Below are 57671 nucleotides of genomic sequence, written 5' to 3'. Positions count from 1 at the left end.
TTCAATCAAAAAAACATATGACGCTGTTAGGGGAAGGCGGAGGGGTTGTTTGCAAAGATTCAGCACATATGGATTTTATCAAGGCAGCCCGTGGTTTTGGGAATAAAAAAACATATGGATTCAATCATAAAATATCTTTTTCACAAGTATTGTTCGGATTGAGTTTTTTAGATGTAGTCCAAGAGCAAATTGATAAAAGAATCTCGATGGGATTATCAAGAGACAAAGCTATATCAAAAATTGGATTTTTTGATTTCCTATATCCCGATACCATTGATTTTAAATGTACTTACTATCTTTACACTTTGAAAATTAATGAAAATTATCCTTCTGAAGTACGTGATCACATTATTAACATTCTAAAATCCAAAGGAATAGGATGTTCAATTGCCAACTTGCCTGTATACAAAACATCAGTTTTTCTAAATTCTCACTTAAACTTTCCCGTCTGCACAAATGCTGATAACTTAGGGCAAAGAATTTTTTCCGTATCTATGCATCCTTCTTTCAGCGACAAAGATGAGGAATATGTAATTAATTCTTTGTGTGAGATTGCAAATGCATATAAATAATACATTAGGTGAGGTTCAGAAGTTATTCGTAGGCTTTCCGAATTATCGTCGCTTCAAAACACTGAATGATAATATTTTAGTCATGATTGGCCTTGGCCCTTTAGCTAATCAACAAGTTTGTTTAAAAAAATGTGTAATTAAAAATCCAGATTTATTCAATAGTTTCTTTGAAAGGATTATCAATAATAAAAATCCCTTAGTTTATCAACTTTTACCTTCCATTAGTGGTGGTTTTATATATCATAATAATGATTACTATATTTATGCCTACAAAAAAGTATCAGGTGACGTATTCACGTTCACTCGAGAGAAGGCAATAAATTTAGGTCAATCCCTTTCACGCTTGCATAACCTATTGAACGTTGTTGATGTAAAGACAAACCCTACTATTTTAGAAAATATGATTGAACAATTCCTATCACGCAATCTAACTTCATTAAGTAATGGGATTCTCAGGAGTCAATATGTTTTGGATTATTTAAGAAATCACCCTGACATATATCAAAAACCGCAATCTCTGGTCCATGGGGATATGTGGGCTCAAAATATTATTACAAACCGTCATGAAATTACATTTATTGATTTCGACTGCATAAGAATTTTTTATAACGATTATGAATTGATGAGGTGTTTTTTTATCTCTCTCATTGACTATATAATAAAAGAAACAGTACCTATCCAAAATTATATATTTAAGTTCAAGGGATATTTTAAGTCGTATAGGAAAAATTGCGACCTTGATTTATTATCAGCTTTCGAGTTTTACCTCTTCATTTTCTGTTTAGAGTGTGAAGTGGAAGATATGGCACGCCATAATGCAAGGATGCATACTTTTCTCCGCAAAAGAAATGTACTCCAATTTATCTTGCTAAAGAATCTAAAGGTTATTTTTTATGAATTTAATAATTTAATGGTGGAATAAATCATGTCGCAACACAACTTTTTTATCAAACTAGATTTGCATTGTGATGTCAAAATTATTTGCATCGAAAGCAATGATAATGAATTTTTGTTTTTTTTGAAATCGTTATTCTATAGTCATTTATTTAATGTAGAAGGTGAGTTTAATGTAGACGTTACAGTTTCTGCTGAGTTTGGGTTACCATTAATGGATTTTACGGAATTAAGTAAATCCTTTAACTCGGCACGTTGTGGTTTATTAGCAAGCTCTTCATGTGATTCAACTCGGCTTCAATTGTTTGGGTTGTTTAAATCGAAGGGGTTATATAAGGCTGCGTTTAGAGAGATACGTGACCATATTGATACATTCATTATAAATAATAACGTCATGACCTTGCATGCTTCCTGTGTTAGCGATAGCCGTGGTGCGATATGTGTTATTGGTGATAAGTTTGCAGGTAAAACAACGCTCATGCTTAAGTTGCTCTCGCTTAATTATAATTTCATATCAAATGATAAACCATATATATATAAGTCAGAAGATAATTTTTATGTCTTTTCTTTACCTGTAAGTGCTGGTATTCGCTACGGAAGTTTAGATATTTTTCCTTATTTAAAAGATAGTATACAAGATCGTTCTTCCTCTGATGAAGTTGAATTTTCCACACAAGGTAGAGTTCATTTGTCACCAAGAATAATCTGCGATATTTTTAACACAAGTTACTGCAATCACTCTGCTATCAGAAAGTTTATTTATCTAGAAACGAATTATAAAAAGGATAAATCTCTTCTTTTTTCTAGTGAAAAACTCGATGAAAACATTCTAAGTTGTAAAGACCTAACTCTGCGTGATTCCTTTCTTGATGCAGAGATCAAGATCTGCTCATCATATGAAGAAGCTTTATCAGAAGCTATTTGTTAAATTTGGTAATCTATAGTAATTACTTCCAAAAGAGACTAAATAACTTCACCAAATAGTAGATCACTCGCCCAGGTTGTGCGACCTGATCAATCGCCAAATATCCCAAATCACCAATCGGGCTGAGTGGTGTCGATCAATCAAGATCAGGTCTTCAGCGTCCCCCTTCGACCAGTTAGGGCGTTTGTATTCATGCCATTCGAGAGCGATGCTTTGAAGGTGTTATCAACGAGCGTTTGGCGCAGTTGTTTGTCCACCTTCTTCTGTTCGCTGGGGTCAGTCCCGGTAGCAATTTGGCGTTTGGCTTCATCACGGCGTTGTCGGGCTTCAGACAGGGTAATTTCAGGATATACCCCAAGCGCCAGTGTTTTCTGTTTACCGTCGAAGCGGTATTGAAGACGCCAGTATTTTGAGCCGTTAGGGTGGACCATCAGATGCATCCCTTCACCATCGGTAAGTTTATAAGCCTTGTCTTCGGTTTGGCTCTTCTGACTTTTACGTCGGTGAGTGGCATAGCAGATCTCCATATTGAGGTGTCGGCATACGCTGGCTGTTGGTATAAGAATTCATTGAACGGGCTTGTACCATCACTTATACCAAAAAATCCTACTTGATGTACGTAGATATCGGTAGAGTCTGGTTGACTGAAAGCAGCGAATTTATAGCTAATTCACTGAATTTTAGGCATAAAAAAAGACGTCGGTTGACGTCTGTTTACTTGAAATGGTACGCCCTACAGGGCTCGAACCTGTGACCTACGGCTTAGAAGGCCGTTGCTCTATCCAACTGAGCTAAGGGCGCATTTCAAAAAAGAAATGGCTGTTGCTTGTCACAACAGTGGGCTGGATTATACCCACACGTCCCAGTGAGTCAACGGGTTGGCGCTGGATTTACGCTATACGGTGAATCCCTGTACAACTTTGGTGAATGTTGCTTTCTCTGGTGTGACTTTTTTGCACAATTGCGAGCCTCGTCCACATGAACTACACATAGCAATGAACATTTCAGTTTTATCTGCTAGATGCGTTCAGTAATTCTTTTCAAGTTATGATCGAGCGTATTCTGCATCCTGCGCTATTGGTACACTATGCCCGCATTCGTTGGGTTTTGGATGAATGTGGGCTGCTTTCACGTGCTGGGTTTGTCGCCCGGTCATTTGTGGATCCGCTATTTTGTCGAACTTTGGAACCTTTTGATTTATGAACATTCTTTCATCCGCATTCTTGCGTGTTTGTCTGCTGGCGATGTTGTTGCTGCCTGTTGGATATGCATCGGCGGCGAGTGCGGATTCTGATCCTGACCCACAGCCCGCGCAGACCGATGCGCCCGTAAAAATTAATGTTGATGCCGAGTTGATCAAGCTGCAAAAACAGTTAGATAACATCAAGCAGCAGGTTTCAGGCACAAATAACGACAGCAAATTTGGTGCGTTGAATGACACAACGCAGGAATTGGTCAATAACGCTAACGAGCTTGCTAATGCTGTGGCACCGCAGCGGGCTCAAATTCAGGCTCAGTTGGATGTCTTAGGGCCTGCGCCAGAGTCCGGCTCCAGTATTAATGAAACCAGCGAAGTGACGCGTAAGCGAAACAGTCTGAATACGCAAAAAGCAAAAATGGATGCGCAGATCGAGCAGATTCAGGCTTTACGCATCGGGGCGGCCAATTTGTCTGCGCAAATTGTTACTCTGCGCCGTAATGCGCTGAAAACGCAACTGGCATTGAATTCCGGTAGCATTCTGGGTGGGCGCTTCTGGGCTCCGCTTGTGGCTCCGCAGGCTGAAGATGTACGTCGCCTGAACACCTTTCAGGATCAATTAAGTGATGCCTTTACGGTGGCCTGGGAGCCGGACTGGCGTTACGGTTCTGCACTCCTGGTTTTGATCGCCATGGCCATGAGTTCGGCGGGGCGTCGGTATCTGGAGAAATGTCTGGCCTGGGCGGGAATTCACTGGCTGCCGGAAGGGCGTCTGCGGCGGAGTTTTTTAGCCACGGCGTCAGTTATTTCAACCGTGGCCACGATCGGTATCGCGGTGAATCTGATCGACTTTACGTTTACACGTCATGGTGAGGCTTCAGAGCGTGTCGTGTCGTTCCTTGATGCGCTGGTGCGACAGGCAATTTTCTGTTCGATGATCGCTGGGTTGGGGCGCGCATTCCTTTCTAATCAGCGCCCTTCATGGCGCTTGCCCGCGATTGCTAACCCTGTCGCAAAAGCGATGAAGCCGTTTCCCGTGGTTGCCGCTGGCATTATTCTGATCTTCGGTTTTATTGAACAAGTTACGGCGACGGTAGGGACATCGGTCGCGGCAACCATTATGGTGAACGGCTTATCTGCACTGTTCCTGGCCTTTACTGCAGGGACGATAACGCTGAAAAGCGATCAGATCCGTCGGCAGATGGTGCACTCCGGGGAACAACCGGAAGCGCGTTCGACATTATCTGGCATTATTCATCTTGCGGTATTGGCAACGGCGTTTGCTATTTTGGTGTCGCTGGTCATCGGTTATATCTCACTGGCTCGCTTTCTGGCTTTCGAACTGGTGTGGATCGGTATGGTGTTCTCCTGCCTGTATTTGTTCTCAACGTTTATTACCGATATCTGCGAAAGCCTCTTTTCTCCCAACAATGCCTGCGGTAAGCGAATGAAGAATTCGCTTAATCTGGACGATCGGCATTTGGCTCAGGCCACATTGATTCTGTCGGCCGGCGGTAAAGTCCTGTTAATTTTAATGGCAGCCGTCGCCTTACTTAACGGAACGTTTGGTACGACGACCCCGCTGGAACTCGTGCAAAAAGCCGTTGAAATTTGGGGCGGGAAAGGTCTGGAAACCTTAAGCATCGTGCCGGCGCATCTGGTCAATGCTGTGCTCTTTCTGGTGGTGGGGATTTATGTTTTACGTTCCTCAAAACGCTGGCTGGAAGATGAATTCCTTCCTAAAACGACGTTAGAACGCGGTATCCGTGCGTCGCTGGTGACGCTGTTCAGCAACATCGGCTACATCCTGATTATCCTGCTGACGTTGGCGACATTGGGGATTGAATGGAACAAGCTGGCATGGATTGTCAGCGCGCTGTCGGTGGGGATCGGTTTTGGTTTACAGGAGATCGTGAAGAACTTTATCTCCGGCCTGATTTTGTTGACGGAACGCCCGGTGAAAGTCGGGGACTCGGTCAGTATCAGTGGAGTTGAAGGGGATATCCGGCGGATTAACGTGCGGGCGACAGAAATTCAACTGGGCGACCGTTCGACGGTGATTGTGCCGAACTCTCAATTCATTTCACAGAATGTACGCAATATGACGATGGGGAACCCGTTTGGGGTCGCGACGCTGGCGCTGACGTTCCCGCTCGATGTCGATCCTGAAGAGGTTCGGACACTTTTGCTGGATGCTTACATCAACCATGATGCGATTCTGGAGTCACCGGCACCGTCAGTGAAATTCAGTCAGTTGAACCCAACGGGCATGGTGCTGAGTGTCACGGGCTATGTCAGCAGTCCGAGAATGGTATCGGAAGCGAAGAGCGGTCTGCTGTTTGAGATTATCAAGCGGCTACGGGCATCAAACATTCCGCTGGCCGTACCGCAGAAGATGGTTCTGGAAAACTCAGGGTTTGCGCTGCCTGACGGCATTTCGGGTGAGGATAAATAATGTGCTCAGCCATCCGTTATCCGGCATTGAACGGGTAACGGATGAGTATCTAAGCCGTGCTTACAGGACGTGAGGTACGGCTATTCTCCCTGCTGTTTAATCATATCGAGATAGATTTCACGCAACCGCTGAGTAATTTTTCCGGGCTTGCCGTCGCCGATTGTTTTTCCATCCAGCATCACGACAGGGAGAACAAGCATGGTGGCTGAACTGACAAAAATCTCTTTGGCGTGATACGCCTCTTCCGGCGTAAAAAAGCGTTCCTCCAGCGCAATGCCATCCTTTTCTGCCAGCTTGAGCAGTGACTGACGCGTAATGCCGTGCAGAATAGCGTTGCTCAATGGGCGGGTCACAACCGTGTTGTCATGCAGGACGATATAGCAGTTACAGGAACTGCCTTCGGTAATGAAACCTTCTTCAACAAAGAAAGCATCGTCGGCCTGATTGGCATGGGCATACTCTTTTGCCAGGCTTGCGGCGAGCAGGCTGACGGTTTTGATGTCCCGACGTTGCCAGCGAATATCCTCGGTGGTGACAACGTGCAGGCCCGTTGTGGCTTTCGGGTTACCGACCAGCGAACGTGCCTGAGTGAATAAAACCAGCGTGGATTTGACGTCGGCAGAAGGGAAATAGAAGTCACGATCGCCCGCATTGCCGCGGCTAAGCTGTAAATAGATCGCGCCTTCTTTCAAATCGTTTTTATTGATCAGCTCATCGTGAATATCTTTGAGTGCCTCAGGTGTAACAGGCAACGTGAGCGATAGCTCGCGGCAGGAGCGTTGCAGGCGAGTGATATGGTCGGGGAAATCAACCAGTTTGCCATCAATGACCGCTGTCACTTCATAGACGGCATCGGCAAACAGGAAACCACGGTCAAATACAGAAATTTTTGCTTCGTTTTCTTCTAAATACTGTCCATCAACATAAACAAGACGTTGCATCACAACACTCCTTAATAGTTGCTCAATGCAGGTTAACGCGCGTTATCCCCACAATAATGCGTCGGGCGGTAATATTTCGCTACCGTTATAGTGCAGCCCGTTAGTGCGATCGTGTTGCAAGAGCAGCGGGCCATCCAAATCGACCACGGCGGCACCTTGCGCCACGACAAAAGCAGGTGCCATCGAAAGCGATGTACTCACCATGCAGCCGACCATAATTTTTAAACCTTGCGCCTGTGCGTATTTTCGCAGACGCAGGGCTTCAGTCAGTCCGCCGGTTTTATCCAGCTTGATGTTGATCATGTCATAGCGGCCGACCAGAGCGGCCAGCGACTGACTGTCATGACAGGATTCATCGGCACAAACGGGAATCGGGCGGGGCAAGTCTGCCAGCACATCATCTTTGCCTGCTGGGAAAGGTTGTTCGATCATCGTTACGCCAAGCGCAGCGAGTTCAGGAACCAGTGCCAGATAGCGTTCGGTGTCCCACCCTTCATTGGCGTCCACAATCAGACGTGCTAACGGTGCACCTTCGCGCACGGCAGCAACTCTGGCCAGATCGTCGGTGTCTGCCAGTTTTAGTTTGAGAAGAGGGCGAGTGGCATGATGTATTGCGGTGTGGCGCATATGGTCTGGCGTATCCAGCGATAGCGTATAGGCCGTCTCTAAAGCCGTAGGCGAAGGGAGATCCAAACGCTGCCAAATGCGCTGTTGGTGTTGTTTGCACTCCAGATCCCAGAATGCACAATCGAGCGCATTGCGTGCCGCGCCGGCAGGCAGGATGGTTTGCAGCGTCTCCCGATCTAAACCGTTACGGAAGTCGCTGTGCAGTGAGGCAATCTGTTCCATTACGCTGTCAACGGACTCGCCATAGCGTGAATAAGGGACGCATTCGCCGTAGCCTGCCACGTTGTCAGACTGGAGCGCCACAACAACGACATCCGCCTGACGCTTGCTGCCGCGTGAAATGGTAAAAGCGCCTTCTATTGGCCAACTCTCGGTGAAATATCGCATCTCAGTCATAAGCTTACTCTCGGACTAACTATCCTGTGCCTCACTGGCATAAATGCCTTATTTACAAGGCCTGAGCGGGTTATCAAGTGTAATGCTTCTTCCGGTACGTATTCTTCATTTTTCGCGATTTTAGCCAGAAATTGATGAGGCTTAATTCCGGGCTGGAAAAATTTATGAGCACGGTATCGACAGGACGAATTATCTGAGATAGCTTGAATAAGCTCATCACACTTCAGGTCGCCTGTACCCTTGTAGTTAACGAAAGCTGTAGTTAACGAAAGCTGTCGCCAACGAAAACGGGTTCCTGCGATTTGAATGATGCTGAGTAGAGTGCCTTTACAGGCACTGCGTCGCTCGGACGGTCCGGGCGCTCACGTTAAATTGAGGATGTTATGGCTGATTCTACTTCTCCGCGCCGTTTTACGCGCATCGATCGTCTTCCCCCGTATGTATTTAATATTACTGCTGAATTAAAAATGGCTGCGCGTCGTCGCGGCGAAGATATTATTGATTTCAGCATGGGTAACCCTGACGGCCCGACACCTCCTCATATCGTGGAAAAACTCTGTACGGTTGCACAACGCGAAGATACTCACGGGTATTCGACCTCCCGAGGTATTCCGCGCTTACGCCGTGCGATCTCCCGCTGGTACGCCGATCGCTATGAGGTTGATATCGATCCTGAAAGCGAAGCTATTGTCACTATCGGCTCCAAAGAGGGGCTGGCGCACCTGATGCTGGCAACGTTGGATCATGGCGATACGGTGCTGGTGCCTAACCCCAGTTACCCGATTCACATTTATGGTGCGGTGATTGCCGGGGCGCAGGTGCGTTCTGTGCCGCTGGTAGACGGTGTCGATTTCTTCAATGAATTAGAGCGCGCGATCCGCGAGAGTATTCCGAAGCCGAAAATGATGATTCTCGGTTTTCCGTCGAACCCGACAGCGCAGTGTGTCGAGCTGGATTTCTTTGAACGCGTTGTGGCGTTGGCGAAACAGTACGGCGTGTTGGTGATCCACGATCTGGCTTATGCCGATATCGTGTATGACGGTTGGAAAGCGCCGTCGATCATGCAGGTTCCCGGCGCGAAGGACATCGCGGTAGAGTTCTTCACGCTGTCAAAAAGCTACAACATGGCGGGCTGGCGCATCGGCTTTATGGTCGGTAACCCAGAGCTGGTCAGCGCGCTGGCGCGGATTAAGAGCTACCACGATTACGGTACGTTTACGCCGTTGCAGGTGGCGGCGATTGCTGCATTGGAAGGCGATCAGCAATGTGTGCGGGACATCGCCGAGCAGTATCGCCAGCGTCGTAACGTTTTGGTGCGTGGTCTGCACGAGGCAGGCTGGATGGTTGATGAGCCGAAAGCGTCAATGTACGTCTGGGCGAAAATTCCTGAAGCCTATGCGTATATGGGGTCGTTGGAGTTTGCCAAGCGACTGCTGTCGGAGGCGAAGGTTTGCGTTTCCCCCGGTATTGGCTTTGGCGATTATGGCGATACCCATGTGCGGTTCGCCTTAATTGAGAACCAGGATCGTATTCGGCAGGCGGTGCGCGGTATTAAGGCCATGTTCCGTGCTGACGGTCTATTACCGACCACCAAATCCTTACCCGGCAAGGGCTCGGCTGCCTGATGTCCACGGCTCCCGGTTGTCTGACCGGGAGCACATAAACATGCCGTGACAGCGGCTTATCATTTGCTAGAATGCCTACCGTTAATCTCAATCAGGATGAGTTCGTCATGTCATTATCTCTGTCTAAAATTTCTGCGTTAACGTTGCTTTGCGTCACGCTGGCCGGGTGCCAACAAACAGGAACGTCTGCCCAAAAAGGAACGGTGGCAGGTCAGTCTTCTGTGGTAACGGTTTCTCCTAACGATCAAATGAATCAACTGGCGTCGCTGGTTGCGGCTACCCGCTATCTCAAATCGAAGTGTAACCGCAGCGATCTGCCCGATGATGCGACGATTGCTAATGTCGCGTTGGCTGTAGCGAAACAACGAGGCTGGAATGTCGCGAGCTATCAGGCTTTACCGCAGCGCAGTGAAAGCCTGTATCAAGGGTTATTGAAAGACAGTACGCCAAAAGAGGCGCAGTGTTCGGAATTTAACCGTACGCTGACGCCGTTTATTGATGCCATTCGTAGTCGAGGCTAAGGCGTAGCGTTTACACTTTCATCGTCGGCGGAACGTTCATTCTCGTTGAATTTTCCGCCCGGCCAATCTTCCAGCGCTTCCAGAATAAACACCTCGCCCTCTACGTTGAAAATGGTCATATCCTGCTGGATCTGCTCTATGGTCAGTCCTTCTACTGGCGAATCCCCTTCACGGAATTGCAGACCGTTGAGCGTGATGCTGCGCTTGGCTTCATCCGACGTGTACACGTGTGCGCTGTAGGTCAGCGGTGGAATCTCACCATTGCTGATGGCGGGTAACGGCAGTGTGGTCCTTTTCTCTGGGGGAACAGGCGTATCGGTATGGGGCGCATCTTGATGAGGCGTCGCCGCTGGAGTTGCTGGCGTTTGCTCTTCTGCCGCAGGCAAGGTAGCAGCTTGAGCAGCTAAAGCGAGCTCAGGAGAAGCGGGACTCCCCCAGCGCTGATGGCTGAACCAGCCGAGCGCGATAAAAAGCAGGGCATAAATAACCATCAGATAACCGGGCATTGGGTATCTGGCAAGCAGCGCTGGCTGTGAGTGTGTCTGTGCGTCCGGTGCGTTATCCACGCGCTCATCCTTAATTATTTAGGGCGTATCTTAGGCTGTGTAGCATCACATCATAAACGAAAGTCGAGTGAGTGGGATGGTGCCGTCTGCCTTATTTTGCAAAAAATAGAAAGAGCCAGAAAACTGAATCTCTCGGTTATGTGACAGTTCCTCCATTTTGATTAAAAACTATTACACTCATAATAATCACAGATGGAATCTTGATGCGGGTCGCAAAAAAAACGTGTGAATTTGCTTTAATGAAACCATGTTTTACCATTGTGGGTATAACGTTTCTTTTTTGTTCGATAATCAATCAGTGTGGGGTGGCGCCATCATCGTTTAATTAACAGTCCCGAGCGTTAAATGGGCAGTATTGTTATGTGGTTTTTTACTACAGAGAGTGCGCTGCTTTTTTATCAATAAGGGACGTGTCAATCTGCCACGACATTAAGAATAAAAGTACTTTTAAAGTATGCGATTTATATCGCAGGGTTTTGTGCGGATTTATTTTTCTATTTTAATAATTTAAAAATACTGAGGGATAAAATGTTTAAAACGGTTATTGGGACTGGTCGTTTACGCACCTGTGCGGTAGCTATTGCTCTTTCTGGGATCGTGCTTTCTGGGTGTGATAATAGTCAGAAGCCCGTGGAAGAAGCGGCCCCACCAGATTTACAGGTGAAAATGGCACCGTTTGGTTGGGCTGCGCAATATCATAATACGGATGGTAAATTTTATGCGACGACGGGGGGCGAGGGCGCACATGAAAATAGCATTTATGTCGTCACCAGCCGTCAGGAATTAAAAGATGCATTAAATAATATCCGCAGCCCCCGTTATATCGCTGGTGATGCTGATGCGGAATTGAAGGCAAAGTTAGAACCCAAAATTATCTACTGGCAAGGGACTATCCGTGGTGATGATTTAGGCAATGGACGCTATGCCAACGCCGAAGATTATAAAACCAAACCGAATAAAACAACGTTTGATTTTGATTTATACGTCAAAGCATTCGATCAGAATTATATGGCGCAGTTGAAAGCGACGGCAGATGCCGGTGGAAGCGACGCGGCTGCCGCCAGCACACAGCTTAGCCTGTTGAAAAAACAAAATGGTCAACGTTCGCAGTATGCCAACAACCAGAAGGCGCAGATTCAATTTCAGGTACCGCCAAATACCACGATTTTAGGTGTGGGTAGCGAAGCAAAATTGGTGGAAGGCTATTTATCCCTCAATACCTTGAGCCATACGTTCGGCAAAACGGATAACAGCAACATCATTATCCGTAATATTACGTTTCAGGCACCGCGTGACTTTGCCCCAGCCTGGGATGCGGGCGACGGCGATAAAGGTAACTGGAATGCGCGTTATGATTCCGTATCGATTAATGCGAGTAAAAATGTCTGGATCGATCACTGCACGTTTACGGACGGTGAATATCCAGACCATTTAGAGCCGGAGCTATTTGGCAAGCCTATCCAGCGCCACGACGGCTTACTGGATATAGAAGACGGTGCCGACTACCTGACGATTTCCTACAACATTTTCTCCCAACATGACAAAACGGTATTAATTGGCTCTGGCGATGGTGATAAGGGGGAATACCGAATCACCTTTGAAGGCAATTTATGGGACAACAGCGTGCAGCGTTCGCCGCGTGTGCGCTTTGGTCAGGTGCATTTGCTGAATAACTACCATCGCGGGGCAACGGATACGAATTACCCCATTCTGTATGCCATTGGGATGGGCTTCGATTCATCCATTCTTTCCGAAAGTAACGTGTTTAATTTCCAGGGCGGCGGTGCGGATGAAAATTTGATCATCGGTGCCTACAAGGGAAGCAAATTTAAAGACAACGGCTCCTGGTTCAATGGCAATCCAGCAAGCAATTTGAATCAAATCGCAGTAGACAAATGCGTCGCATTGCAAGAAGCCGAGAAGGCCGGCGCTACAAATTCTGGGAAAGCCGTACCAGCATGGGCGCTGGAAACCTGCACCAATGAACTGGAATGGAGTCCGCCTTATGTGTATAGCGCAGGGAAATCCATCTCCGCCGTTGAGAAATATGTATTGGAGAATGCCGGCGCGGGGAAACTGGATATTTCTCTGCCGTAGAGCGTCTGTTCCAACGCATTATTTTTATCTGTAAACCCTCTGCCGATAGGTTTCGCTCTGTGGCAACGATCCTGCTGCGGGGCGAAATACATCGGGAAAAATAATAGTAAAAATACAGGAAATGCTATGACTGATTTTTTACCTCGTACCCGTCTTACGCTCTGCGCGACATTAGTTCTGAGCGGCTTGATTGCCGGATGCAGCGATAGCGACTCAACGCCGGATGTCGGTGTTGATCGTTCCGCCGCGCCACAAAATCTTAAAGTGCCGACGCTGGCTTATGATGATAGCAGCGTGGTATTGGCCTGGGAAAAACCGACCAAACCTGCCGCTGGCATTAAGGATTACCGTGTCTACATGAATGGAACCTTACTGGGCGGAACTATTGATAACCAGAACACCCATTCGCCGGCCAAGCCGTATATCGATAACTTCTACAATTCGATCGATACCGATAACTGGCATGTCCGCGTCAGCTTCCATAATTTCAAGGTGGCTAATCTGTCGCCGGAAACGGAATACCGCTTCACGGTGCGTGCGCTTTATGATGACGGCAAAGAATCCGTGGATAGTGAAACCGTCGTGCAGAAAACGACGGCGACGCCAGCTTCACTGAATGTGACCAACTATGGTGCGAAAGGGGATGGTGTAACAAACGACACGGTGGCGATTCAGAAGGCGATTGATGACTGTACGCCAACTGCGTATCCGAAAGGGTGTAAAGTTGTGGTTGACGGTGGAACGTTTAAAACAGGGGCGCTGTTCCTGCATAGCGATATGACGTTTGAAGTCGCGAAAGGCGCTATATTGCTCGGGTCAGCAAATGGTGATGATTACCCACTCGCCCGCGGCTACTATCTCTACCCTTACAGTTCACCTAAGTTGCCGAAGCGTCCACCTTCTCTGATTAACGTACTGGAAGCGGACGATCAGGGCAGCAGCCATGCAGGCACTTTTAAAAATATTCGTATCGTCGGACAGGGCACAATTGATGGCAACGGCTGGACGCGTGGTATTAAAGCCAGCGATACAAATATTACTGAAATTGATGAATTAAAGAACGAGTTACCGCTCTACCGTGCGAGTAAAGCGGCCAACGTTGGCAGTGACGGTATTCTGGCAAAAGACCAAACGGCAAAAGCCGTTGCTGAAGGAATGTTACTGGATGAGGCGTACAAAAACCGACGCTCCAGCCTGATGACGCTGCGCGGCGTGAGCAACATGTATCTGGAAGGTCTGACGATTCTGAACCCGGCTTTCCATGGTGTGATGGTGCTGGAATCCGAAAATGTGGCGATGAATGCGCTGGTACATACGACGTACGACGCCAATAATGCGGATGGCATTGAATTCGGCAATAGCCAGAACGTCATGGTATTTAATAACTTTTTTGATACGGGTGATGACAGCGTAAACTTTGCAGCAGGATACGGTGCCGAAGTCGTCACGCTGGGGCAAAAAGCGCAGAGCGGTGCCTGGATCTTCAATAACTACTTCCGCCGTGGGCATGGCGCGGTGGTCACGGGTAGCCATACCGGTGCCTGGATTGAAAAAATTGTTGCTGAAGATAACGTAATGAATAAGACGGATGTTGGCCTGCGCATGAAGAGTCGACCCTATTATGGTGGCGGCTCGCGTGACGTGGTATTCCGTAATAACGCGATGCGTGATATTGTCAATGAGCCGTTTGTGTTCACGATTAAATATAAAGCGGACGTGAACGATACCCAGCCTGCCGCTGAGCCTGCACAGTTCCGTGATGTGACCGTTTCCAACGTCACGGTTGATGGTACAGCGAAGAAAAACAGTATCATGGTCGATGGGATGACTGTGGCTGAAATGGCTGATGCGTATAAGTTCTCTTTTGGACGTGATGCCTATCACCAAGGCTTGCATTTTGAGAATGTAAAATTCAAAAATGTAAAAACGACGGACATTACGTTCCTGAAGAACAGTGAATTTAAAAATGTCATTTTTGAGAATGTACCGGGAGCCTGGAATTTCGGATATATTGACAATATCAGGCTCGAAGACCGTGTAAATAATGATGCCACGCTGACGACCAGCGGTGATGAGACCATCACCCGGGAAGCCGCAACGGAATAAGGCATTTTCCCCACGCTAATCGGCGTGGGGAGTATTATGGATGATTACCTATGGCACGATTGCAAGCTTTCAAAGATCCGTCTTTTAATTCGTTGGTTGCCACTTTTCGGTCACTGCCAGCTCCGCTGATCCGACGTATTGTGTTGGGGCTGATTTTGTTGCTGATTTGTCAGCAGTTGGCCGTATTGACCTGGCGCTTTCTCCTACCCGAAGACTCACGCATTGTTGGCGTGTCGGTCACGCCTGCCCAAGCGAAAGAAAAACCCACTACGCTGGGTGATTTTACCCTATTTGGTCATGCCCCCGATGCGGATGCGTCTGCCGTTAACGACGCCGCATTATCCGGCGATATTCCACTGACGTCGTTAAATATCAGCCTGACTGGAGTGTTGGCGAGTGAAGACGCCAAGCGGTCTATTGCCATCATCGCTAAAGATAGTCAGCAATACAGCCGTAACGTCGGCGATGCCATACCGGGCTATGAAGCCAAAATTGTGACTATCTCTGCCGATCGTGTCGTGCTCCAGTATCAGGGGCGCTATGAGGCGCTGCATTTGTATCAAGAAGAAGAAGCGGCTGGCGCGCCGTCGTCTTCTGGCGCATTTAATCAGGTGAAAAATGAGATACAAAAAGATCCCTTCTCGGCGCAGGACTACCTGACCATTTCTCCCGTCACGGAAGAAGAAGTCCTGAAAGGATATCAGTTAAACCCCGGCAAAAATCCCGACCTTTTCTACCGCGCAGGCTTGCAGGATAATGATCTCGCCGTGTCATTAAATGGCATGGATTTACGTGATGCGGATCAGGCACAGCAGGCGATGGCGCAACTGGCAGGGATGAGCAAATTTAATTTGACCATCGAGCGTGATGGTCAACAGCAGGATATATATCTGGCATTGGATGGAGACCACTAATTTGTTTAGCAAGGGACAGGGATTTTTTAAGCGTCAGGTTTTTTCAAAACATAAAAACCAATGGCTTGGTCAGGTACGCCGCAAGAGCATGCTATTGCTCAGCGGGAGTGTTCTGTTGATGGCGTCATCATTGGCGTGGAGTGCCGAATTCTCCGCCAGTTTTAAGGGCACGGATATTCAGGAGTTTATCAATACCGTCAGTAAAAATCTGAATAAGACGGTCATTATCGATCCGTCGGTTAGTGGAACGATTACCGTACGCAGCTATGACATGATGAACGAAGAGCAGTATTACCAGTTCTTCCTGAGCGTGCTGGATGTCTATGGATTCACCGTGATTCCGATGGATAACAACGTCCTGAAAATTATTCGCTCGAAGGATGCGAAATCGACGTCGATGCCGCTGGCGACGGATGAACAGCCGGGCATTGGCGATGAGGTGGTGACGCGCGTCGTGCCAGTCAACAACGTCGCGGCCCGCGATTTGGCACCACTGCTGCGCCAGTTGAACGACAACGCTGGTGCTGGGAGTGTGGTGCATTACGAACCGTCGAACGTGCTGCTAATGACCGGCCGCGCGGGTGTGATCCAGCGGCTGATGACGATTGTCGAGCGGGTTGATCAGACGGGCGATCGGAATGTGACCAGCATACCGCTGTCTTACGCTTCCTCGACGGAAGTGGTGAAGATGGTGAATGAGCTGAACAAGATGGATGAGAAATCCGCCTTGCCCGGCATGTTGACCGCCAACGTGGTGGCTGACGAACGAACTAATTCGGTGTTGGTGCGCGGTGAGCCGAATTCACGCCAGCGCGTGATTGATATGATCAAGCAGCTCGATCGCCAGCAGGCGGTACAGGGCAACACCAAAGTTATCTACCTTAAATACGCCAAGGCTGCCGATCTGGTCGAAGTGCTCACTGGTGTCGGCGACAGTATCCAAACCGATCAGCAAAATGCGCTGCCTGCGCTGCGCAAAGACATCTCGATTAAGGCACACGAGCAAACCAACTCCCTGATTGTGAATGCCGCACCGGACATCATGCGCGATCTGGAACAGGTGATCTCACAGCTGGATATCCGCCGTCCGCAGGTGTTGGTCGAAGCGATTATTGCGGAAGTGCAAGATGCCGATGGGATGAACCTTGGCGTGCAGTGGGCCAATAAAAATGCAGGGGTAACGCAGTTCACGAATACTGGGTTACCGATCACGACCATGATGGCGGGAGCGGACCAGTATCGGCGTGATGGAACGCTTGGCACGGCAGCGACGAGTGCACTTGGCAGCTTCAACGGCATTGCCGCAGGCTTCTATCAGGGCAATTGGGGCATGCTGATGACGGCGCTGTCCAGCAATAGCAAGAATGATATTCTGGCGACGCCCAGTATTGTGACGCTGGATAATATGGAAGCGACGTTTAATGTCGGTCAGGAAGTGCCTGTATTGGCGGGTTCGCAGACGACATCCGGTGACAACGTTTTCCAAACGGTAGAGCGTAAAACGGTCGGTATCAAGCTGAAGGTGAAGCCGCAAATCAACGAAGGTGACTCCGTCTTGCTGGAAATCGAGCAGGAAGTCTCCAGCGTGGCAGATGCGGCCTCCAGCAGCAGTACCAATTTGGGGGCAACCTTCAATACGCGTACCGTTAATAACGCGGTGCTGGTCAGCAGCGGCGAAACTGTGGTGGTAGGCGGCTTGCTGGATAAAAGTACCAATGAGTCTGCAAGTAAGGTGCCGTTTTTAGGGGATATTCCCGTTCTGGGATACCTATTCCGTTCCAACAGTCAGGAAACGAAAAAACGTAACCTGATGCTGTTTATCCGTCCTTCCATCATTCGCGATCGCAGCCAATTCCAGAGCGCCTCTGCCAGTAAGTATCACTCGTTCAGTGCTGAAGAAAATAAACAGCGAAACGTGAGTAATGGTGAGGGAGGGCTTCTGGATAACGATTTGCTGCGTCTGCCGGAAGGTGGGAATGCCTATACGTTCCGTCAGGTTCAGTCCTCCATTGTGGCGTTCTATCCGGCGGGCGGGAAATGAGTGACGTTGCCTCCCAGATTATAGAATTACGCCCCATACTGCCTTTTGCCTATGCGCGATCGCAGCAAATTCTGCTGTTGCAGAGGGAAAATGACGCGAGCCTGCAGACGATTTGCGTCGCGCAAACGCCGCCAGCCGCTTTGCTGGAAGCGCGTCGGATTGCGGGCTGTTCGCTCAAGATTGAGCGCGTTACGGATGAAGAATTTGAACGGCAGTTGGTCATTAGCTATCAGCGCGACTCGGAAGAGGCCCGCCGTATGATGGAGGACATCGGTAATGAGATGGACTTCTATACGCTGGTGGAAGAACTGCCAGATAGCGATGACTTGCTTGATGCTGATGACGACGCGCCGATTATTCGCCTCATCAACGCCATGTTGACCGAAGCGATTAAGAGTAAAGCGTCAGATATTCATATCGAAACGTATGAGCGCTATTTGTTGATCCGCTTCCGCGTTGACGGCGTATTGCGTGAGATTTTGCGTCCACAGCGTAAGCTGGCTTCGCTGCTGGTGTCGCGTATCAAGGTCATGGCAAAGCTGGATATTGCCGAAAAGCGTGTCCCGCAGGATGGACGCATGGCGTTGCGAGTGGGGGGGCGGGCGATTGATGTCCGTGTCTCCACGCTGCCGTCGAACTACGGCGAGCGCGTCGTGCTGCGTTTGCTGGATAAAAATAGCGTTAAGCTCGATCTTGAGCTGCTGGGTATGTCGGAACGCAATCGACAACTGCTGGACAGCCTGATCCATCGCCCCCATGGCATTATTCTGGTCACCGGCCCAACCGGTTCGGGGAAAAGTACCACGCTTTACGCTGCGCTTAGCCGCCTGAATGCCTCGGAACGTAACATCATGACGGTGGAAGATCCCATCGAATATGAGCTGGAAGGCATCGGGCAAACGCAGGTCAACACCAAGGTGGATATGACGTTTGCCCGCGGGTTGCGTGCCATTCTGCGTCAGGATCCGGACGTTGTGCTGGTGGGGGAAATTCGTGATGGTGAAACGGCACAGATTGCCGTGCAGGCCTCGCTGACCGGTCACCTCGTGTTATCCACACTGCATACCAATAGTGCGTTAGGTGCGCTGTCTCGTTTGCAGGATATGGGCGTCGAGCCTTTCCTGCTGTCAACCTCTTTGCTGGGCGTACTCGCGCAGCGTCTGGTCAGAACGTTGTGCTCTGACTGTAGCCAGCCGCAGCCGGTCGATCCAGTTCAGGCTGAACAGATGGGGATCGCGCCCGGTACGCTGCTGCATAATCCCGTTGGCTGTCCGCAGTGTAGCTTTACCGGCTACCGGGGACGTATCGGCATTCATGAGTTGGTGCTGATTAATGACGACGTCCGTGCCGCGATCCACCGCAGTGACGGTGAAATGGCGATTGCGCAGATTCTGGGAGGGAGTCGAACCACCATCCGTCAGGACGGGTTGGATAAGGTACTGGCGGGGCTCACGACCTGGGAAGAAGTGATCCGCGTAACCAAAGAGGAATGATATGGCACAGTACCACTATCAGGCGCTGGATGCGCAGGGGAAAAAATGCCGTGGCACTCAGGAGGCCGACTCTGCCAGACAGGCGCGTCAGCTATTGCGGGAGCGCGGGCTGGTGCCGCTGTCGGTTGATGAAAACCGAGGCGATCAGCAGAAATCCAGTTCTACAGGACTCTCCCTACGCCGCAAAATTCGGCTCAGTACTTCAGATTTGGCGTTATTGACGCGCCAGTTGGCTACGCTGGTGGCGGCGTCGTTGCCGCTGGAAGAAGCGCTGGATGCGGTGGCAAAACAGAGCGAAAAGCCACATCTGAGCCAGTTGATGGCGGCGGTGCGCAGCAAGGTCATGGAAGGCCACTCGCTGGCCGATGCCATGAAATGCTTCCCCGGCAGCTTTGAACGGCTGTACTGCGCGATGGTCGCCGCAGGCGAGACGTCCGGTCACCTTGATGCCGTGCTAAACCGGTTGGCGGACTACACCGAGCAGCGCCAGCAGATGCGCAGCCGTATCCAGCAGGCGATGATCTACCCGTGCGTGCTAACCGTGGTCGCGATTGCCGTGGTCAGTATTTTGCTGTCCGTCGTGGTGCCGAAAGTTGTCGAGCAGTTTATTCACATGAAGCAAGCGTTGCCGCTTTCAACCCGCGTGTTGATGGGGATGAGTGATGCCGTGCGCACGTTTGGACCGTGGATGTTGCTGGCATTGCTGGCGGGGTTTATGGCGTTTCGCGTGATGCTGCGGCAGGAAAAGCGACGCGTCAGTTTTCATCGACGCCTGCTGCATTTACCGCTCATCGGCCGCATCGCGCGTGGCTTAAATACGGCACGTTACGCGCGGACGCTCAGTATTCTTAACGCCAGTGCGGTGCCGCTGTTACAGGCGATGCGCATTAGCGGTGATGTCATGAGTAATGACTATGCCCGTCATCGGCTCTCTCTGGCGACGGATGCGGTACGAGAGGGTGTCAGTCTGCACAAAGCGCTGGAACAGACGGCGCTCTTCCCCCCAATGATGCGCCATATGATCGCCAGCGGTGAACGCAGCGGCGAGCTGGACAGCATGCTGGAACGTGCGGCAGATAATCAGGATCGGGAATTCAGTTCGCAGATGACGCTGGCGCTGGGGTTATTTGAGCCTCTGCTGGTGGTCAGCATGGCGGCGGTGGTGTTGTTCATCGTACTCGCGATTTTACAACCGATTCTGCAACTGAATACGTTAATGAGTTCGTAAGAGAACCAACAATTGAACGAGGAAAAGTAAGGATGCAACAGTCTCAGCGTAGTTATGGGCAGCATAGTTATGGTCAGCGTGGTTTTACCCTGTTGGAAATTATGGTGGTGATCGTCATTCTCGGCGTACTGGCGAGCCTGGTAGTGCCCAATCTGATGGGGAATAAGGAAAAGGCGGATCGGCAAAAAGCCGTCAGCGATATTGTGTCTCTGGAAAGCGCACTCGACATGTACAAGCTGGATAACAACCGCTATCCGTCCACAGAGCAGGGCCTGAAGGCGTTGGTGACGAAGCCGACGGTACAGCCGGAACCGCGTAATTATCCAGCCGATGGCTATATTCGCCGTCTGCCGCAGGATCCGTGGGGCACGGACTATCAACTGCTGAATCCCGGCCAGCACGGCAAACTGGATATCTTCTCTCTGGGGCCAGATGGCATGCCGGGAACGGAAGATGACATCGGCAACTGGAATCTTGATAAAAAATAAAGACGTCGGTCTTTGTTGCAGATGGGTTGTGGGTAGTGGCTATCGATGGCGGCGGGAAAAGGACGGCAAAAGCGCAATGAAGCGGTCGATGAGGAAGCAGCAGGGGTTCACCCTGCTGGAAATGATGCTGGTCGTGTTACTGGCTGGCATCGCGGCTGGCATGGTGGTCATGGCGTTTCCTCCCGAGCGCCAGAATGACAGTGCCTGGCAGTTGGCTCGTTTTCAGGCGCAGCTAGAGTTTGCCGCTGAAAGCAGTCAGGTTAACGAATACATGCTGGGTGTTCGTATCTATCCCGATCGCTGGCAGTTTTATCAGCTCCAGCGACCCGCTGCATCAGAAGGGATACCGATCCCGAGTGGCGATCGCTGGCAGGGCTATAAGTGGCAGCCGTGGCAACCGCATCGGGTGAGCCCATCGGCGACGTTGCCCGAGGCATTACGGCTTGAGCTATTACAGGCCGATGGGAAAAAGGTGGATAAAACGCAGAGCGGCGACGACCCCGATATCCTGATTTTGCCCGGTGGCGAAATCACGCCTTTCCGTCTGCTCGTTAAATCTGAAAACAAAGCGCTCTCGAATTGGCTCCAGGTGGATAGCAACGGACGGTTTGTGACGTCGATGAGTCAGGGTAAGAAACGATGAGACGACAGAAAGGGATGACGCTGGTGGAGGTGCTGGTCGCGCTGAGTGTTTTTGCGCTGGCGGGCATTGCCGTTTTACAAACGACAGCCAGACAGGCAAGCAGCCTGAGCCGACTGGAAGAGAAGACGTTTGCAGGTTGGGTGGCGGAAAACCAGCAGGTTCAACTGCGGCTGGAACAGCGCTGGCCGGAAGCATCGTGGGTGAAAGGCGAAACGCAGTTCGCAGGCCAGCGCTGGCATTGGCGCTGGCAGGGCGTAGAGACTGGCGATCCTCAGACTAAAGCGCTGGATGTGGAAGTGCGACGTAATAAAGATGCTTTTGCCGCTGATGCTTCGCTGCGCACCTATGTGGTGAAGCAATAATGTTTAGTAAAACAAGGATGTGTAGCCAAACAAGAAGCGCACAAGAGCCCGCTCGACAGAAAAGCCAGCAGGGGTTTACGCTGCTGGAAATGATTCTGGCGATCGCTATTTTTGCGGCGCTGAGCCTCAGTGCGTTTCAGGTGCTGAACGGCGTGATGCGTAATGATGAAATTTCGCAGCACAAGGCTGAGCGACTGGCCGAAATACAGCGCGCATTTTCACAAATGGACAACGATTTCTCCCAGATGATCGCACGCGGCAGCAGAGGAAGTACCTCGATATTTTACGCCGGTCGCGATCAGTTAAAAAGTGATGACTGGGGCGTCAGCTTTATGCGTAATGGCTGGCAGAACCCATTTGGTATTCTGCCGCGCTCTGAACTTCAGCCTGTGGCCTATCGGCTGCGGGAACACACGCTGGAACGGTTAACGCACGTGACTCCCGACCCGATTGAGGGGCTCGATCCCGGCGTAAAACCGCTTCTCACGCAGGTCGACGGTTTCCGGCTGCGCTTTTTCAGTAATAAAACCTGGCGCGATCGCTGGGACAACAGTACGCAATTGCCACAAGGGATTGAAGTGGTGCTGACCTTAAGGGATTACGGAGAAATGTCGCGTATATTTTTGATTACCACCGGACCGGTTAAATGAGGTCGCGTCAGCGCGGTGCAGCGCTGCTAGTGGTGCTTCTGATTCTGGCATTAATGGTGACGATTGCCGCAGTGATTACGGAACGCACGGGTAAAGCGTTTTTGCGTACCGAAAGTCACTTGAGCCGTCAGCAGGCGAAGTGGTACGCATTAGGGGCGGAAACGCTAAGCGGGCAGATATTACAGCGCGATGCGCGAAATATGCCGGGGCGCACGTTTGCCGGACAGAACTGGTCGCAGCCGGGGCAACGTTTCCCCGTGGATGGTGGGGAGATCACTGGCCAGATTAGCGACGCGCGTACCTGTTTTAATGTGAATGCGATCAATCAAGGCGTGGATAACGAAAGTACGCTGGTGAAGACGCCTTATCCGGCGCAGGTTTTCCGTTTGCTATTGAAAAATCTGGGCGAGGAGACGGATCGTGCAGAAAAAATTACCGCGGCGGTGCGTGACTGGATTGATGCAGATAACTATCCGTCGGCGAACGGTGCGGAAGACGACGTCTATGCCACGCTGCCAGTGCCTTATCGTACCGCGAATCAGAGAATGAGTGAAATCAGCGAATTACGTGCAGTGTATGGCATGGACAGCGATCTCTATCGTCGGCTATTGCCTTATGTCTGTGCGCTACCGGTGGATGCGATGTCCATTAATATCAACACGCTAACCGAATTTGATGCCCCGCTGTTATCTGCCGTATTCCTGAATGAAATGACGATGTCGCAGGCAAAAGCACTGGTGCAGCAGCGGCCACGTATGGGGTGGGCAAGTCTTGAGGTTCTGCAACAAACCGGGCTATTGCCCCCTAATAGTAAAAATACCGCGCAGCGAGTGCTGGCAGTAAAAAGTGAATGGTTCTTTGTAAAACTCCAGGTGCGTGTCGGCGACAGCGATTTCCATCAACGTAGCTTGCTTCATCTGAGTGGACAAAAGATAGAGGTTGTGCAGCGGCAATATGGAGGATATAGGACGGTGAATCCATGAAAATAGCGGGAAAATGGAAGCGAAAAGCCGCAAAAACCCCATTAAATCGAGGAGCGATCGCTCGGCATCCGTGCCTCATTGTTCGTCTTCCGGTAGAAGAGCAGGGAGAGATCGAATGGCAGGTGCGTTCATCCAATGGGGACAGTTTACTGAGTCAGGGGCGCGGTAGCATAGAGCAGGTTCGCCCGGCGTTGGCGGCCTACCCGTCCGTGACGTTTACCCGTGTTCTGGTACCAGCCACTGACGTAACGTTTTATGCCCTGACGTTGCCCCGACAGGCGAGGCGTCAGTTGACGCAAGTCGTGCCGTTTATGCTGGAAGACCAACTGGCGACGGAAATTGAAAAGCTGCATTTTGCTGTGCTGGAAATTCATGGCGATGACGGCACGGTTGCCGTGGTGGAAAAAAACCGGATGCAACGTTGGCTGGCACAGTGTGATTCGCTGGGCCTCAGCGTCGATACGTTATTGCCTGACGCTCGCGTATTGCCGAAACATCAGGATGGCTGGAGTGCGTTGCAGCATGATGACATGTGGCTGTTTCGCCAGCCGACGGGTCATGCGATGGCGGCGGAATCCTCTTGGTGTGGTGATCTGCTGAAAGCCTCTATGCCGCTGCCTGCGATATACAGCTACAGCGCGTCATCGGTTGGCGGTGAGCTAGCGCAATACGAATGGCAGGAAGAGGGCGAATGGAAGGCACAGCCGGAAACAGATCTCTTCACGCTGGCGGCAACGGTGCAGTTACCTGCCTCGGCCGATCTGCGGCAAGGCGATTATGCGCCGGATAAAGCCTGGCAAAACACCCTGCTGCCGTGGCGCGGCGTTGGGATCGCGTTTGCCTGTTACCTCCTGCTTGTCGTGGCGGATACTGGCTGGACGCACTATCAGCTTTATCAACAGGCCGAGCATTGGCGGCAGGAAAGTGTGCGTGTCTATCGGCAGATTTTTCCTTCCGAGACGAATGTCGTTAACCCGCGCGCGCAGATGCAACAGCACCTGCAACGTGCGGCAGTTGGGGGGGCTGGGAAAGCCCTGCTGGATCAATTGACCCCCTTGCAGCAGCTCATGACGCAAAATAGCGCTATCAAAATTCAGTCGCTGTCTTACGATGGCGCAGCGGGCGAGTTCCGGCTGGCGTTGCAGGGCACGTCATATCAGGAGCTGGAGCAATTTCAGCAGCAGGCTACCGCTTATTATCAGGTACAGGCGGGAGAGATGCGGCAGGAGAACGATCGGGTTGAAGGCCGCTTAACATTAAGGAGCCAGCAATGAATGAATTACGGCAACGCTGGCAGGCGATGAGCCAGCGTGAGCGCCAGCTTATGGTGGTGTGTGCGGCGGTGCTTCTGCTCTGTGTGGTGTATTATGCTGTCCTCCAGCCGTGGCAGGAGCGGGAAGATCTGTGGGAGCGCACCATTTCCCGCGAGCAGCAGACCGTCAACTGGATGCAGAAGCAAGCTTCATTGATTCCGCAGGGAAATCAGGCGCAGGGGGACAATAGTCAGCGAGACGTCAGTCTGCCGATTTTGATTTCGCAAAGCACCAAGCGTTACGGACTAAGCGTTGTGCGTTTGCAGCCACAGGGCAGTCAGGCATCGGTGACGCTGGGGCAGAGTGACTTTACTAGCTTGCTGCGTTGGCTTGGCGAACTGGAACAGAAAAACGGCGTGAAAGTGATATCGCTGGATGTGAATGCCGTCGAGCAAAGCCCAGGAATCGTGGATGTCACCAGACTGATGCTGGAACGGACGGATGACGCTTAAGTCCGGCATCGGCACAGGTGTCGCTCTGGTTCTGGCCTATGGGCTGTTCCTGACATGCTACGCACCTGCCCGTCTGCTTACGGCTGTACCGCTGCCCGCTGGAATGGTAGTCGCGGAGGCCGCCGGAACGTTATGGCAGGGGAGCCTGCAACGGTTTAGCTGGCGCACGTTAATGCTGGATGATGTGCGCTGGAACATCACATTCTCAGATTTTATGCCCGCGCTGGAGATTGCGTTTAAAAACCCAGAAGGTATTGCAGGCCGAGGGATCATTCGCGGCTGGCAGCAGCCGCAGTTTTATCAATGGCAGCTTTCTGTACCGGCAGGCTATTTATTCAGCCATATGCGTTTTATTGTGCCAATTGGGGCCGAAGGAAACGTGCAGCTAAATTTACAAGAGGCGACGGTAGACCGTTCGGGCTGCCAATCGCTGGATGCCAACGTAACCTGGCCGGGGGCTCGGGTGAAAACACCGCTGGGTGGACTGATACTCGCTACGCCGCAGGCCACGTTACGCTGCCAGCAAGGCGCGCTAGAAGCGAGCCTGCGGCAGACCTCCTCACATCTGCAATTGTCTGGCAAAGGCAGCGTCACCCCGAAAGGCGAATATCGTTTTACGGGGCAGCTTAGCAGCGGAAATGACTTACCCGCGACGATGAAAAAACTGCTGGCAACCACCGGTAAAGCCGATGAACAGGGTGCCAGAACGCTGAATTTTCAGGGGCGCTTGCTGTAATAGCGGTGAGTGTTGTCATTGCTGCGTAATCGAGCGCAAAAATAAACCGCTCATTCATACCGTTTCTTTATCAACAATCAGGGACTAACGTGGACGATTTAAGGGAATTCGCACAGCTGTTTCCGGCGTGGTGGTTTGGGGCACTGGGCGTGTTGGGGTTGATTGTTGGCAGTTTTCTGAACGTGGTGATTTACCGCTTGCCGATTATGCTGGAGCGTCGCTGGCGGCAGGACATCGAGCTTGAAACGGGCGTGGCCGATTCCGATCCTGATACGCGCTACAACCTGTGGTGGCCGCCTTCGTCTTGCCCGCACTGCCAGCAGGCTATTGCGGTAAAAGATAATATCCCGCTATTCAGCTGGCTGTGGCTGCGCGGCCGATCCCGCTGCTGCCATCAATCGGTGTCTGTGCAATATCCGTTAGTGGAAGTCATCACCATGCTGGTTTTTCTGGCGGCAGGTTTGCTCTGGTTACCCGGTATGGCGCTGTGGGGGGCGTTGATCCTGCTGTCATTCCTGCTGGTGCTGACCGTTATTGATATAAAAACGCTGCTGCTGCCGGATGTGCTTACGCTGTCGCTTCTGTGGATGGGGTTGCTGTTTAATCTGTCGGGGACATTTGTTTCACTGAACGATGCCGTAGTCGGCGCGATGGCTGGTTATTTATCTCTGTGGCTACTTTATTGGGCATTCAAATACGCAACGGGCAAAGAAGCGCTGGGGTACGGTGATTTTAAGTTGCTGGCTGCGCTGGGAGCCTGGCTGGGCTGGCAGGCATTGCCGAATCTGGTTTTGGTGGCAGCGTTGAGCGGTCTGGTCGTGACTCTCATCTGGCGCGGGTTGCGTAAAGAGGATACGACTAAACCGCTGGCCTTTGGCCCCTGGCTGGCAATCGGCGGGGTGTTCGGCGTGATAATGAACGGATTCAATCTGTAGAGAATGACAAAGGCAATACGAATTATCGGCTGAATAATCGTCGGCTGAACATAGATCGGCAGGCATAAAAATAGGCTGAGGGTATAAATACCATCAGCCTTTTTTATCTTTATCTGTGTGTGCCCTTCAATGAATAAATCTTTGCCGGGCAAATGACAGGTTATTCTACCATCAGCATAAAGGTACTCACCCAAACGACTAAACAGAATGAGATACCCATAAAAAAATACTTCACCGATTTATTCTCCAGCAGAAACCACGCCAGCAACGATCCCGATTGTGCGTTTTATTATGGAAGGAAATAATTACGCTGCCGGTTATATCACCGAAGGGTAATCTTTCCCGTTGTCATCACCAGAGTCACACCAGTTATGACGGGATCGGCGCTAAATCTACGCCCAGTGAGGGGGGGAATTCAAGAGGTCCAGAAACTATATTTTCAAAATAGCATTAAAAAGCGTTGAGCCGTTTCACAGGCTGAAAAAACCGGGGGGATTCGAGTGAAAATAGCCCCTCAATCTCCCCGATTCTTGACGCTGTTATCGTCGGTTTTGCGCCTGCTGGATAGGCTTTCATTTTTAGGCCGTAGGCCTAATCCCGCCACCCCATCGCGGGCGCGACATGTTTCAGGATTGATTCGATCACATGCGCATTGTAATCCACGCCCAGTTGGTTCGGCACCGTTAGTAATAGCGTATCCGCTTCAGCAATCGCTTCATCCTGTTTTAACTGTTGGATGAGCGCGTCCGGCTCGGCGGCATAGCTGCGGCCGAAAATCGCGCGCGTGTTTTCATCCAGAAAACCTACCTTGTCACTATCGTTACTGCTTCCGCCGAAATAGGCGCGATCGCGGTGATCCATCAATGCAAAAATACTACGGCTGACGGAGACGCGTGGTGCGCGCGTATGACCCGCCTCAGCCCAGGCGGCTCGATAGGCACGAATTTGCTGTGCCTGCTGGATATGAAAAGGTTCGCCCGTTTCATCATCTTTTAACGTGGAGCTTTGCAGGTTCATGCCCAGTTTCGCTGCCCATACTGCCGTGGCATTCGATCCGGCACCCCACCAGATTCGTTCACGTAACCCATCAGAATGAGGTTCCAGACGCAAAAGGCCTGGCGGGTTTGGGAACATAGGTTGTGGATTTGGTTTTGCAAACCCCTCGCCACGTAACATATCCAACAGCACTTCGGTATGACGCCGTGCCATGTCTGCTTCCGATTCTCCTTCTGTCGGCTGGTAGCCAAAGTAGCGCCAGCCATCGATCACCTGTTCCGGTGAGCCACGGCTGATGCCGAGCTGCAAGCGTCCGCCAGCGATCAGATCGGCAGCGCTGGCGTTTTCAGCCATGTACAGCGGATTTTCGTAGCGCATGTCGATGACGCCAGTTCCAATCTCAATGCTTTTGGTTTTTGCCCCAATCGCGGACAGCAGTGGGAAAGGCGAACCCAGTTGGCGGGCAAAGTGGTGCACCCTGAAATAAGCGCCGTCAGCACCCAGCTCTTCAGCGGCAACGGCAAGGTCGATAGATTGCAGTAGTGCGTCAGCCGCCGAACGTGTGCCAGACTGCTGTGATGGTGACCAGTGGCCGAATGATAAAAAGCCGATTTTCTTCATAGGGTATTTATCCTTATATTCAGGCAAAAATTTAGTACATTCGCCCTGTACAGCAAAGTGCTACAGATTAAGTAATAGAATCACTCTACGTGATTAATACTGAGAATAAATATGATTTTTTTAACGTAATAATTCAGTTTATCTGACTAATCGTTCGCAGAATAAATATCCGGTTGAGCGGGTGATTTTTTGATTTTATCTCGTAATAAACCGTCTGTTATTTAGGTAAAAGCACTACCCATGCTTATCTACCCCCAAATCGGTATCCAAATATTATTATGAGCGAGATCAGTATTTTCTTTGTCGCTAGCGCTGTATTATTTTATATATAGCGAAAATCAGGATACCACCATGATAAAGAAATTTGGCTACACGCTGTGGATTGCCGGGCTGTTTTTAGTGTTTTCCAATGCCTGGGCGGCGCGTCAGGTGACCGACCAACTCGGGCGCAATGTAACGATTCCCGACCACGTTAATCGCGTGGTGGTGTTGCAGCATCAAACCTTAAATCTGCTGGTGCAATTGGATGCACAAGAGAGCATCGTGGGGGTGCTTTCCAGTTGGAAGAAACAGCTGGGCGAGCATTATGTGCGGCTGGCTCCGCGTCTGGTGGATTTGCCAATGCCGGGCGATCTCACGCAGGTCAATATCGAAAGCCTGCTGAAGCTGTCGCCGCAGGTGGTTTTTGTCGCTAACTATGCGCCGCCTGAAATGATTGCGCAGATTGAGCGGACAGGTATTCCGGTCGTGGCGATTTCGCTGCGTCAGGATCAGCCGGGAGAAGCCGACAAAATCAATCCTACGATGAGTGATGAAAACACGGCGTATAACGAAGGGCTTAAGGCAGGGATTCGGCTGATTGGTGACGTCGTTGAGCGTCAAAAACAGGCGGAAGCGCTGATCGACTATACGTTTACACAGCGGCAAAACGTGAGTGTGCGTCTGGAGTCGATTCCAGAAGAAAAGCGAATCCGCGTGTATATGGCTAACCCAGATCTGACAACCTACGGTTCAGGAAAATATACCGGTTTGATGATGTCGCATGCGGGAGCGCTGAATGTGGCGGCCGCTTCGATAAAAGGCTTTAAACAGGTATCGATTGAAAATGTGCTGTCCTGGAACCCACAGGTGATTTTCGTGCAGGATCGCTACCCGGATGTCGTGACACAGATCGTCAACGCTCCGGCCTGGCAGGCGATTGATGCGGTGAAACAGCATCGCGTGTATCTGATGCCGGAATACGCCAAAGCCTGGGGTTACCCGATGCCGGAAGCGTTAGCGATTGGTGAACTGTGGATGGCGAAAAAGCTATATCCTGAACGCTTCGCCGATATCGATATGCAAAAAGCGGCCGATGCGTATTACCAACGCTTCTACCGTATGGACTACCGTGCGGACGCCTCTGCGGCACAATGAGTTATCGCACCTATCAGATCACGCTGCTGACGGTGGTGGTATCCACGCTGTTGATTGCCGTGTGCTCACTGGGGATAGGGCGTTTTAGCTTATCCCCGTGGCGCATCGTCCAGATCCTTGTCGAGCCGCTGTCTGGCAACGATCTGCTGTTCGGAAAAAAACCGTTGCTTGGGGATATCGAACGGCAAGTGGTGTGGAGTGTGCGCTTACCCCGCGTGTTATTAGCCTGGTGTGCAGGTGCGGCGCTGGCGCTGAGCGGGGCTACGCTGCAAGGTGTTTTCCGTAACCCGCTGGTCGATCCGCATATCATCGGCGTGTCCGCAGGCGCGGCCTTCGGTGGCACGTTGGCGATTCTATTAAGCTGGACGCCACTGCTTTTACTGCTGTCTGCGTTTACGTTCGGCATGCTGGCGCTCTTGCTGATTTTCATGATGGCTGCCGCATTCGGCAAACAGAACGTGCTGATCCTGATTCTGGCTGGCGTTATCCTCAGCGGCTTTTTCGGTGCGTTGGTCAGCCTGATGCAATATCTGGCGGATACCGAAGAGAAGCTGCCGAGCATCGTTTTCTGGCTGTTAGGCAGCTTTGCTACCGCACACTGGAACGCGCTGATGACCATGGCGGTGCCATTAGCCCTTGCGGGTGGACTACTGCTGCGGCTGCGTTGGCACATCAACGTGTTGTCGATGGGGGAGCAGGACGCGCGTGCGTTGGGTGTCGCCGTACAGCCCTTGCGCTGGCTGATTTTGAGCTTGTGTGCCGCGATAGTCGCCGCGCAGGTGGCGGTCAGCGGGAGTATTGGCTGGATTGGGCTGGTGATTCCTCATGTCGCACGCATGCTGGTGGGGGCCGATCATCGTCGCTTGCTGCCAGTGTCGCTGTGGTTGGGTGGGGGCTTTATGGTGCTGGTGGACGATCTGGCGCGGAATCTCAGCGAGGCGGAGATTCCGCTGGGTATTCTGACGGCGCTACTTGGCGCGCCACTTTTTGCCGTGCTGTTATATAAAATGCAGCGGCAGGGTAGAGGACGCTAGCATGCCGACCATCAGGTTATCGACAGAAGAATTGGTGTATGGCTACCAACAGGGGCAGGGCTTTTTTTCACCGTTGAATCTGTGCTGTCAGGAAGGGGAAATTACGGCGATTCTGGGCGCGAACGGCAGAGGAAAAACGACACTGCTGAATACGCTGATGGGGCATTTGTCGTCGCTTTCCGGGACGATCCAGCGCGATGGATACATTGGTTTTGTGCCGCAGATATTTACGCCGCCGTTTTCTTATAGCGTTCTGGATATGGTGCTGATGGGGCGTGCGGCGCGTGTTCGGCTGTTTGCCATGCCTTCTGCGCATGATATCACCGTAGCCCTGAATGCACTGACCATGCTGGGAATTGCATCCCTTGCTGAATGTGAATTTAGTTCGTTGTCCGGCGGGCAGCGACAGCTCGTGCTCATCGCGCGTGCGTTGGCCTCGGAGTGTCAGGTGCTGATTCTGGACGAGCCGACGGCGGCGCTTGATGTGCAAAACCAGGCGCAGGTACTGCGGTTATTGAAGCATCTGGCTAAAACGCAGCGTTTGAGCATTCTTCTGACCACACACGATCCCTCTCACGCGTTGGCCATTGCCGATCGAGCACTGCTTCTGATGGATAACCAGCACTATCTTTATGGCCGCTGTGATGAGGTTGTGACGGAGGATAACCTGTCGCGGCTGTACGGCATTCCGATGCGGCAGGTCTGCGTGGAGATCGCACCGCAGCCGTATTATGCGCTGATACCGATATTGACCATGACGGAGCCACTATGACTACCCCCCTTCGCCTGTATGCAGCTGGCAGCCTGCGCCTTGCATTCGCTCCGCTGTTGGCGACGTTCAGCGAACGTTATGCGATAGACGTGATGCCGACTTTCGGCCCGGCGGGGCTGCTGAGTGAAAAAATGATGCACGGCGATGCGGTGGATATTTTCGCCTCAGCGAATTGCGCGCACCCTTTACGCTTGAGAGCGCTGGGACTGGCGGAGGAAACCACCGTATTTACGCGCAACCACCTTTGTATAGTGATGCGTAACGTACCGGAGCTGACCACGCAATCCTGGCTGATGGCGCTGCGTGACCCGCGTTTTGTGCTTTCAACCTCAACGCCCGGCAGCGATCCCAGTGGGGATTATGCGTTTCAACTCTTTGATCGCATCGAACGTTTGCATTGGGGGTGGGGAAATCAATTGCGCGACAAAGCAAAACCGCTGGTGGGCGGCGGGCTTGACCATGCCATTCCGGCTGGCATGACGGCGGGAAGTTACCTGATTCGGACCGGACAGAGCGATATGCACATTGGCTATGCCAGCTATCTTCCGTTACTGCTCAATCAACCGGATCTGCATGTGGTTCATTTACCCGATCTCTATCGTATTGATGCCGAGTATATGCTGGCCGTTATGAAGCCTGCCCGGCGTGAGGCGCGGCTGCTGGCGAACTACCTTTTATCTCCTGAAGGACAAGGTTTTCTGGTGAGCGAAGGATTCGCCTCGCTGTTTTAGTTGCAGAGTGGGAGGTAAATCGGTCAACGATGAGGAACTCTGCTATGATTGCGGCATATCTGCGCCGCTTTTTAGCACGGCGTCACCTTCCGTTATCTCGTCCTTGGTAGAGTAATCACTGTGAGTACAACCTCTTTTTCTTCCCTCGCGCTGCCCGCAGAGCAGTTATCCAATCTTAATGAACTGGGCTATACCGACATGACGCCAGTCCAGGCGGCAACGTTGCCAGCCGTTCTGAGCGGCGCAGACGTGCGGGCCAAGGCGAAAACCGGTAGCGGCAAAACGGCGGCATTTGGTATTGGGCTGTTGGATCGTATTGTCGTGAGCGATTTTACCACGCAGGCGCTGGTGCTGTGCCCAACGCGTGAGCTGGCCGATCAGGTCAGCAAAGAGTTGCGTCGTCTGGCGCGTTTTGCACAAAACATTAAAATTCTGACACTGTGCGGTGGTCAGCCGATGGGCCAGCAGCTTGATTCGCTGGTTCATGCTCCGCACATTGTTGTCGGGACGCCGGGCCGTATTCAGGACCATTTACGCAAGCAGTCGCTGTCTCTGGATAGCCTGAAAGTGCTGGTGCTGGACGAAGCGGATCGCATGCTGGACATGGGCTTTACTGATGCGATTGATGATGTGATTTCCTACACGCCGTCCGATCGTCAAACCCTGTTATTTTCCGCGACGTACCCGGAAGAGATCGAACAGATCAGCGCACGCGTTCAGCGTCAACCGCAACGTTTCGAGGTTGCGGACGGTGTAGAAGAGTCGGCTATTGAACAACGTTTCTATGAGACAACGAAAGATCAGCGCCTGCCGCTGTTGATTGCCATTTTGGGCCATTATCAGCCTGCGTCCTGCGTGGTGTTCTGTAACACGAAGCGTGATTGCCAGAGCGTATTTGACGCGCTGGACATGCGTGGGATTAGCGTATCCGCGCTGCATGGTGACCTGGAACAGCGCGATCGCGATCAGGTTCTGGTGCGTTTTGCTAACCGCAGCTGTCGTGTGTTGGTGGCAACCGATGTTGCGGCTCGCGGCCTCGATATCAAAGAGCTAGAGCTGGTCGTGAATTTTGAGCTGGCTTTCGACCCTGAAGTTCACGTTCACCGCATTGGCAGAACGGGCCGCGCCGGTACGAAGGGGCTGGCGGTGAGCCTGTGTACACCACAGGAAATGAACCGCGCTAATCTGATTGAAGATTATCTCGGTATGCGCATTAAATGGACACCGTCGGATGAGATTATCCGCAGTGGCGAGGTTGCGCTCGAACCTGAGATGATGACGCTGTGCATTGATGGTGGCAGAAAAGCCAAAATTCGTCCCGGTGATATCCTAGGGGCGTTAACCGGCGATGCAGGATTAACGGCAGCGGAAGTGGGGAAAATTGATATGTTTCCGATGCATGCCTATGTGGCAATCCGTAAAGCCAGCGCCAAACGTGCGTTGCAGCAGCTCCAGAAAGGCAAAATCAAAGGAAAAAGCTGCAAGGCCAGATTGTTAAAGTAACCGGTGGCTGATATACCAGACAGAAGGGGCTCGGGTAACTGACAGGAGTGTTAAGGGCGGATGCAGGCAACAGAAATCGATCGGCGGCTAACGGAAGTGAGCCAGCAGCTAACGATGGTGCTAGTGCCGGGATTGCGGGACAGCGATGATGAACACTGGCAAAGCCATTGGGAACGGCGTTTCCCTCACTGGCATCGTATACGTCAGCGGGAATGGTATCAGGCCGATCTGGATCGCTGGGTGTTGGCGATCCGTCGTGAGCTTAGCGTCTGTACACAGCCCGTGATTCTGATCGGCCACAGCTTTGGCGCACTGGCTTCCTGCCATGTGGTGCAGCAGGGTCAGGAAGGGATTGCTGGTGTGATGTTGGTGGCACCTGCCGAACCGATGCGCTTTGAGATTGACGATCGCATTCAGGCTGCACCGCTGTCTATTCCGACGCTGACATTTGCCAGTCATAACGATCCACTGATGAGTTTCACTCGCGCCCAATACTGGGCGCATGCATGGGACAGTGAACTGGTTGATGTTGGTGAAGCAGGGCACATTAATGCAGAAGCAGGATTTGGTCCCTGGGAATATGGACTGACAAGATTAGCTGAGTTTTCAGAAGCACTCGTTGCTAATCGTTAATCGGCCAGTTTCCATCAAATAATAATCTTACAGTATTAAGATTGCGTTATATCTTTCTTTAATGCCAGGGCAATGAATAAAGTTGTCTTGGCATTTATTTTTTATTAAGCCAGCTCTTCTTGATCGCCTGAGCCATGCAGCATTTCCTGAATCTGCTGATAAACTTCGGCAGCAGACAAATTGCTGTAGGATGTTTTACTCTCGAAATGCAATACCTGTTCTCCATCTGAACCATGAAGTGCGCTTATGAATGCCAGGTCTTCTTGCGTGATACGTTGCCCGGTAAAGGCATCAAACATTTCAGAATTTCCATCCGGGTACTTAATCACGGAAATGAGCTTGCCGTTGTACAGAGGAATACCTGTCGTCGCCAGAGAGTATTCTGCTGCGGCTTTCTGCTGTGCTTTGATCTGTTCAGGCGGTGGGGTATCGTTCTCTGCGGCTGCACGTTTCTTTTGGGAAGACAGCGTGACTTTGGTGCTCTCGTTCGAGCCCGGCATATTTTGAGAATCTGAGTTTGTTGATGTGTCTGCTTTATTCCCCGGACTGATGGCTGCAACGACAGTCGGGTTGGCGGCCGCGCCAATAGCAGGCATGGTTGCCGGGGTAGTTGCATTCACGAGTTGAATATCTGGAATCACCACAGTATAACTCCTTCTTATATCTATTTAATGCTGGTAATGATTTTACCAGTGAGTTACTTCAGTGTGTTAAAACCATATACGTTAATACCGCAATCGTTGAAATTCAGGTCACCAACACCAGCAGGATAATTATCTTTCGTGAAAATGGATCAATCTGCTGGGGATAATTTCCTATTATTCAACACTATGACGTTAACGAAATGGCTCAGTGAAAACACGGTTAATGTAAAAAAGTATTTATGCCAAACACTATTTATGCAAAACGAAATTGCATTAAAAAACACCCTATCGGAAAAGGTATCGGCTGTTTTTTCTGCTTCATTAATATCCAAAAGGTATAAGATTTAACTTTTTGATTACCAATTTTGCGAATTTATGTGACCAAACATCCCCATTTTTAAAAAATATAACGCTATCATAGTATTAGTGTGATGCAGTGATAACCCGTTCCCCATATCTGCTCTACAAGCGCTGGGGAACGCGATACACTGTTTTCTTGTTTTTTCCCTGTTAAGAAGTGCTATGCCCAGTATTAAACTGACGGTTAATTATTTGTATCGGCAAGCCGGCGAAGTGCGCAAAGCCTCGCAGGCAACGGCCCGCGTTTTTGTTGGTGATGAACTCATCGCCACGGAGGTGATTACCGGTATGACGGAAAGCCCAGTCGATAAGTATTTGCACCACTTAGTGCGAGAAGCGCAGCCAGTACGTGTCGAATGGGATTGCGAAGACACAACAGCCATGACGGTGTCTGAGGTAGAAATCTGCCCCTGCTGCCACCATGATTAGCCTGATATGCGAAGCCGTTTTTGAATGATTCGGTGTCATGATTGACACGCTAAAACACAACGCGAGTTGCAGATAAACCAACGTATAAGCAGCTTGAAGTATGACGGGTAGACAAGGTGAATGTATGAGAGCAGCAGTATCAACCTTAATAGCCTGTGGACTGTGGGCGGCAACATGGGGTGCGCAAGCCGGCTGGTATGTCGTGAGCAATTACGAAGGTCACATTGGGCCTTATCCGGTACATTTTTCATTGCAGAAATACAGTATTGACCAAGATAAAAACCTGCTTGGGAGCTACTTTTACGATAAATACAGAGCGCCGATCCCTCTGTATGGGCGACTCTCCGAAACCTCGCTTGAAATCTGCGAAATCCATACCCCCCAGGACTACGATAAATATATCGTTCAGGGCGTTAAGTCCGGCATCGATATGACGCACTGCCCCTTTAAATTGACCGAAGTAGGGGAAGAACTCCGCGGAGAGTGGTCAAACGGAAAGACGCATTATGATGTTAGCCTACGGCGCGTGGCATCCTTTGACGATAGCGAACAGCCCGCCAAGGTCCAAGGGCAGGTTGATATTCCTTTCTGGGGACAAACGGCGACTCACAGTTTCGTCGGCGTGTATCAAAACAGTGATGCAGGTATGGTCGTTGAGGGAATCAAGGCGATTAACAAGAAGAGCGGCAATGTCGATCAGCTTCTTCAGCCTGATTTTCAACAATGCCAGTTTGGCTTCTTCATGACTCCCATTTATATGAATATTGAAAATGGTGAAGATAATCGCAGCATCCTGCTGAACTGCTATTCCCACGGCGGAGGCGATATTCTGCTGGAATACCGTTTTGATGCGGCAAGCCAGCGTTATGATGTGGTCGGTGAGTAAGGGTAAGGGTAAGGGTTCTAACGCGTTAGGAACGTTAGCGGTTTTTAATTGATAAATACGCTGCATTATTTTGCAGGCTAAATATGTTTGTGTTCATTGTTGGAAATAAATGATTTTTATTTCCACGCCTTTCTTGTTAAAAATATTCCCGCCTTCATTTTTTATCAATATTGCGTTTTATACTCTAAATAATTCGAGTTGCAGGCAGGCGGCAAGAGAGGGAGTCCCGATGAGCTTACTCAAGTAAGTGATTCGGGTGACTGAACGCAGCCAACGCACATGCAGCTTGAAGTATGACGAGTATATATTCATTGTAACTGCAAGGGTACGAGTCCATAAAAGGGCTATTTTCTGCTAAAGGAGTGAAAATGCTTTCAGGAAAGAAAACGATCATGGCGATATCCATATTGTGTGTCGCTTTTTCTGCGCATGCGGATAATTTCTCCAAGTTGGATCAAGCGCTACCGTCGGGCATTAATGCGCTTGCGATTGCGCCGGTATTTGATTTCGACAGTGATGGCTGTTTACCCAGTGCCGGATTTAGCCGGGGCGGGATACAAAATGGTGGCTTGAAGCCGACAGGAAGTCTGACAGGCGGGTGTCGATGGGGTAACTTTCTCGACTCGTCAAATACATTGCACCGATACGCCTGTGTTGATTCCGATGGCTCTCGCTATTGTGGTAGCTTCTATGCGCTCTATTTCTTAAAAGATCAGGTATTGGGCGGTTTGAATACGGGTCATCGACATGACTGGGAACATGTTGCCATCTGGACTAAAAACGGCGCAGTAACGCACGGCAGCTTCAGTGCACACGGCAAACTGACGACGGAAGCCGCAGCAAATATCGATAAGCAGGGCGGTCGTCTAAAATTTGTGTACCACAAAGATGGGGTGTTAACGCACGCTTTCCGGTTTGCCAAAACGAATGAACAGGCGGAAAATCCTTACGGCAACTTTGTGACGCCGGATATTGTCAGCTGGTATGCGATGTCGGGTGACGGTATTAGTAACGAAGAACTGCGTAACCGATTAAATGCATTCGATTATGGTTCAGCCTCGATTCCGCTTAAAGACAGTAATTTCCTGACTAACCTGAATAATGGCCGACCAGCTGGTTACCCAGAATTTACGGCTGCCAGTTTAACGGCATCGAAATAGTTATGATGGTAAGGGAGGTGTAATTTTTTATACCTCTCATTACTAGGTTTATTTCCCTGCTACGCGTTTTTCGATATCTGGATGTTTTATATTTATTTTGATACGGATCTGTCCCTGAAATTACTCCCACCTAATTACGCCGCCATTTCATAATCCACCGGTGTTTGATAACCCTGCGTTGAATGGTTGCAACGACGATGATAAAACACCTCGATATAATCGAATATCGCGTTCAGCGCCTCTTCTCTGCTGACAAACGCTTTTCCACACATCAGCCCCGTTTTCCGCGTGTGATAAAAGCTTTCCATTACCGCATTATCGTAACAGCAACACAAGAACAGAAAATAGATGTAAGTCCTGAAATACCGTCAGGGCACCGCTCAGGCAACGGCTCCAGGCTGCTGTCGACCACAAACCTCGGTTTGCGGCTTCTCGATTTTTTGCCACACGTCATGGCGGTGTTCTCCAGCCGGAAATGACACCACATCGTCGATACCCCCTTGTTGCTAGCGCAGAAACCTCTGCGTGACACGCGACGGAAGGTAATTGCAGGCCCTGAATATTCATTATTGTTGATGGCTTGTAGGCATAATCTTAGCGTTTCACTGTCGCACTAAACATTCTCTTTTAAGGCGCACTAGCCCTTGGGGAAAATATTGCTATGACGGTCACAAACACACCACAGTCGTGCGAAAAATACGGTGTCGTTAACCCTACGTTTATCTTCAAAATTGATTATCCATCCACTTTTACTTTACTGTCGTGCACAGTTCAAAACCGTAACTATTTTAGTGGTGGATAATTACTTAGCTAATTATCTGTATCGATACACCACTGCATGTAGAACCGTAAAATCAACCGCTAAACAATGGCATTGTAGACACAGAAAGGGGTGGTTAAATGGCTGATAGTTTCCAGAATGAAGTGCCAAAGGCACGTATTAATCTAAAACTTGATCTGCATACGGGGGGCGTAAGCAAGAAAACTGAACTTCCCCTGAAATTACTTGTGGCGGGCGACTTCAGTAATGGACAGGGATCTGCCCCACTATCTGAGCGCAAAAAAGTTAATCTGAATAAAAACAACTTTGACAACGTGTTATCCGAATTTTCCCCCTCAATAAACCTTTCTGTAGCAAATACCCTGGCCGGTGACGGTAGCGAAGACAGCATCAGTCTGACATTCCAGAACATGAAAGACTTCGAACCTGAACAGATTGCCCGTCAAATCCCGCAACTCAAAGCCATGCTTGCCATGCGCAGCCTGCTCCGCGACTTAAAAGCAAACCTGCTGGACAACGCAACCTTCCGCAAAGCGCTGGAGAAAATCCTACTCGACCCAACGCTTAGCGCTGAACTGCGCAGTGAGTTGTCTGCCCTGGCGCCGAAACAGCCATAACGGTCGCGATACTTAACGGATTAATGAAGGAAATGCTGATGTCTGTAAAAAATGAGAATGCCGCTGGTGGCGAGAGTGTGGTGCTTGAACGTCCTGCTGTTGGTGGGGTTTATGCGTCCCTGTTTGAAAAAATCAATCTGAACCCGGTGTCCGAGCTGAGTGCGCTGGACATCTGGCAGGATGCGCAGGCGATGTCGGATGCGACTGCGGATGAACGTTTAACGGCTGGGATGCAGGTTTTCCTGGAGTGCCTGACAAAATCGGGCTCAAAAGTTGAGAAGCTCGACAAAAACCTGATTGACCATCATATCGCTGAGCTGGACTACCAGATTAGTCGTCAGCTTGATGCAGTCATGCACCATGAGGACTTTCAGGCGGTAGAAAGTCTGTGGCGCGGGGTGAAATCTCTTGTCGACAAAACTGATTTCCGCCAGAACGTGAAGGTTGAACTGCTGGATATGTCCAAAGCAGACCTGCGTCAGGACTTCGAAGACTGCCCGGAAATCATCCAGAGCGGGCTGTATAAACATACATATGTTGATGAGTATGATACACCGGGTGGAGAGCCGATCGCCGCGCTGGTTTCTGCCTACGAATTTGATGCTTCTGCGCAGGATGTCGCGCTTCTGCGCAACATCTCTAAAGTGTCTGCCGCAGCGCACATGCCGTTTATCGGCTCAGCCGGCCCGAAATTTTTCCTCAAGGACTCAATGGAGGATGTGGCGGCCATCAAGGACATTGGTAACTACTTTGACCGCGCCGAGTATATCAAATGGAAGTCGTTCCGTGAAACAGACGATTCCCGCTATATCGGTCTGGTGATGCCGCGTGTACTGGGCCGCCTGCCGTATGGTCCGGACACCGCACCTGTACGTAGCTTCAACTACGTCGAAGAAGTGAAAGGCCCGGATCACGACAAATACCTGTGGACCAACGCCTCGTTTGCCTTTGCGTCTAACATGGTGCGCAGCTTCATCAACAACGGCTGGTGCGTACAAATCCGTGGCCCACAGGCCGGTGGTGCCGTTCAGGATCTGCCTATCCATCTGTATGACCTCGGTACGGGCAATCAGGTGAAGATCCCGTCTGAGGTGATGATCCCGGAAACCCGAGAGTTTGAATTCGCCAATTTGGGCTTTATTCCCCTAAGTTACTATAAGAACAGAGATTATTCCTGTTTCTTTAGCGCCAACTCCACCCAAAAGCCAGCACTTTACGATACCGCCGATGCAACGGCAAACAGCCGTATCAATGCGCGTCTGCCGTACATCTTCCTGCTGTCGCGTATTGCTCACTACCTGAAGCTGATCCAGCGTGAAAATATCGGGACGACCAAAGACCGCCGTCTGCTGGAACTTGAGCTGAACACCTGGGTTCGCAGTCTGGTGACGGAAATGACCGATCCGGGCGATGAGTTGCAGGCTTCTCACCCGCTGCGCGATGCGAAAGTGATTGTGGAAGACATCGAAGACAATCCGGGCTTCTTCCGTGTCCGACTGTTCGCCATCCCGCACTTCCAGGTGGAAGGGATGGACGTCAATCTGTCGCTGGTATCTCAGATGCCGAAAGCGAAATCATAAGCAAAGGCAGGAAGCCAATGAAAACGGAACAACCGTTATGGGGCAGGGGCCAGATGGTCTCTCCCCAGCACTTCCAGCAACAGGCCGCGTATGCGTCCTGGTCTGCGGAATGCATCGCCCGACTGGGTCTCTCCCATCCCTGGGGGATGATTGATGCCACTTTCGAACCGGATGCACTGAAACTGGGCCGTCTTCAGGCTCTGCGCTGGCAAATCAGCCAGTTGCGTAAAGAAACGGGTCATTCTGTGCCGCTGGTTCTGAATGGTCAGGTTGGCTGCGCGATGACGAATGACATGCTCTGGCAGGCGGCATATCGATAACACCGGCAATCCGCAACTGAACCAGACGCTGTCCCAGAAACGTGCCGAAGCGGTACGCGACTGGATGCGTGACACCGGCGACGTGCCGGAAAGCTGTTTTGCGGTGCAGGGCTATGGCGAAAGCCGCCCTGTCGCAACCAACGACACTCCGGAAGGGCGTGCGCTCAACCGCCGTGTCGAAATCAGTCTGGTACCGCAGGCCATGGCCTGTCAGATACCCGGCAAACACCCGGTGCCATCGCAGGGTGATGGCGCATCACAATTAAATGGAGAGTAATTCCATGGCAATTCCTGTTTATCTTTGGCTGAAAGACGACGGCGGTGCGGACATCAAAGGGTCTGTGGACGTTCAGGAGCGTGAAGGCAGCATCGAAGTGGTCGCTCAGGAACATAACCTGTACATCCCGACCGACAACAACACCGGCAAACTGACCGGTACCCGTATCCACACCCCGTTCCTGTTCACCAAGGAAATCGACTCGTCCAGCCCGTACCTGTACAAGGCCGTGACCACCGGTCAGACCCTCAAGTCTGCGGAATTCAAGTGGTACAAAATCAACGACGCGGGTCAGGAAGTGGAGTACTTCAACACCAAACTTGAAAACGTGAAAGTGGTGAAAGTGAATCCGGTGATGCACGACGTCAAGGATCCTTCTTTCGAAAAGCATAACCACCTAGAGCGCATTGAACTGCGTTACGAAAAAATCACCTGGACCTACAAAGACGGCAACATCATTCATTCCGATTCGTGGAACGAACGCGCCACGGCGTAAGCCCGATGCGGATGGGATTTCCTGTCCGCAGTTTTTGCTGAGAGCCTGTCTGAAACGGGCTTTCAGCAAAGAAAACCACAAACTGCCAGCCGACCGTATGCGCTCTGGTCCCCCTTCGCGGGAAACAGCGATGGGCGGTAGCGTGTCCAGGAACCGACAAAGAGAGAGAGTCATGGAAAATCCAGCCATTCTGTTGCGACGTCTGAACCCTTACTGTGCCCGTGCGATGGACGGCGCGGCGTCGCTCTGCCAGACCCGTGCCCATGCGGAAATTTTGCCGGAGCACTGGCTGCTGAAGCTGCTCGAACAAGGGGAAGGTGACCTGACGGTGCTGGCTCGTCGTTACGAATGGGATATGGATGCGCTGTGGCAGGCGTTGCTCGGCTGGCTGGATAATCAACCGCGTTCGGTACGCCACCGCCCGCAGCTGTCTGACGCCATTCAGACCCTGATGCAGGAGGCCTGGATGCAGGCCTCGCTTGCCGGAGAGGAGCGTATCCGCAGTGTGCACCTGCTGATGGCGCTGGTCGATAAGCCAAAACTGGCTCGCTGTGACGGACTGTGGCCACTGCTGACGCTGGGGCAGAGTCAACTGGAACGTCTTCGCCCGCTGCTGGATACGCAGTCAGACGAACGGCCGGATCTACAGCTGGAAGCCGAACTGGGCCAGGATCACGGCAGTGAGGTGGTGTTTGTGAGCCGTCCTGCGGGTGCAGAACTGAAAGAGGGGGAAGTGAACCCGGCGTTACAGAACGCGCTGGATAAATTCACCCTCGACGTCACTGCCAAAGCCAAAGCGGGCAAGATTGATCCGGTGTTCGGCCGTGATACGGAAATCCGCCAGATGGTGGACATCCTCTCCCGTCGGCGCAAGAACAACCCGATCCTGGTCGGTGAACCGGGTGTCGGCAAAACGGCACTGGTCGAAGGCCTGGCGCTGCGTATTGCCGAAGGCAATGTACCGGAATCCCTCAAACCGGTTATCCTGCGCACCCTTGACCTCGGTCTGTTGCAGGCGGGCGCCGGCGTGAAAGGCGAGTTCGAACAGCGCCTGAAAAACGTCATCGATGCGGTGCAGCAGTCGCCGGTGCCGGTTCTGCTGTTTATCGACGAAGCCCACACTATCATCGGCGCGGGTAATCAGTCAGGGGGCGCGGACGCGGCGAACCTGCTAAAACCGGCGCTGGCCCGCGGCGAACTGCGGACCATCGCGGCGACCACCTGGTCCGAATACAAGCAGTACTTCGAACGCGATGCCGCGCTGGAGCGCCGCTTCCAGCGGGTGTTGGTGGACGAGCCGGACGATGACACGGCGTGTCTGATGCTCAGGGGCTTAAAATCCCGCTATGCCGAACATCACAGCGTGCACATCACCGACGATGCGGTGCGTGCCGCGGTCACCCTGTCCCGCCGTTACCTGACCGGCCGCCAGCTGCCGGACAAAGCCGTTGACCTGCTGGATACCGCCGCCGCGCGTGTGCGTATGAGCCTCGATACGGTGCCTGAACAAATTGTGTGCCTGAAAGCACAGCTGACCGCACTGGCGCTGGAAGAGCAGGCGCTGCTGGAAGATATCGCCGCTGGCAGCAACCGTCATGGTGGCCGACTGGGTGTGATTGAGCAGCAGCGGGCTGAACTGGACGCGCGTATTCAGGAGCAGGAAGGCCGATTCAGCAACGAGAAGGCGCTGGCACAGCAGCTGATGGCCAGCCGGCAGGACATCAGCCAGCAGGCTGAAATTGCTGACCTGCAACAGCAACTGGAGCAGGCTCAACAGGGCGACGTACTGGTTCAGGTGGATGTGGACACCCGCACGGTTGCCAACGTGATTGCCGACTGGACCGGCGTACCGCTGTCTTCCCTGATGAAAGACGAGCAGACCGAACTGCTGACGCTGGAAAATGAAATTGGCAGCCGTGTCGTCGGCCAGGATGTTTCCCTTGAGGCCATCGCCCAGCGCCTGCGCGCGGCGAAGACCGGACTGACGTCAGAGAACGGCCCGCAGGGCGTGTTCCTGCTGGTTGGCCCGAGTGGTGTGGGCAAGACGGAAACCGCGCTGGCGCTGGCGGATGTGCTGTACGGTGGTGAAAAATCGCTGATTACCATCAACCTGTCTGAATATCAGGAGCCGCATACCGTTTCCCAACTGAAAGGCTCGCCGCCGGGCTATGTTGGCTACGGCCAGGGCGGTATTCTCACCGAAGCGGTACGCAAGCGCCCGTACAGCGTGGTGCTGCTGGATGAAGTGGAGAAAGCGCACCGCGACGTGATGAACCTGTTCTACCAGGTCTTCGACCGCGGCTTTATGCGCGACGGCGAAGGGCGTGAAATCGACTTCCGCAACACCGTCATTCTGATGACTTCCAACCTCGGCAGCGACCCCCTGATGCAACTGCTGGATGAACAGCCAGACGCCACCGAAGCAGACCTGCACGAACGGCTGCGCCCGATATTGCGCGACCACTTCCAGCCGGCGCTGCTGGCCCGCTTCCAGACCGTGATTTACCGGCCATTAGCCGAAGCGGCGATGCGCACCATCGTGGAAATGAAGCTCGCACAGGTCAGCAAGCGCCTGAGTCGCCACTACGGCCTGACCACGCATATCGAAGAGAGCCTGTATGACGCGCTGACCGCCGCCTGCCTGCTGCCGGATACCGGGGCGCGCAACGTCGACAGCCTGCTCAATCAACACATTCTGCCGGTGCTGAGTCAGCAGTTGCTGACTTATATGGCGGCGAAACAGAAACCACAGTCGCTATGCCTTAGCTGGAGTGAGGAAGCGGGTATCGGGCTGGAGTTTGACCGGATACAAGGAGTGAATGCATGAGTACCAGCCTCCCGATAAGATTCAGCCACAACCATCACAGGCTTTCGGTGAAGGGATGTGCAGCCGAGCTCGATGTACTGGCGTTTGAAGGCGATGAAGCCCTGAGCACGCCGTTCAGTTACCGTATTGAATTCACCAGTGGTGACCATGCCATCAGCAAAGAGATGATGCTGATGAAAGCGGCCTCCCTGACGTTGCTGGCCCCGGAAGACCTGGGATACGGCATCAAAATGCAGCAGGCCGTGCGAACCCTTCAGGGGGTGGTGAGCGGTTTTGAACGTCTCAACACCTCAAAGGATGAAACCCATTACGCGCTGACGCTCCAGCCCCGCCTGGCGCTGCTTAATCGGTCGCACCAGAACGCGATTTATCAGGACATGTCGGTGCCACAAATCGTGGAAAAAATCCTGCGCGAGCGTCACAACCTGCGCGGTCAGGATTTTCTGTTCTCGCTTGAAAAAGAGTACCCGCGCCGTGAGCAGGTGATGCAGTACGGCGAAGACGACCTGCACTTTATTACCCGCCTGCTGGGTGAAGTCGGCATCTGGTTCCGCTTTACCACGGATACGCGCCTGAACATCGACGTCGTGGCGTTCTACGACGGTCAGCAGGGCTATGAAAAAGGCCTGACGCTGCCATCGATTCCGCCGTCGGGCCAGCATTCGGACGGAGTGGACGCGGTCTGGGGCATGGAGAGCCACCACAACGTGGTGCAGAAGCAGGTCAGCGCCCGCGACTACAACTACCGCAAGGCGACGGAAGACATGAACACCCAGGTCGATGCGACCCGCGGGGATGCGACCACCTACGGTGATGCCTATCACTATGCGGATAACTACCTGACAGCGGGTAATACCTATGACCGCAATCCGGCACCGGAGTCCGGGGCGTTTTATGCCCGCATTCGTCATGAGCGCTACCTGAATGGCCAGACGCAGACCCGTGCCATCACCAGTTGCCCGACCCTCTCTCCGGGTCAGGTAGTGAAGGTCACCGGCGGGTACGAAGTGGCGGAGACCTTCAGCAAGGGCATGGTCATCACGGCGATGCACAGCCATGCGCGGCGTGATGAAGATTTTGGCGTCAGCTTCGACGGTATTCCGGACAGCACGGATTTTGGTTTCCGTCCTGAGCCTGGCTCACGCCCGGTGATGGCCGGTACATTACCGGCCCGCGTCACCAGTACCACTGAAAATGACACCTACGGGCATATTGATAAAGACGGCCGCTATCGCGTCAACATGCTGTTTGACCGTGATAACTGGGAGACCGGATTCGAGAGCCTGTGGGTGCGCCAGTCCCGCCCCTATGCCGGCGATACCTACGGCCTGCACCTGCCGCTGCTGGCGGGCACCGAAGTGGCGATTGGCTTTGAAGACGGCAACCCGGACAGACCGTACATCGCCGGCGTGCTGCATGACTCGGCACATGGCGACCACGTCACCATCCGAAACTACAAACGTAACGTTCTGCGCACGCCGGCGAACAACAAAATCCGCCTCGATGACAGCCGTGACCAGGAGCATATCAAGGTCTCCACCGAGTACGGCGGCAAGAGCCAGCTGAACCTCGGGCATCTGGTCGACAGTGAGAAGAAAAAACGCGGTGAAGGTTTTGAGCTCAGAACCGACAGCTGGGGAGCCATCCGGGCGCAGAAAGGGATATTTATCAGTGCTGATGGGCAGGCAAAGGCACAGGGGGATGTGCTGGAGATGGGTGCGGCGCTGAGCCAGTTGCAATTGGCCTTGAACCAGGCCGAGGCCCTGAGTAGCGCGGTTGAAACAGCCAAAGCTGAACTGGCCGATATCCAGACCCAGAAGGCACTACTGCAACAAACGCTGACCGATTTGAAACAGTCTGCGCTGTTACTCTCTGCCCCGGAGGGCATTGCCCAGAGCACGCCAAAAAGTGTGCAACTGTCAGCGGGTGAGAATGTTATCAGCACCAGCGGCAAACATACTGATTTCAGTGCATTGAAAAGATTTACCGTGGCGGCCGGGGAGAGGGTCAGTTTGTTTGCCCAAAAGTTGGGTATCAAAATTTTTGCCAGCAAAGGGAAGGTGGAGATACAGGCGCAGGGGGATGAGATGACGCTGGATGCGCTGAAAGATATCCGCATAAGCAGCAGCGAGGGCAAGCTGGTCATCAGCGCGAAGCAGGAAATCATTCTGACGAGCGGCGGCGGCTATATTCGCATTGCTGATGGTGTCGTGGAGTGCGCGGCACCGGACAAAATCATCCAGCGTGCGGCGGTGTGGCAGAAGTTTGGTGGGCAGAGTATGAGTCAGGCGGCGCAGAGCTGGGAAAGCAGCGAATTTGAAATGGGACCTGAAGTGCTGTGGCCCTATTCTGAGACACCCGTAGCGGGTCAGAAAATCAGCCTGACGCACAGCGATGGTACCGTGCAGGAGTTAATGACCTCTGCATCCGGCCGTGGGGAAAAACAAAACCTGGTGGACCCTGCATCAGTGCAGATAAACCTGAAGGATGAGGGCTAACAGATGATTGAAGCCACTGAAAGCAATAGTGTCCTGCTGGGATACGACAAGTTTGGTCATCCACTCTATAAGGTCATTGCCACGCCGAAAGACAAGGAGCAATGGCTCAAACTTTATAAGATGCCGGACAGAGTCATCCCGGTTGTGTTTTTACCGGGGGTGATGGGGAGTAATTTGATGAACCCAGATGATGGTAAACCGGTCTGGACCGTCAATGGTCATGCAAGCATGTTACCCTGGATTGGAAGGGGGCCAGCGAAAAGAAAAAAATTACTGGATCCCATCAAAACCGTGGTTGATCCCAGCGGGAAAATCAAGACTGAAAGCCCGGAAGAACGCCTTTTATTTTCATCGCGCAGGGAGAGAGGCTGGGGGGAAGTGGGGGCAATGAGCTATGGCACTTTCCTCCCTTGGCTTCAGGAAGCGCTGAACGATAACCAGACAATGTTAAAAAATAAGACCAGCAAAAATGGTAGCCTGACCTCGCGTGAGAGGCTGCTGGATAAAGCATTGGGAGCCGAAACGGGTGAGAGTAACCTGACTTCTGAGGAAGTGGCACTAAGCTATCAGTACCTCTTTCCGGTCCATGCAGTGGGCTATAACTGGCTACAGTCGAATGTGGAGTCAGCTGAAATGCTGGCCAAGCGTATTGAAAAGATTATTGGCGATTACAAAGCTAGCGGACGCAAATGCGAAAAGGTGATCCTGGTGACCCATTCGATGGGGGGGCTCGTCGCCCGTTACTATTCTGAAATATTGGAAGGAAACTTAGGGCAGAAAAATATACTGGGTATTGTGCACGGGGTGATGCCGGATCGTGGCGCCCCGATGGCCTATAAGCGCATGAAAGCGGGGGAGGCAGGAATAACCGGTTTAGTCATTGGCGGTAATGGCGCTGAAATGACCGCCGTGCTGGCGCAATCGCCGGGCCCTCTACAACTCCTGCCAGGCAATGGATACGGTATGGGGTGGTTTCACGTTGAGGGTCTTCAGCAGCCGTTGCCCCAGACTAGCCCCTACACGGAAATCTACACTCAAAGGTCGGCGTGGTGGGGGTTATGTGAGGAGCGCTTTATTAATCCGGATAATAAAAATATGGATAAAGCCCAACTGGAGCAGGACTGGCAATCATATGTGGACATTATTGATAATAAAGTTAGAAAGTTTATAGAGGGACTTAATGGACACTACCATGAAAATACCTATGCCTTTTACGGTAATGACGGGAAGAAATACCCCTCTTATGCTGAACTGTACTGGAAAGATACGAGCGGGAAACATACCCAGGAAGCCTACCGTTCGCAGGTCAGCGAACAGGGGGAGATTTTCTACCCAGCAGACAAATTTAACCAGACTATCCGCTATGCAACGCTGGAAACACCGGACCAGGGTTATGTTATCCGCAAATATGAATTATCGCGTCCAGCGGAAGACGGCGACGGGACTGTGCCGGTCAGAGCGGCAGTGATTAATTCTCCGAAGTTAAAGGCCCAGCTCGGTGTGGGTGTCGACCACGAGGGGGCGTACAAATCTGACAACACCATGGATGCGCGCTGGTTTACTCTTCGCTCAATTATAAGAATTGCACAGCAGGTGAAAAATACAGGGCTTGCTTACCATGAATAATATAAAGAAAAATGTAGTTATCGTTGCCGCTTTAATCGTAGCGGGATATGGGCTGTATCAATATTTCCGTCCTTACAACCCTTCGTCACAAACACTGACGTCATCACAGCAGGAAGCCATGAACAAGATAAACGCTGAAATGAAACCCTACTGCGTCGGACGCTATATGCTCGATCTGCCATCCTCCTTTACGGCTTATAATGACTCTACTCCGCTGGATAAAAATATCTGGGCGGTGGTGATTTCCCGGCCAGAGGATTCGTATAAAACCTATCTGGCGACAAAGAAGATGTATCATCCGGGTTTTGTGCAGTTAATCGCATTACGTGAAAAGGCGCTACAAAACAGTAAAACCATAGACGCCCAGGACATGCCCTTTTTAAAAAAAGTCTGGCCGTTACCCATTGGTATGGACGGTGTGATTTTTGAAAGAAATGAAAATGGAAGCGTTGCGGATGCAATGCGTATTCTGGAAGGTTATCTGTATACCAACGGCGTGGTTATCAAACTACAGAAGCAGACCATTAATGATTCGAGCTCTATATATAATGAGCAACGAAGGGGGCGACCACCCAGAAACTACGTCGCAAGAGATGTCAGCCAGATGCAATCGCTGATGGCGAGGATCAGCGGCAGGGATAATGACATCATTCCGACAAAGCCTGGATCCTGTATCACCCATGCGTTTATTGCCACCGACCCGACGGCGAGGGAGCGGGAGGATATTAACATAGGACTCATCAGTAATACTTTCGATAATATACGCGTTGCGGTTTCTAATGATAACTTTACGCGTGAGGAAAACACGGTGCTGGACAGAATGGGAGAAATAAAAAGCAATATTTCCCGCTCACGGGGCGGTATAGAAAGAAAAGGGGCCTTTAGTGTTTATGGACTTCAGGCGCAGGAGTTTCTGGCAACGGGCTTGCAGGAAGACAACGATGAACCACGATATCAATTTGAAATGTATATCAATGAAATGACGGCCAGTTATAAGACTCCGGGATTTATGCTGACCCTGGATAATCAACGCATGTCGCCAACCTCCTACAGTAAAGAGGAGATTATCGCCTTCTGGGACACGATCAGCCGTAGCGTGCGTGTGCGCCCCGGCGCGTTTTGACCGGCCGGAAAGGATTGCGGATAAATAACAGGGAGGCTTCACAATGGATAAAATAAAACGGAAAGTCATTATTTTTGCTGTTTTTGTCGCGCTGGGGTACGGGGTATATCAATATTTTCGCCCTTATGACCCATCCCCACAAAGACTGACGTCATCACAGCAGGAAGCCATGAACAAGATAAACGCCGAAATGAAACCTTACTGTGTCGGACGCTATATGCTCGACCTGCCATCCTCCTTTACGGCTTATAATGACTCTACGCCGTTGGATAATAATATTTGGGCGGCGGTAATATCCAGACCAGAAGACATGTATAAAACCTATCTGGCGACAAAGAAGATGTATCATCCGGGTTTTGTGCAGTTAATCGCATTACGTGAAAAGGCGCTACAAAACAGTAAAACCATAGACGCCCAGGACATGCCCTTTTTAAAAAAAGTCTGGCCGTTACCCATTGGTATGGACGGTGTGATTTTTGAACGGAATGAAAACGGAGGAGCTGCGGACGCAATGCGCATTCTGGAAGGATATCTCTATAACAATGGTGTGGTTATCAAATTTCAGAAGCAAACGGTCAATGATTCAGCTTCGCGTTATGTAATACAACGCAATGGCGATCCAATTCAAAACTATGTCGCAAGTGATGTCGGGCAAATGCAATCGCTGATGGCGAGGATCAGCGGCAGAGATAATGACGTCATTCCGACGAAGCCTGGCTCCTGTATCACCCATGCGTTTATTGCCACCGACCCGACGGCGAGGGAGCGGGAGGATATCTCCGTTGGGCTTGAAAGTAAGACACTGGAACATATCAGAATTATTATCTCCACTGATAACTTTACCCGTGAGAAAGACACGGTGCTGGAGAGAGCTGGTGAGATAGAGAGTAACTTGTACCGTGGCCAGGTGGAAAGAAAAGGGGCCTTTAATGTTAGCGGGCTGCAGGCCCAGGAGTTTCTGGCTACGGGTTTACAGGCATCTCAAGACGAGCCGCGTTATGGTTTTGATATGTTCATCAATGAAATGACGGCCAGCTACAATACCCCCAATTTTATTCTGACCCTAGAGAATGATTCCATGCCGCCGACCTCCTACAGCAAGGAGGAAATTATCGCCTTCTGGGACACAATCAGCCGTAGCGTACGCGTGCGACCCGGCGCGTTTTGACCGGCCGGCAAGGATTACGGATTAATAACAGGGAGGCTTCACAATGGATAAAATAAAACGGGAAGTCATTATTTTTGCTGTTTTTGTCGCGCTGGGGTACGGGGTATATCAATATTTTCGTCCTTACAATCCTTCGCCACAAAAACTGACGTCATCACAGCAGGAAGCCATAAACAAGATAAACGCTGAAATGAAACCCTACTGCGTCGGACGCTATATGCTCGATCTGCCATCATCCTTTAGGGCTGAGGAATCCCCAGAAAAAAAGACAGGCATAGAGTTTTATGATCTACTGATTTTCGCCAAAAAATTCAATGAGATCACCCTATGCTTGCCCGTAAAATATGCCAGACTTTTTTCCGTAACGCTTTAGCTTCAACGCACCAATATCGACAACATGCCCTTATTGATTCCACCACCGCGTTGATAAACGGTGCGACACTTTCACTCATCCGTATCGGGCGTTATTTACCCGGCCCTGCTCGCGTGAAAGATAAAATAAAACGGGTTGACCGCCTTTTGGGAAATACTGCGCTTCATAACGATATCTCGAAAATATTTAATCAGATTACGTCCATGATGACCAAAAACATGCCGTGGTGTGTCATTGCCGTTGACTGGAGTGGCTATCCCTCTCAGGCTTTTCATGTCCTGCGTGCCAGCCTTGCCTGTGATGGTCGCGCTATCCCCTTGATGAGTCAGGTGGTTCCGTCAGAAAAGCAAAACAATATTTTGATACAGAAGGCCTTTCTTGACGCGCTTGCCAGTGGCATCTCACCACAAACGAAAGTCACCCTCATCACCGACGCGGGCGTCCACAATAAATGGTTTCGGCATATCAGAGCACTGGGGTGGGACTTTATTGGCGCAGGGGGATGAGATGACGCTGGATGCGCTGAAAGATATCCGTATCAGCAGCAGCGAGGGCAAGCTGGTCATCAGCGCGAAGCAGGAAATCATTCTGACGAGCGGCGGCGGCTATATTCGGACTACCGACGTGGATCATGAAGGCGCTTATGCCGTGGGGGATACCGGTACGGAAAATGGCCTTTCTGTAGCGATGAAGTTCACGTTACGCTCGATTATAAAAATGGCCGGGGAGGTCACCTCATGCGGGTAAGGCATTTATGGCTGGGATTAATTGTTATCGTCCTTATTCTCGGTACGATTTTCTGGTTGCTCACCCGCCCGTGGCCGGTAGCCCCTTTAACGGCAAAGGAAAAACAAATGACGGATAAACTTTTTGAGCAAACCAAACCCCAGTGCATTGGTCGCTATCTTTTTGATGTGCCCGTTTCATTTAATAATGCTGCGGTCGGTCAGGTAAAAATTAATGAGATGAGAATTGCCAGCAAGCAGCTGTATCCTCCGGCGTTTGCACAACGTATCCGTTTACGTGAACAGGAGTTAAACAATAGTCCTACAGTTGATCCCGAGGACCTTCCTTATCTGAAACAAATGTATCGGATAAATGACAATACAATCATTTTTGATCGCAATGTAAATGAAAGTGTTCCGGGTTTCGGGCGAGTTCTTGAAGGTCATCTGTATAATAATGGAGTGGCATTTATTGTTACTACAGAAATCACTGACTTATCCGATCCAAAATATAAAAAGGACAGAGACGATTATTTAAACAGCGGTTCGAAGGAGAGCGACCTGAACGATAAGCCTCAGAAACTGGCAGAAATGCAAAGCCTGCTTTCCAGACTAAAAGGAAGAAAGGATGATGAAGTGCCAGCACAACCCGGTATCTGTATTCCAGAAGGTTTTATTAGTGACGAGGGTGTGATATCAAAGGATGATATTACTTTGATATATAAGCAGGGTGATTTTGAGATTATTGTTAACAGTAATAATTTCTTGGGTAAAGACAATACATTACTTGAGCGAGGGAGTGAAATAAATTCCACTATCATCAGGGTTGGAGCCCATACTCTGAAGAAAGGGACTGTAAAGCTTCCAGAGATAAATGCAGAAGAGTGGTTGATGAAAGGTAAACAAGATATCTATCATCCGGAAGAGAAAAACGTTCCATACTATACATTCCATTTTTACGGTAATGAAAAAATTGGCGATTTGAAGCATCCGGTATTTTCTATTGAGTTGCATAATTCTGATAAGGAAACGAAAGCTTATAATGATTCACAACTGGTCGATATCTGGGACAGAATCACCAGAACGTTCAGATATCGCCCCGGAGCTAAGTAGTCGCTACTGAAATTAGTAGTGCTTTCCGCACACTTCCACAATATTTGAAAATAAAGGATACACAAAATGAGCGTCGGCTATTTTTTAAGAGTTGGTGATAGCACCACCTGCGGTGGGAAGATCCTTACAGGCGATCCAGCGTTTCAATGGTACGGCGTTTCTGCTGCCAGAGAAGGAGATATGGTTAACTGCGGTAAGCACTCCGGAACTTACAAAATCTTAGGCGGAGCCGCAGACACATTCGATGGAAGCCAGGTTCTGGCGGGGTCGCTTGATAGTTTTAGTTCGTGTCCGTGCCATGCAAAGTTTATCCCTAGCCTTCAGGATAGCTATTCTAAGGCCTAAGGAAGATGTGGGGATATTTGAAAAATCCATCGCCACTGAAAAATATTCAAAAACTGCATCCCCCTGAGCTAGAATATAAAAAGGAATGATTAATGAAATATAACCCTCAATATAGATTATTGCTTGTCAGCCTGGCATCTCTGATTTTCATCACCGCCTGCCAAACGGAACCAGTCACCATCGAACGTAATAAAAACATTAAAATAGTCAGCCCATTCTCAGGTTCAAGCCCTGATGGGCAATGCTATAAAATAACTGCTGAGAATAAGGATTATTACGGACGCCTAGACAAAGATGGTCACCCATTACAAATTCCTGAGATTGAAAATAAAGATATCAAAATCAGTCTAAGGCTCTTAAGTGATAGCGATTGTAAAGAGAAAGGGATCTAATTTGGTTCTACCACATTAATCGCAGATGATTATTGAAATTCACCACGGCGAGGAGTTTACAACGTGGAAGATAAACTAGTTTACTTCGATTTGTGTGGTGCATTATCAGATATATTTGTAGATAACGAAGTTGATTTTAAATATATCTCCTCAATAGCAAAAAAATTCCCTGTCGCTATAGTTGAAGAGATTTTATTTGAATGGGTTGCCCCTGTTTGTTACACCAATCTCCTGACCCCGGCACCTTCTGTATGGAGTGGGTTTGATAAAAAAACTTTATGGATCGATATTTGCGACTATAGAAATAAAAAAGGCTTTACCGCAAAATGCAAACATAAATTGCTTGTGTCTATTCTCAAAATAACTTACAGGAAAGAATGGAGGGCTCTGAGAAATGAAATGCTATAGCGATAACGCTAAAATAACGCATGGTTTAATGTTCAATTCAATTTTATTAATGAACAGCGTGGCGCTCAGTTAATCTGAAAGCTTTCTCATGACTCTTTTAATTTCCCCCTTGAGTCTTAAATAAAACATAAAAATATCGAGTTTTACTATGGTATGGCCTATACCTGATATTCCTGATAAAAAAATTCTTCCATCACCAAAGTATTGGTTATGGATAATAGTATTGATACTGATGTTAATCGCGGGTGCTATTTCCAGCTTATGGTTCTGGAATAAGGAAACCTACGCTAAAGTTTTCTTCTACGGTATCCTGCCTGCATTGCTGGTTTGGCTATGTTTATTCGGGGTAATGTTAAACCGCTATGAACAGTCTGTCGTAGCCAGCCGAGCCTGGAAACTTGAAACAGAACGAACCAAAGCTGAATGGTGCAGCTGGAGCCAACAGCAGATTGCCGTGGTTGGCAATGTTTTATTTTCCCCGGAAGAGGAAGGAATGGAAGCACTATTGGGGGAGTTGGATAAGGTGCCAGCATATCCTAAAAAAGCTCGCCCGTTATTCAATTCCCCGCATAGTTTTCCAACTTTAATGAAAGAAACAGACCGAGAGCTGGAGCTGCAATATCCGGGGTATCGTCATTTTCTACACTCTATTTATGTTTTTCAGTCGCCAGACAGATTTGATGAATATCGTAATGAGTTGATTTTTCAACAATGGGATCTCATACCTACTTCAGTCTATTCCTCGGGAATTTTAGAATCTTTCTATGATGCAAAAATTTCTGACGGGCTGATATTAATTCTTTGTCTTCAGGATTGGCCTGCCCGAAGCGTCGGGGAGTCAAGTGAATTTATTTCTGCTCAGCTTATCGCTTCACCTACCTTTACTCGTCAGCATTCACTGCCTGTTATCGCCGGCATAACTCGGATGATGCCGATGGAAGCAGGGCAGCTTATTAATGAGTTAGATATGTTATTTGAATATATACAGCCTGATAAGGAGAATCTGGAATACGTTTGGCTGTTGGGGGCTGCTGAAAAAACGGCCGTAGAAATAATGCAATACGCAACTCTCCATCAGTGGCCTCTGCCGGAAAAAAGGCCGCTGCATTCTATCGATCTCTCCTTTGGGCCGCCTGGAGAGATGGCTTTACCACTTTCCTTAGCCATGATGGCCGAAGCCGCCAACAAAACGGGTAAGGATCAGCTGCTTGTTAATCAGAAGCCGCAGCAAACAGGGACACTTTGCTTGATTGCCAGGGAGCTTTACTCATGATCGAACAAAAAATATTGCCAAATACACGCTATGGCTCATGGGGATACTTCCTCCTGGTTATTGGTCTGGCGGGAATAAGTGCTTTTGTACTTTTTATCAACCAAGACAGTTTGAACAGCATCGGGATTTCAACTCAAAAAATCTGGACAATTTGGGGAGGCGTGTTTGCTGTCTTGCTCCTTGGCCTGATTGGTTCACCTGTCTGGTGGCGATGGAAGCAGAGAAGAAATCAGGCCGTCTATAAGCCGCAGGCGCCTGGCGAAAATCTCGGGCCGCTCTCCGTTGAGAATAGAAATACGGTTCAGTCTTGTCCTGGCCTTAAAAAACACCTTCGCCGCCGCTACAACCTCTTCTGGCGCCGCAAAGTCCGTCTGCTGCTGGTCACCGGTGATGAAGTTGCGATTGAACAACTGGTACCAGGCCTGCGGGAAAACCAGTGGCTGGAAGGTCACCGTACCGTACTGATTTATGGCGGGAGTCTGACGGCAGAAATTGATGCAGAAAAATATACCGCACTGCGCAAGCTGCGCCGCGGGCGTCCTCTGGACGGGATTGTCCGTGTTATGCCTGAGTCGCTTAACCTGACATCACAAATCAGTGATAACGATTTACGCGGGCTGGAAAAAATCGGTGAGCTGCTGCGTTATCAGCCGCCCGTCTGGCTGTGGCAACTCTGCGACAGCGCCTGGTCGCAGAACGGACGCACTGAACAGGCAGTGGGTGCATTCTTCCCACTGCGTGCTAAACCCGATGATATCACTCGCCAGTTGGAAAACCTGCTGCCTGCACTGAATGCTCAGGGCATGAGTCAGGTGGTTGAAAATAACAGTCACGACTTCCTGCTGCGCCTGGGCCAGCACCTCAAAGAAAGCGGTATTAGCCGCTGGGCACAACAACTGACACCCTGGCTGTATGCCAACCAGCAACGCGTTCCGCTCCGTGGTCTGGTGTTCAGCCTGCCAGAAGCGGCTTCAGCGGACGGTGAAAAAGCGGCTAACGAAGCCGGCATGCTCTCCTCTTCTTCCCACAGACATGCGCTGGCTCTTCCTGCACGCTGGCAAGGGGTGACGGACGACTGTACCCGCGTACGCGGTCGCCGCGTCGGCATGGCCTGGGAGCGTACGCTGGCCTGGGCAGTGTTGGCCGTGCTGGGGGTATGGGCCGCAGGTTTGCTGCTGTCGTTTGCCGTCAACCGCCAGCAAATTGTCTCGGTGGCGGTAAAATCTCACGCGCTGGTTGAGCATCCTTCGGTATCAGACCAACAGCTAACGGCGCTGCATGATTTGCGCAATGACGCCGGGCGTCTTAAATATCGTGTTCAGGAAGGCTCTCCCTGGTATCAGCGTTTTGGTCTTGACCACAATTCCCGGCTGCTCGCTGCCA

52 protein-coding genes, 1 tRNA gene and 5 pseudogenes (2 of these 58 running past the window's edge) are annotated in these 57671 nt (G+C 50.8%); 49 read left to right on the top strand and 9 right to left on the bottom strand.

Annotated features, from left to right (window positions below; genetic code table 11):
• The 3 genes in view from EO763_RS15300 to EO763_RS15290 are tightly spaced (at most 3 nt apart) and all read left to right on the top strand, a layout consistent with a single transcriptional unit that may run on beyond the window.
• Window positions 1-572, top strand: the 3' end of a protein-coding gene (locus tag EO763_RS15300; RefSeq protein WP_161529470.1) for a DegT/DnrJ/EryC1/StrS family aminotransferase. The gene continues 580 nt to the left of window position 1, outside the view; 572 of the gene's 1152 nt are visible here — the last part of the coding sequence; its start codon lies beyond the left edge, outside the window; it ends in the stop codon at window positions 570-572.
• Window positions 559-1494: a phosphotransferase gene (locus EO763_RS15295; RefSeq protein WP_161529469.1), complete on the top strand. Its 936-nt coding sequence runs from the start codon at window positions 559-561 to the stop codon at window positions 1492-1494. The genes EO763_RS15300 and EO763_RS15295 overlap by 14 nt, the downstream gene beginning before the upstream one ends.
• 3 nt (window positions 1495-1497) lie before the next feature.
• Window positions 1498-2394: a hypothetical protein gene (locus EO763_RS15290; RefSeq protein ID WP_161529468.1), complete on the top strand. Its 897-nt coding sequence runs from the start codon at window positions 1498-1500 to the stop codon at window positions 2392-2394.
• A gap of 141 nt (window positions 2395-2535) precedes the next feature.
• Here the strand turns inward: EO763_RS15290 and EO763_RS15285 are convergent.
• Both EO763_RS15285 and EO763_RS15280 read right to left on the bottom strand, forming a co-directional pair.
• A pseudogene (locus EO763_RS15285) lies at window positions 2536-2905 on the bottom strand (Arm DNA-binding domain-containing protein); the annotation flags it as partial.
• 210 nt (window positions 2906-3115) lie between these two features.
• Window positions 3116-3192 (bottom strand) — tRNA-Arg (locus tag EO763_RS15280).
• A gap of 398 nt (window positions 3193-3590) precedes the next feature.
• On the opposite strand from EO763_RS15280, the gene EO763_RS15275 reads away from it, so the two are divergent.
• Window positions 3591-6044, top strand: a complete 2454-nt coding sequence (locus EO763_RS15275) for a DUF3772 domain-containing protein (RefSeq protein ID WP_161529467.1) — start codon at window positions 3591-3593, stop codon at window positions 6042-6044.
• An 80-nt stretch (window positions 6045-6124) separates the two neighbouring features.
• Here the strand turns inward: EO763_RS15275 and EO763_RS15270 are convergent, their stop codons facing one another.
• Together EO763_RS15270 and dgcA are read right to left on the bottom strand one after the other, a co-directional pair.
• Window positions 6125-6985, bottom strand: coding sequence for a D-amino-acid transaminase (locus EO763_RS15270; protein WP_105879463.1), 861 nt, complete (start codon window positions 6983-6985; stop codon window positions 6125-6127).
• 42 nt (window positions 6986-7027) lie between these two features.
• Window positions 7028-8008: an N-acetyl-D-Glu racemase DgcA gene (dgcA, locus tag EO763_RS15265; RefSeq protein ID WP_161529466.1), complete on the bottom strand. Its 981-nt coding sequence runs from the start codon at window positions 8006-8008 to the stop codon at window positions 7028-7030.
• Between the two features lie 383 nt (window positions 8009-8391).
• On the opposite strand from dgcA, the gene alaC reads away from it, so the two are divergent.
• Together alaC and gspS are read left to right on the top strand one after the other, a co-directional pair.
• Window positions 8392-9633 carry an alanine transaminase gene (gene alaC, locus EO763_RS15260; protein ID WP_161529465.1) on the top strand — a complete coding sequence of 414 codons (1242 nt, stop codon included), beginning with the start codon at window positions 8392-8394 and terminating at the stop codon, window positions 9631-9633.
• Window positions 9634-9740: 107 nt separating this feature from the next.
• Window positions 9741-10154 carry a type II secretion system pilot lipoprotein GspS gene (gene gspS, locus EO763_RS15255; RefSeq protein ID WP_161529464.1) on the top strand — a complete coding sequence of 138 codons (414 nt, stop codon included), beginning with the start codon at window positions 9741-9743 and terminating at the stop codon, window positions 10152-10154.
• Here gspS and gspB read toward each other — a convergent pair.
• On the bottom strand, window positions 10151-10720 hold the full coding sequence (gene gspB / locus EO763_RS15250) for a type II secretion system assembly factor GspB (RefSeq protein WP_161529463.1): 570 nt from the start codon (window positions 10718-10720) through the stop codon (window positions 10151-10153). The genes gspS and gspB overlap by 4 nt on opposite strands.
• A gap of 528 nt (window positions 10721-11248) precedes the next feature.
• Here gspB and EO763_RS15245 point away from each other — a divergent pair.
• The 15 genes from EO763_RS15245 to EO763_RS15175 all read left to right on the top strand — a co-directional run bounded on the left by EO763_RS15245 (window position 11249) and on the right by EO763_RS15175 (window position 27161).
• Window positions 11249-12817: a pectate lyase family protein gene (locus tag EO763_RS15245; RefSeq protein ID WP_161529462.1), complete on the top strand. Its 1569-nt coding sequence runs from the start codon at window positions 11249-11251 to the stop codon at window positions 12815-12817.
• A gap of 126 nt (window positions 12818-12943) precedes the next feature.
• The gene (locus EO763_RS15240) at window positions 12944-14923 is read left to right on the top strand and encodes a glycosyl hydrolase family 28 protein (protein ID WP_044208447.1); all 1980 of its coding nucleotides are present in this window, start codon (window positions 12944-12946) and stop codon (window positions 14921-14923) included.
• A gap of 50 nt (window positions 14924-14973) precedes the next feature.
• Window positions 14974-15837, top strand: coding sequence for a type II secretion system protein GspC (gene gspC / locus EO763_RS15235; protein ID WP_044208449.1), 864 nt, complete (start codon window positions 14974-14976; stop codon window positions 15835-15837).
• An 88-nt stretch (window positions 15838-15925) separates the two neighbouring features.
• Complete coding sequence (gspD, locus tag EO763_RS15230; protein ID WP_161530415.1) at window positions 15926-17878, top strand: type II secretion system secretin GspD; 1953 nt, start codon at window positions 15926-15928, stop codon at window positions 17876-17878.
• The gene (gene gspE, locus EO763_RS15225; protein ID WP_044208451.1) at window positions 17875-19371 is read left to right on the top strand and encodes a type II secretion system ATPase GspE; all 1497 of its coding nucleotides are present in this window, start codon (window positions 17875-17877) and stop codon (window positions 19369-19371) included. Before gspD ends, gspE begins: the two co-directional genes overlap by 4 nt.
• 1 nt (window position 19372) lies before the next feature.
• Window positions 19373-20599 carry a type II secretion system inner membrane protein GspF gene (gene gspF / locus EO763_RS15220; protein ID WP_161529461.1) on the top strand — a complete coding sequence of 409 codons (1227 nt, stop codon included), beginning with the start codon at window positions 19373-19375 and terminating at the stop codon, window positions 20597-20599.
• A 32-nt stretch (window positions 20600-20631) separates the two neighbouring features.
• On the top strand, window positions 20632-21087 hold the full coding sequence (gspG, locus tag EO763_RS15215) for a type II secretion system major pseudopilin GspG (RefSeq protein ID WP_103160334.1): 456 nt from the start codon (window positions 20632-20634) through the stop codon (window positions 21085-21087).
• A 76-nt stretch (window positions 21088-21163) separates the two neighbouring features.
• Window positions 21164-21730, top strand: a complete 567-nt coding sequence (gene gspH / locus EO763_RS15210) for a type II secretion system minor pseudopilin GspH (protein WP_161529460.1) — start codon at window positions 21164-21166, stop codon at window positions 21728-21730.
• A complete protein-coding gene (gspI, locus tag EO763_RS15205) occupies window positions 21727-22092 on the top strand; it encodes a type II secretion system minor pseudopilin GspI (protein WP_044208462.1) in 366 nt (121 codons plus the stop codon). The genes gspH and gspI overlap by 4 nt, the downstream gene beginning before the upstream one ends.
• Window positions 22092-22742 (top strand): type II secretion system minor pseudopilin GspJ, encoded by a 651-nt coding sequence (gene gspJ, locus EO763_RS15200; protein WP_161529459.1) that lies wholly within the window; start codon window positions 22092-22094, stop codon window positions 22740-22742. The genes gspI and gspJ overlap by 1 nt, the downstream gene beginning before the upstream one ends.
• Window positions 22739-23725, top strand: coding sequence for a type II secretion system minor pseudopilin GspK (gene gspK, locus EO763_RS15195; RefSeq protein ID WP_161529458.1), 987 nt, complete (start codon window positions 22739-22741; stop codon window positions 23723-23725). The genes gspJ and gspK overlap by 4 nt, the downstream gene beginning before the upstream one ends.
• Window positions 23722-24999 (top strand): type II secretion system protein GspL, encoded by a 1278-nt coding sequence (gspL, locus tag EO763_RS15190; RefSeq protein WP_161529457.1) that lies wholly within the window; start codon window positions 23722-23724, stop codon window positions 24997-24999. The genes gspK and gspL overlap by 4 nt, the downstream gene beginning before the upstream one ends.
• Window positions 24996-25490 carry a type II secretion system protein GspM gene (gene gspM, locus EO763_RS15185; RefSeq protein WP_161529456.1) on the top strand — a complete coding sequence of 165 codons (495 nt, stop codon included), beginning with the start codon at window positions 24996-24998 and terminating at the stop codon, window positions 25488-25490. The genes gspL and gspM overlap by 4 nt, the downstream gene beginning before the upstream one ends.
• A complete protein-coding gene (locus EO763_RS15180) occupies window positions 25480-26226 on the top strand; it encodes a type II secretion system protein N (protein WP_161529455.1) in 747 nt (248 codons plus the stop codon). Before gspM ends, EO763_RS15180 begins: the two co-directional genes overlap by 11 nt.
• A gap of 89 nt (window positions 26227-26315) precedes the next feature.
• Window positions 26316-27161 carry a prepilin peptidase gene (locus EO763_RS15175; RefSeq protein ID WP_161529454.1) on the top strand — a complete coding sequence of 282 codons (846 nt, stop codon included), beginning with the start codon at window positions 26316-26318 and terminating at the stop codon, window positions 27159-27161.
• Window positions 27162-27321: 160 nt separating this feature from the next.
• Here EO763_RS15175 and ypdK read toward each other — a convergent pair whose 3' ends face one another.
• On the bottom strand, window positions 27322-27396 hold the full coding sequence (gene ypdK / locus EO763_RS15170; RefSeq protein ID WP_099606229.1) for a membrane protein YpdK: 75 nt from the start codon (window positions 27394-27396) through the stop codon (window positions 27322-27324).
• A 356-nt stretch (window positions 27397-27752) separates the two neighbouring features.
• Window positions 27753-28778, bottom strand: a complete 1026-nt coding sequence (locus tag EO763_RS15165; protein ID WP_161529453.1) for an LLM class flavin-dependent oxidoreductase — start codon at window positions 28776-28778, stop codon at window positions 27753-27755.
• Between the two features lie 351 nt (window positions 28779-29129).
• Between EO763_RS15165 and EO763_RS15160 the strand changes: the two genes are divergently transcribed.
• The 6 genes from EO763_RS15160 (at window position 29130) to EO763_RS15135 (ending at window position 34867) form a co-directional block, all read left to right on the top strand.
• Complete coding sequence (locus tag EO763_RS15160; RefSeq protein WP_161529452.1) at window positions 29130-30194, top strand: ABC transporter substrate-binding protein; 1065 nt, start codon at window positions 29130-29132, stop codon at window positions 30192-30194.
• A complete protein-coding gene (locus EO763_RS15155; protein WP_161529451.1) occupies window positions 30191-31228 on the top strand; it encodes a FecCD family ABC transporter permease in 1038 nt (345 codons plus the stop codon). The genes EO763_RS15160 and EO763_RS15155 overlap by 4 nt, the downstream gene beginning before the upstream one ends.
• Before the next feature lies 1 nt (window position 31229).
• On the top strand, window positions 31230-32000 hold the full coding sequence (locus tag EO763_RS15150; RefSeq protein ID WP_161529450.1) for an ABC transporter ATP-binding protein: 771 nt from the start codon (window positions 31230-31232) through the stop codon (window positions 31998-32000).
• Window positions 31997-32731, top strand: a complete 735-nt coding sequence (locus tag EO763_RS15145; RefSeq protein WP_161529449.1) for a molybdate ABC transporter substrate-binding protein — start codon at window positions 31997-31999, stop codon at window positions 32729-32731. Before EO763_RS15150 ends, EO763_RS15145 begins: the two co-directional genes overlap by 4 nt.
• A 120-nt stretch (window positions 32732-32851) precedes the next feature.
• Entirely contained in the window at window positions 32852-34234 is a 1383-nt protein-coding gene (gene dbpA / locus EO763_RS15140; protein ID WP_161529448.1) for an ATP-dependent RNA helicase DbpA, read from the top strand.
• Window positions 34235-34294: 60 nt separating this feature from the next.
• Window positions 34295-34867, top strand: a complete 573-nt coding sequence (locus EO763_RS15135; protein WP_161529447.1) for an alpha/beta hydrolase — start codon at window positions 34295-34297, stop codon at window positions 34865-34867.
• A gap of 104 nt (window positions 34868-34971) precedes the next feature.
• On the opposite strand, the gene EO763_RS15130 is transcribed toward EO763_RS15135, so the two are convergent.
• Window positions 34972-35511, bottom strand: coding sequence for a hypothetical protein (locus EO763_RS15130; protein ID WP_103862224.1), 540 nt, complete (start codon window positions 35509-35511; stop codon window positions 34972-34974).
• Between the two features lie 522 nt (window positions 35512-36033).
• On the opposite strand from EO763_RS15130, the gene EO763_RS15125 reads away from it, so the two are divergent.
• From EO763_RS15125 to EO763_RS15115, 3 genes are all read left to right on the top strand, one after another.
• Complete coding sequence (locus tag EO763_RS15125) at window positions 36034-36300, top strand: hypothetical protein (protein ID WP_039492225.1); 267 nt, start codon at window positions 36034-36036, stop codon at window positions 36298-36300.
• 124 nt (window positions 36301-36424) lie between these two features.
• Complete coding sequence (locus tag EO763_RS15120; protein ID WP_167521845.1) at window positions 36425-37186, top strand: hypothetical protein; 762 nt, start codon at window positions 36425-36427, stop codon at window positions 37184-37186.
• Between the two features lie 368 nt (window positions 37187-37554).
• Window positions 37555-38346 carry an NPP1 family protein gene (locus EO763_RS15115; RefSeq protein WP_039492221.1) on the top strand — a complete coding sequence of 264 codons (792 nt, stop codon included), beginning with the start codon at window positions 37555-37557 and terminating at the stop codon, window positions 38344-38346.
• Between the two features lie 134 nt (window positions 38347-38480).
• Here EO763_RS15115 and EO763_RS23955 read toward each other — a convergent pair whose 3' ends face one another.
• Entirely contained in the window at window positions 38481-38654 is a 174-nt protein-coding gene (locus tag EO763_RS23955; protein WP_161529446.1) for an IS3 family transposase, read from the bottom strand.
• 592 nt (window positions 38655-39246) lie between these two features.
• On the opposite strand from EO763_RS23955, the gene tssB reads away from it, so the two are divergent.
• The 19 genes and pseudogenes from tssB to EO763_RS15015 form a co-directional block, all read left to right on the top strand.
• Window positions 39247-39744 (top strand): type VI secretion system contractile sheath small subunit, encoded by a 498-nt coding sequence (gene tssB / locus EO763_RS15105; RefSeq protein WP_161529445.1) that lies wholly within the window; start codon window positions 39247-39249, stop codon window positions 39742-39744.
• Between the two features lie 32 nt (window positions 39745-39776).
• Entirely contained in the window at window positions 39777-41324 is a 1548-nt protein-coding gene (gene tssC / locus EO763_RS15100) for a type VI secretion system contractile sheath large subunit (RefSeq protein ID WP_161528221.1), read from the top strand.
• A 17-nt stretch (window positions 41325-41341) separates the two neighbouring features.
• Window positions 41342-41539 (top strand): annotated as a pseudogene (tssK, locus tag EO763_RS15095) (type VI secretion system baseplate subunit TssK); the annotation flags it as partial.
• 94 nt (window positions 41540-41633) lie between these two features.
• Window positions 41634-41921 (top strand): annotated as a pseudogene (locus EO763_RS15090) (OmpA family protein); the annotation flags it as partial.
• 4 nt (window positions 41922-41925) lie between these two features.
• Window positions 41926-42417 (top strand): type VI secretion system effector Hcp, encoded by a 492-nt coding sequence (gene hcp, locus EO763_RS15085; RefSeq protein ID WP_103184900.1) that lies wholly within the window; start codon window positions 41926-41928, stop codon window positions 42415-42417.
• A 172-nt stretch (window positions 42418-42589) separates the two neighbouring features.
• A complete protein-coding gene (tssH, locus tag EO763_RS15080) occupies window positions 42590-45244 on the top strand; it encodes a type VI secretion system ATPase TssH (RefSeq protein ID WP_161529444.1) in 2655 nt (884 codons plus the stop codon).
• Window positions 45241-47742: a DUF2345 domain-containing protein gene (locus EO763_RS15075; RefSeq protein ID WP_161529443.1), complete on the top strand. Its 2502-nt coding sequence runs from the start codon at window positions 45241-45243 to the stop codon at window positions 47740-47742. The genes tssH and EO763_RS15075 overlap by 4 nt, the downstream gene beginning before the upstream one ends.
• Before the next feature lie 3 nt (window positions 47743-47745).
• The gene (locus EO763_RS15070) at window positions 47746-49368 is read left to right on the top strand and encodes a lipase family alpha/beta hydrolase (RefSeq protein WP_161529442.1); all 1623 of its coding nucleotides are present in this window, start codon (window positions 47746-47748) and stop codon (window positions 49366-49368) included.
• Complete coding sequence (locus tag EO763_RS15065) at window positions 49361-50491, top strand: T6SS immunity protein Tli4 family protein (RefSeq protein ID WP_161529441.1); 1131 nt, start codon at window positions 49361-49363, stop codon at window positions 50489-50491. Before EO763_RS15070 ends, EO763_RS15065 begins: the two co-directional genes overlap by 8 nt.
• A gap of 43 nt (window positions 50492-50534) precedes the next feature.
• On the top strand, window positions 50535-51659 hold the full coding sequence (locus EO763_RS15060; RefSeq protein ID WP_161529440.1) for a T6SS immunity protein Tli4 family protein: 1125 nt from the start codon (window positions 50535-50537) through the stop codon (window positions 51657-51659).
• A gap of 43 nt (window positions 51660-51702) precedes the next feature.
• Window positions 51703-52032: a hypothetical protein gene (locus EO763_RS23420; RefSeq protein WP_208851960.1), complete on the top strand. Its 330-nt coding sequence runs from the start codon at window positions 51703-51705 to the stop codon at window positions 52030-52032.
• Window positions 51987-52526: pseudogene (locus EO763_RS15050) on the top strand (transposase family protein); the annotation flags it as partial. The gene EO763_RS23420 and the pseudogene EO763_RS15050, both read left to right, overlap by 46 nt.
• Window positions 52525-52647 (top strand): annotated as a pseudogene (locus tag EO763_RS23950) (DUF2345 domain-containing protein); the annotation flags it as partial. The pseudogenes EO763_RS15050 and EO763_RS23950, both read left to right, overlap by 2 nt.
• 122 nt (window positions 52648-52769) lie before the next feature.
• On the top strand, window positions 52770-53870 hold the full coding sequence (locus EO763_RS15040) for a T6SS immunity protein Tli4 family protein (RefSeq protein WP_161529438.1): 1101 nt from the start codon (window positions 52770-52772) through the stop codon (window positions 53868-53870).
• Between the two features lie 66 nt (window positions 53871-53936).
• The gene (locus EO763_RS15035; protein WP_161529437.1) at window positions 53937-54215 is read left to right on the top strand and encodes a PAAR domain-containing protein; all 279 of its coding nucleotides are present in this window, start codon (window positions 53937-53939) and stop codon (window positions 54213-54215) included.
• Window positions 54216-54307: 92 nt separating this feature from the next.
• Window positions 54308-54607 carry a hypothetical protein gene (locus EO763_RS15030; RefSeq protein ID WP_161529436.1) on the top strand — a complete coding sequence of 100 codons (300 nt, stop codon included), beginning with the start codon at window positions 54308-54310 and terminating at the stop codon, window positions 54605-54607.
• 63 nt (window positions 54608-54670) lie between these two features.
• A complete protein-coding gene (locus tag EO763_RS15025) occupies window positions 54671-55015 on the top strand; it encodes a DUF7079 family protein (RefSeq protein ID WP_161529435.1) in 345 nt (114 codons plus the stop codon).
• A gap of 148 nt (window positions 55016-55163) precedes the next feature.
• Entirely contained in the window at window positions 55164-56288 is a 1125-nt protein-coding gene (locus tag EO763_RS15020; protein WP_161529434.1) for a DUF4282 domain-containing protein, read from the top strand.
• A protein-coding gene (locus EO763_RS15015; protein WP_161529433.1) for an ImcF-related family protein crosses the window boundary here: on the top strand, window positions 56285-57671 show its start. The gene runs 2063 nt beyond the window's last position; 1387 of the gene's 3450 nt are visible here — the first part of the coding sequence; the start codon lies at window positions 56285-56287; its stop codon lies beyond the right edge, outside the window. The genes EO763_RS15020 and EO763_RS15015 overlap by 4 nt, the downstream gene beginning before the upstream one ends.

The organism is Pectobacterium odoriferum, from assembly GCF_009931295.1.
GTDB classification, from domain to species: Bacteria; Pseudomonadota; Gammaproteobacteria; order Enterobacterales; family Enterobacteriaceae; genus Pectobacterium; species Pectobacterium odoriferum.
The sequence above is the reverse complement of the archived record's forward strand: the minus strand, read 5'-3'. Positions and strand labels throughout refer to the sequence as shown.

Excerpts from the sequence above, each read along its gene's own strand:
- EO763_RS15275 (WP_161529467.1), top strand. The coding sequence starts at position 3,591 with ATGAACATTCTTTCATCCGCATTCTTGCGTGTTTGTCTGCTGGCGATG.
- EO763_RS15070 (WP_161529442.1), top strand. The coding sequence starts at position 47,746 with ATGATTGAAGCCACTGAAAGCAATAGTGTCCTGCTGGGATACGACAAG.
- gspG (WP_103160334.1), top strand. The coding sequence starts at position 20,632 with ATGCAACAGTCTCAGCGTAGTTATGGGCAGCATAGTTATGGTCAGCGT.
- EO763_RS15065 (WP_161529441.1), top strand. The coding sequence starts at position 49,361 with ATGAATAATATAAAGAAAAATGTAGTTATCGTTGCCGCTTTAATCGTA.
- gspD (WP_161530415.1), top strand. The coding sequence starts at position 15,926 with ATGCTATTGCTCAGCGGGAGTGTTCTGTTGATGGCGTCATCATTGGCG.
- alaC (WP_161529465.1), top strand. The coding sequence starts at position 8,392 with ATGGCTGATTCTACTTCTCCGCGCCGTTTTACGCGCATCGATCGTCTT.
- EO763_RS15020 (WP_161529434.1), top strand. The coding sequence starts at position 55,164 with ATGGTATGGCCTATACCTGATATTCCTGATAAAAAAATTCTTCCATCA.
- dgcA (WP_161529466.1), bottom strand. The coding sequence starts at position 8,008 with ATGACTGAGATGCGATATTTCACCGAGAGTTGGCCAATAGAAGGCGCT.
- gspE (WP_044208451.1), top strand. The coding sequence starts at position 17,875 with ATGAGTGACGTTGCCTCCCAGATTATAGAATTACGCCCCATACTGCCT.
- EO763_RS15120 (WP_167521845.1), top strand. The coding sequence starts at position 36,425 with ATGAGAGCAGCAGTATCAACCTTAATAGCCTGTGGACTGTGGGCGGCA.
- EO763_RS15295 (WP_161529469.1), top strand. The coding sequence starts at position 559 with ATGCATATAAATAATACATTAGGTGAGGTTCAGAAGTTATTCGTAGGC.
- EO763_RS15240 (WP_044208447.1), top strand. The coding sequence starts at position 12,944 with ATGACTGATTTTTTACCTCGTACCCGTCTTACGCTCTGCGCGACATTA.
- gspL (WP_161529457.1), top strand. The coding sequence starts at position 23,722 with ATGAAAATAGCGGGAAAATGGAAGCGAAAAGCCGCAAAAACCCCATTA.
- hcp (WP_103184900.1), top strand. The coding sequence starts at position 41,926 with ATGGCAATTCCTGTTTATCTTTGGCTGAAAGACGACGGCGGTGCGGAC.
- tssH (WP_161529444.1), top strand. The coding sequence starts at position 42,590 with ATGGAAAATCCAGCCATTCTGTTGCGACGTCTGAACCCTTACTGTGCC.
- EO763_RS23420 (WP_208851960.1), top strand. The coding sequence starts at position 51,703 with ATGGATAAAATAAAACGGGAAGTCATTATTTTTGCTGTTTTTGTCGCG.
- EO763_RS15165 (WP_161529453.1), bottom strand. The coding sequence starts at position 28,778 with ATGAAGAAAATCGGCTTTTTATCATTCGGCCACTGGTCACCATCACAG.
- EO763_RS15135 (WP_161529447.1), top strand. The coding sequence starts at position 34,295 with ATGCAGGCAACAGAAATCGATCGGCGGCTAACGGAAGTGAGCCAGCAG.
- gspI (WP_044208462.1), top strand. The coding sequence starts at position 21,727 with ATGAGACGACAGAAAGGGATGACGCTGGTGGAGGTGCTGGTCGCGCTG.
- EO763_RS15030 (WP_161529436.1), top strand. The coding sequence starts at position 54,308 with ATGAAATATAACCCTCAATATAGATTATTGCTTGTCAGCCTGGCATCT.
- gspM (WP_161529456.1), top strand. The coding sequence starts at position 24,996 with ATGAATGAATTACGGCAACGCTGGCAGGCGATGAGCCAGCGTGAGCGC.
- gspC (WP_044208449.1), top strand. The coding sequence starts at position 14,974 with ATGGCACGATTGCAAGCTTTCAAAGATCCGTCTTTTAATTCGTTGGTT.
- EO763_RS15150 (WP_161529450.1), top strand. The coding sequence starts at position 31,230 with ATGCCGACCATCAGGTTATCGACAGAAGAATTGGTGTATGGCTACCAA.
- gspF (WP_161529461.1), top strand. The coding sequence starts at position 19,373 with ATGGCACAGTACCACTATCAGGCGCTGGATGCGCAGGGGAAAAAATGC.
- EO763_RS15180 (WP_161529455.1), top strand. The coding sequence starts at position 25,480 with ATGACGCTTAAGTCCGGCATCGGCACAGGTGTCGCTCTGGTTCTGGCC.
- tssC (WP_161528221.1), top strand. The coding sequence starts at position 39,777 with ATGCTGATGTCTGTAAAAAATGAGAATGCCGCTGGTGGCGAGAGTGTG.
- gspS (WP_161529464.1), top strand. The coding sequence starts at position 9,741 with ATGTCATTATCTCTGTCTAAAATTTCTGCGTTAACGTTGCTTTGCGTC.
- EO763_RS15125 (WP_039492225.1), top strand. The coding sequence starts at position 36,034 with ATGCCCAGTATTAAACTGACGGTTAATTATTTGTATCGGCAAGCCGGC.
- gspK (WP_161529458.1), top strand. The coding sequence starts at position 22,739 with ATGAGGTCGCGTCAGCGCGGTGCAGCGCTGCTAGTGGTGCTTCTGATT.
- tssB (WP_161529445.1), top strand. The coding sequence starts at position 39,247 with ATGGCTGATAGTTTCCAGAATGAAGTGCCAAAGGCACGTATTAATCTA.
- EO763_RS15075 (WP_161529443.1), top strand. The coding sequence starts at position 45,241 with ATGAGTACCAGCCTCCCGATAAGATTCAGCCACAACCATCACAGGCTT.
- EO763_RS15160 (WP_161529452.1), top strand. The coding sequence starts at position 29,130 with ATGATAAAGAAATTTGGCTACACGCTGTGGATTGCCGGGCTGTTTTTA.
- EO763_RS15040 (WP_161529438.1), top strand. The coding sequence starts at position 52,770 with ATGCGGGTAAGGCATTTATGGCTGGGATTAATTGTTATCGTCCTTATT.
- EO763_RS15035 (WP_161529437.1), top strand. The coding sequence starts at position 53,937 with ATGAGCGTCGGCTATTTTTTAAGAGTTGGTGATAGCACCACCTGCGGT.
- EO763_RS23955 (WP_161529446.1), bottom strand. The coding sequence starts at position 38,654 with ATGGAAAGCTTTTATCACACGCGGAAAACGGGGCTGATGTGTGGAAAA.
- EO763_RS15290 (WP_161529468.1), top strand. The coding sequence starts at position 1,498 with ATGTCGCAACACAACTTTTTTATCAAACTAGATTTGCATTGTGATGTC.
- EO763_RS15060 (WP_161529440.1), top strand. The coding sequence starts at position 50,535 with ATGGATAAAATAAAACGGAAAGTCATTATTTTTGCTGTTTTTGTCGCG.
- EO763_RS15270 (WP_105879463.1), bottom strand. The coding sequence starts at position 6,985 with ATGCAACGTCTTGTTTATGTTGATGGACAGTATTTAGAAGAAAACGAA.
- gspH (WP_161529460.1), top strand. The coding sequence starts at position 21,164 with ATGAAGCGGTCGATGAGGAAGCAGCAGGGGTTCACCCTGCTGGAAATG.
- EO763_RS15155 (WP_161529451.1), top strand. The coding sequence starts at position 30,191 with ATGAGTTATCGCACCTATCAGATCACGCTGCTGACGGTGGTGGTATCC.
- gspJ (WP_161529459.1), top strand. The coding sequence starts at position 22,092 with ATGTTTAGTAAAACAAGGATGTGTAGCCAAACAAGAAGCGCACAAGAG.
- EO763_RS15115 (WP_039492221.1), top strand. The coding sequence starts at position 37,555 with ATGCTTTCAGGAAAGAAAACGATCATGGCGATATCCATATTGTGTGTC.
- EO763_RS15245 (WP_161529462.1), top strand. The coding sequence starts at position 11,249 with ATGTTTAAAACGGTTATTGGGACTGGTCGTTTACGCACCTGTGCGGTA.
- EO763_RS15145 (WP_161529449.1), top strand. The coding sequence starts at position 31,997 with ATGACTACCCCCCTTCGCCTGTATGCAGCTGGCAGCCTGCGCCTTGCA.